A 55206-nucleotide genomic window follows, 5' to 3' on the forward strand; every position below is an offset into this window, starting at 1 on the left:
CCGAAGTAAGCGTGAGTAGGCCTGAATGAACCGAGTCTGGGGCACCCCCTCCCAACCCTCCCCCGCAGTCGGGGGAGGGCTTCTTTCTTCTCCCTCCCCCACCTTTGGGGGAGGGCTGGGGTGGGGGTGCCGCAGACCGGCTGCTTCGAACAGAGAATCCAAACCATGACCGCCGAGACGATGACCCCGCCTGGCCGCGCGCCGGACCGGTTCTTCAAATACTGGATCATCGCGCCGGCGATTCTCATCCTGCTGCTGGTCGGGCTGTTCCCGCTCATCTACTCGCTGGTGGTGAGCTTCCAGGGCCTGACCATGACCGACGTGGACTATTCCTTCACCTGGAACAACTACGCCTACCTGTTCAAGGACAAGCGGCTCTGGGAGTCGCTGCTGCACACGGTGATCATCACGGCAATCGCGCTGCCGATAGAGCTCATCCTCGGCCTCGCCATGGCGCAGCTGTTCCTGGAGCGGATGCCGGGCCGGCAGATCTTCGTCTCGCTGCTGATCCTGCCGACGGTGATCTCGCCGATCGTGGCCGGCGCCACCTGGCGGCTGATGTTCGACCACCGCTACGGCCCGATCAACCAGACCATCGCCTGGTTCCTCGGCGAGGAGAAGGTGCTGCTCTGGAACGTCAGCCCGAACCTGGTCTATCCCGCCCTGCTGGTCTGCGAGATCTGGCAGTGGACGCCGTTCATGTTCCTGATCCTGCTGGCCGCGCTCTCCAACGTCGACAAGTCGCTGACCGAGGCAGCCGAGATCGACGGCGCCGGTTTCTGGCGCACCTTTCATAAGATCGTGCTGCCGGCGATCTGGCCGGTCATGGCGATCGCGCTGCTCATTCGCGGCCTGGATCTGGTGCGCATCTTCGACATCATCTGGGCGCTGACCGCGGGTGGGCCCGGCACCATGACCGAGACGATCTCGATCTACACCTATGTCCAGGGCTTCCAGCAGTTCGAGACCAGCTACACCGCGGCGATCGCCTTCCTGGTGATCGTGCTGCTGACGGTGATCGTCACCTGGGCGATCCGGCGCATGGGACTCGCAAAATGAGCGTCACCTCGGTCGATCGCCCGTTCCTGCGCCGGCCCGGCGTAACCCTGGCGCTGCGCTATGCCGCGGCCGCCCTCATCACGCTGGTGTTCCTGTTCCCGGTCTATTGGCTGTTCATCATCAGCTTCAAGACGCCGGAGGAGATCTTCGCCTATCCACCGGTCTGGTATCCCGCAAGCATCCAGTTCGAGAACTACAAGGTGCTGTTCAAGGACGGCGATGCGATTACGGTCTGGAACAGCCTGGTCCTGGCGGGCGTCTCCACGGTCATCGCGATGATCCTTGGCACCATGTGCGCCTACAGCCTGGTGCGGTTCAAGACCGGCGGCGAGAATCTCGCGGTCTGGATCATCTCGCAGCGCATGATGCCGCCGATCGCGATCGTCTTCCCGATATTCCTGGTCTACGTCTTCCTCGGCTGGGTCGACAGCTATATCGGGATGATCATCCTCTACACCGCCTTCAGCATGCCCTATGTGATCTGGATGATGCGCGGCTATATCGAGGATATCCCGATCGAGCTGGAGGAGAGCGCGCTGGTGGACGGCTGGACCCGCTGGCAGGTGCTCTGGCGCGTGGTCTTCCCGATGGCGCGGACCGGGTTGTTCGCGACCTCGGTCTTCACCTTCGTTTTCGCCTGGAACGACTTCCTGTTCTCGCTGGTGCTGACCCGCACCGAGGTCATCACGTACACGGTCCAGGTCACGCATTACTTCGGCGGCCAGTCCAACTTCTGGGCCAAGATCGCCGCCATGTCGGTGCTCGGCACCATTCCGGTCTTCTTTGCCGTGGCGACGCTGCAGCGCTACCTGGTGCGCGGCATCTCCATGGGTGCGGTCAAGGGGTAAGCCATGTCTGACCTGAAAATCACCAAGCTCCACAAGCGCTACGGCCTGGTCCCCGCGGTCCGCGGCATCGATCTCGAAGTGCCTTCGGGCGAGTTCACCGTGCTGGTCGGGCCGTCGGGCTGCGGCAAGTCCACCTTGCTCCGCATGATCGCCGGGCTGGAGGACATCACCGAAGGCATGATCGAGATCGGCGGGCGCGTGGTCAATTACGTGCGGCCGCGCGACCGCGACATCGCCATGGTGTTCCAGAACTACGCGCTCTATCCCTATATGAACGTGTTCGAGAACATCGCCTTCGGCCTGCGCGCGCGCAAGACCCCGAATGACGAGATCGAGAAGCGCGTTCGCCGCGCCGCCGAGATGCTGGCCATCACCAACCTGCTGGAGCGGCTGCCGCGGCAGCTTTCCGGCGGCCAGCGCCAGCGCGTGGCGATCGGCCGGGCGATCGTGCGCAACGCCAAGCTGTTCCTGTTCGACGAGCCGCTCTCCAATCTCGACGCCCAGCTGCGCGACGAGATGCGGTCGGAGATCAAGCGACTCCACCAGGAGCTGGGCGTCACCATGATCTACGTGACCCATGACCAGATCGAGGCGATGACCCTGGCCGACCGGATTGTGCTGCTGAAGGACGGCCTGATCGAGCAGGCCGGCACCCCGCTCGATCTCTACGAACGGCCCGCGACGCGTTTCGTGGCGGGATTCCTCGGCTCGCCGAAGATGAACTTCATCCCGGCGGAGTATGTGCGCGACGGCTCAAGCGCCGCCGTGAAATTCGTGGACGGCTCCGCGCTCGCCCTGCGCAGCGGGCCGGATGTCGCCAGCCGCCCGGTTGTCTTCGGAATCCGGCCGCAGCATTTCAGCCGCGATCCCGGCAGTCTCTCCGGCCAGGCGGTCAAGGTGAAGGCGACCGTCGAGCTGTTGCAGCCGACCGGCTCTCGCGCTTTCATCACCTTCCCGCTGGGTGGCCAGGCGATCATGGCGGAGCTTGCCAGCCATGACGTGCAAGGCCCCGGCGAGAGCCTGGACCTCTATGTGGACATCGGCCGGGCGGTGCTGATAGATCCGGAATCGGGCCGGGTGCTCTAGAAGGATTGAGGAGAGAAAGATGGCCGCGAAACTGAGCCGCAACATCAAGCTGACCGGCACGGAATCGGTCGACCCGAAGAGCAAGACCATGCGCGCGGGGGCGCTCAGCGTCGAGTTCGGCAACGGCGCGCTGCGCTACATCCGGGTCGGCGATGTCGAGGTGATCCGCGCCATCGCCTTCCTGGTGCGCGACAAGAACTGGGGCACCTTCGCGCCGGAGATCAGCAACCTCAAGCTCAGCCAGAAGAAGGACGGCTTCGCGATCCGCTACCACGCACGCTGCGGCGATGCGGCCGCAACCATCGCCTATGACGCGACCATCACCTGCAACGCCGCAGGCGATCTCGATTTCGAGGCGACCGCGACGCCGGAGCAGGATTTCACCACCAACCGCACCGGCTTCGTGGTGCTGCACCCTTTGAAGGGCGTCGCCGGCTTTCCGGTCGAGGTGGAATACACGTCGGGCAAGAAGGAGAAGAGCAAGTTCCCCGCTTTGGTGAACCCGGCCTGCCCCTTCACCGACATCCGCGCGCTGAAGCACAAGGTGATGGACGGGCTCTCGGTCACCTGCCGGATGGAAGGCTATGCCTTCGAGATGGAGGATCACCGCAACTGGAGCGACGCCTCGTTCAAGACCTACGTGCGGCCTCTGGGCGAGCCCTGGCCCTACACCATGCCGGCGGGCAAGTCCTTCACCCAGAAAGTCTCGCTGCGCTTCACCGGCAAGATGCCGCGGCCGAAGAAGGCCGGGGCGGCGAAGAAGATCGACGTGACGCTCGGCCGTGCCGGCGGTGTAATGCCGGAATTGGGCGTCGCGGTGCCGATCGAAGAGGCGGCGGCTTCGGTTGCGGCCGCGGCAGCGATCAAGGCGGCGGGCCCGAAGCATCTGGTCTGCCATGTCGACGCCCGCGAGTCGGACATCACGGGGCCGATCCGGAACTTCAAGCGGCTCGCCGATGCGACCGGCGCCGCGGTGATCCTGGAAGTGCTGCTGCCGGGCAAGGCGGCGGCGGAAGCGGAGCTGGCGCGCGTCGCCGAGGCGGTGAAACAGGCGGGGATCAAGCCGGCGGCCGTCTCGACCTCGCCGGCGGTCGATCTCAAAGGCACCTTGCCGGGCAGCAAATTCCCCGATGCGCCGAGCTTCGCCGAGCAGGCCGCGGCGGTGAAGAAACTCTTCCCCGGTTCGCATGCCGGCGGCGGCATGTTCTCCTTCTTCACCGAACTCAACCGCAAGCGGCCGCCGGAAGGCGTGCTGGATTACGTGACCCACACCACCAGCCCGATCGTGCATGCGGCCGACGACGTCTCGGTGATGGAGACCTTGGAGGCGCATCCCTATCAGATCAAGACCACGCGGAGCTTCCTCGGCAAGATTCCCTATCACCTCGGTCCCAGCACCATTCCGGCGCGCAACAACCCTTATGGTGCCGCTTCCGTCGACAACCCGAACAACGAGAAAGTCTGTCTCTCCAAGATCGACCCGCGGCAGCGCGGCATCTTCGGCGCGGCCTGGAGCGTCGGCTATGTGAGCGCCTGGGCCAAGGGCGGCGTGCAGGTGGTGACGCTCGGCGCCACCACCGGTCCGGCCGGCATGGTCTATGCCAAGACCGCGCATGCGCAGCCTTACTTCGACGGCCTGAAGGGCAGCGCCGTCTATCCGGTCTACCACCTGATCAAGGATCTGGCGGCGGCCGATGGATCGAAGCTGATCGCGACCGAGATCGGCGACGAAGGCAAGATCGCGGCGCTGGCCTATAAAGGCAAGGCCGGCCCGGTGCTCTGGCTCGCCAACCTGACGGCACAGCCGCAGACGGTGAAGGTATCCGGCTTCGACGGCGCGGCGGAAGTCGCGGTGCTGGATGAAGGCAGCTTCGCGAAGGCGACGACCGACTTGGCCTTCCTCGCGAAATCGGGCAAGAAGACGAAGAAGGTCGGCACCGTCGCCCTTCGTCCCTATGCCGTGACCCGAATCGCCACAACCAAGTAATGCCACTCATCCTCGGCTGTATCGCCGACGACCTCACCGGCGCGACCGACCTCGCCAACACCCTGGCGCGGCGCGGCATGTCGGTGGTGCAGACAATCGGTGTGCCCACGCCGGGCACTGCTTTGCCCGATGCCGAAGCGATTGTGGTCGCCCTGAAGTCGCGCACCATCCTGGCCAAGGAAGCGGTTGCCTTGTCGCTGCAAGCCTGCCGCTGGCTGAAGACCGCCGGCGCGCGGCAGTTCTATTTCAAATACTGCTCGACCTTCGATTCCACCGACCAGGGCAATATCGGCCCGGTCGCCGATGCCCTGGTCGAGGAGCTGGATGCCGGATTGACCACGGTCTGCCCGGCCTTCCCGGAGACCGGCCGCACCATCTATCTAGGCCATCTCTTCGTCGGAAACCTGCTGCTCTCGGATTCGCCGATGCAGCATCATCCGCTGACGCCGATGAAGGACGCCAATCTCGTGCGCGTGCTGTCTCGCCAGACCCGGGCGCGCGTCGATCTGGTGCCGATCACCACGGTCAAGCAGGGCGCCTCGTCGATCAGCGCCAGCTTCGGCTATCTGACGCGCAAGCTGGTGCGCTATGCGGTGGTGGATGCGATCGAGGACGAGGACCTGATGACCCTCGGCGCCGCCTGCGCCGAGATGAAGCTGGTGACCGGCGGCTCCGGCGCCGCGATCGGCCTGCCGGAGAATTTCCGCCAGGCGGGACTGATCCCGAAACGCGATGCCGTGGCGCCGCTGGAAGCCGTCGGTGGCTTGGGCGCAGTGGTTGCGGGCAGCAGCTCGCAGGCAACCATGGGACAGGTCGCGGCTTTCCGGGCGCAGCATCCGGCCCTGGCGCTCGATCCACTGAAGCTCGCGGGGAATCTCGAGCGCGAGGTCGCTGCCGTGCTGGACTGGGCGAAGCCGAAGCTGGCGGGAGGCCCGGTCCTGATCCATGCCGGCGGCACGCCGCAGGCGGTGAAGGCGGTGCAGGACAAGCTCGGCCGCGAACGGGCCGGCGAACTGGTCGAGCAGGCGCTGGCCGCGATCGCCCAGGGCCTGGTCGCCGCGGGTGTGCGCCGGCTGGTGGTCGCCGGTGGCGAGACCTCCGGCGCCGTGGTGCAGGGACTCGGCTTGAAGGCGCTGCAGATCGGGCCGCAGATCGATCCCGGCGTGCCGGCTTGCCTCGCGATCGGAACGCCGCGCATGGCGCTGGCGTTGAAGTCCGGCAACTTCGGCCAGGAGGACTTCTTCATGAAGGCCCTGGACATGCTGAGATGACGGAAGAGACCAAGGCACGCGATTCCCTGGCGGCTTTCGGCCGCTCCATGTTCGAGCGCGGCCTCTCCTTCGGCAGTGCGGGCAATCTCTCGATGCGGGTCGAAGGCGGCTGGCTGATGACGCCGACCAATGTCTCGCTGGGGCGCCTCGATCCGGCGCGGCTCTCCAAGCTCGACGACAGCGGGAAGCATGTCGCCGGCGATGCGCCGACCAAGGAGAGCCTGCTCCACATCGCGATGTACGGCGCGCGGAAATCGGCCGGTGCCGTGGTGCATCTCCATTCGACGCATTCGGTCGCGGTCTCGGTCCTGGACGGCCTCGATCCCGACGACGCGCTGCCGCCGATCACGGCTTACTATGTGATGCGGGTGGGCAAGTTGAAGCTGCTGCCTTATTTCCCGCCCGGCGATCCGACCCTGGCCGATGCGGTCGGGGCGGTTGCCGCCAAGCACAGTTCCGTGCTGCTCGCCAACCACGGTCCGATCGTCGCCGGCACCTCGCTCGAGGCCGCGGTCAACGCGATCGAGGAGCTCGAGGAAACCGCCAAGCTCTATCTGCTGCTGCAAGGCCATGCGACCCGATTGCTCAGCAAGGATCAGGTCGCGGCCCTGGTGGCGAAGTATCCGATCCCTTGAAATGTCCGGTGAAACACCGTACATTGACGGAGGAAGGAAGATCATTCAATGGCCCAGAAAGCCCTCCGTTCTACGCGCGTGGAGGCGCGAATTTCCCCCGACGCCCTCGCGGTCGTTAAACGTGCCGCCGAGATCCAAGGGCGTAGCGTCAGCGACTTTGTCGTTGCCGCAGCCCAGGATGCCGCGCGCCGGACGATCGAGGAAGCTCAGGTGATCCGCCTCTCGGTGAAGGATCAGCGGGCGCTTGCCGAGGCGCTGCTCAATCCACCCAACCCGGCTCGCGCACTTCGCCGCGCAAAGTCGGCGCATGAACGCCTGATCATCAAGTCTCGGTGAGCGGCTCATTCACGATTGAGCTGCTTTCGGCGAAGCACGATCGCGGTTCCTTTTCATGCGGAGTCGAACCGCTCGATCGATATCTGCGGACTCAGGCTAGCCAGGACGCTCGACGACGCGTCTCCAACTGTTTCGTCGCGGTTCAGGAAGATGACGTCAGCGTTGCAGGCTACTACACTTTGGCCGCGTCGAGCATTCCGTTGACCGAGTTGCCGGCGGATCTCGTCAGCCGACTGCCGAATTACGCCGTCATACCCGCAGCCCTGGTCGGAAGGCTTGCCGTGGATTCGCACCATGCCGGCAAGGCGCTCGGTTCGGCGCTGCTTTATGACGCTTTGGCACGCGCAATGAACGCGGAACCCGCGATATTCGCGCTTGTCGTCGATGCAAAGGATGAGCGCGCGGCCGGCTTCTATCGACGATTTGGCTTCCTGCCATTCACGAGCCGCCCGCTGAGCTTCTTCCTTCCGATCGCAACCGCCGTGAAAATGACCCGTTAGACCGGAGCACAGCATGCCGCGCCTTGCCGCCAATCTTTCGATGATGTTTCCCGAGCACGATTTCCTCGACCGATTCGCGGCGGCGCGGAAATGCGGCTTCGAGGCGGTGGAGTTCCTGTTCCCCTACGAATTTCCGAAGAAGGAGATCGCGGCGCGCCTGGCCGGGGCGGGCTTGCAGCAGGTGTTGTTCAATACCGCGCAAGGAAACTGGGAACAGGGCGACCGCGGCATCGGCGCTTTGCCCGGACGCGAGGCCGAGTTCCGCGAGGCGATCGAGGTGGCACTCGACTATGCCGATACCCTCGATTGCCCGCGGCTGCATGTGATGGCCGGGCTGACCTCGGCCGGCGCGACCCTCGAAGCTTTCGCCGCCAATCTGGCCTGGGCCGCACCGCTGGCGAAACAGGCCGGCGTGCAGTTGATGCTCGAGCCGCTGAACCCGATCGATTTTCCCGGCTATCTGAATTGCGGTGTCGAGATCGCGCTGCAGCTGATTGCGAAGTCGGGCGCGGACAACGTGTTCCTGCAATACGACGCCTATCACCTGCAGATGACACAGGGCCGGCTGCTGAAGACGTTCCGCGACCATCAGCCGATCATCCGGCATGTGCAGATCGCCGGCGTGCCCGGGCGTAACGAGCCGGATTCGACGCAGGAGATCAACTTCCCGGCGCTCTTCAACCTGCTCGACGAGCTCGGCTATTCCGGCTGGGTCAGCGGCGAATACCGGCCGCGCGGCAAGACCGCCGACGGACTCGGCTGGGCCAAGCCCTGGCTCAAAGCCTGATCGGATTGAGAGGGCGCAAGATCCGGAGTGCGGCGCGGTATCGTCGCGCCTAGGTGTTTCGTGAAGGAGACACCATGCCGAAATCGATCGCCGAGCGTATTGCCGGACTGGATTGGGATCGCCTCGGCGCCGATCTGGATGCGCGCGGCAATGCCGTAACCGGGCCGATCCTCACGCCCGAGGAATGCGCGGATCTCGCGGCGCTCTACAACGAGGAGGCGCCGTTCCGGAGCCGCGTGGTAATGGCGCGGCATGGCTTCGGCAGCGGCGAGTACAAATACTTCTCCGCACCCCTGCCCGCGACGATCGCCACCTTGCGCACCTCTCTCTATCCGCATCTCGCGGAGACCGCCAACCGCTGGCAGGCGCAGACCGGCGGCAAGGCCTATCCGGCGCGGCACGCGGATTACCTGAAGCTCTGCCACGGTGCGGGCCAGACCCGGCCGACGCCGCTGCTGCTGAAATACCAGACCGGGGACTACAACTGCCTGCACCAGGATCTCTACGGCGACCTCGCCTTTCCGCTGCAGGCGACCATCCTGCTGAGCGACCCGGAGCAAGACTTCAGCGGCGGCGAGTTCCTGCTGACCGAGCAGCGGCCGCGCATGCAGTCGCGCGGCGAAGTGGTGACCTTGCGCCAGGGCGAGGTGGTGCTCTTCGCCGTCAACCAGCGTCCCGTTCAAGGTAGGCGCGGAGTCTACCGGGTGACGATGCGCCATGGCGTCAGCCGGGTGAAAAGCGGCCAACGCTTCACCCTCGGCATCATCTTCCACGACGCCCGATAACCCGCGACCCTTTGGCCCAGGTGCATCGCTTCGCGACATAGAGTAGAGTCGGTTCATGTCCGAAATCCAGATCGGCGGCCGGCGTTACAGCGGCCCGGCCTTTTTCAGCTTCGCCTTCCGTCCGCTCTTCTTCAGCGGCGCCTTGTTCGCGGGCATCGCGATCCCGGCTTGGGCATGCCTCTTCACTGGCCAGCTGGTCGTCGCGGGCGATCCGATGCGCTGGCATGCACATGAGATGCTGTTCGGTTTCCTCGGCGCCATCATCGGCGGCTTCCTGCTGACCGCGATTCCGAACTGGACCGGGCGGCTGCCGGTCGCCGGCGCACCCTTGGCCGGGTTGCTCGGGCTCTGGCTGCTGGGGCGGATCGGTGCGGTGCTGCAGGCGACCGGCGTGATCGGGCCGGAAGTCGGCATCGTCCTCGAGCTGCTCTACTGGCTGGCGCTGTCCGGCGCTGCGTTCCGTGAGATCATCGCCGGCAACAACAAGCGCAACCTGCCGGTGGTGGCGATGATCGCCGCCTTCGCGCTCGCCGATATCGTGACCTTCCTGCCCGATTGGACCTCGGTTGACCCGATGCTGGGCGCGCACCTCGCGATCGCGCTGGCCGCCACCCTGATCTCGCTGATCGGCGGGCGGATCACGCCGAGCTTCACCCGCAACTGGCTGGCCAAGGAAAAGGGCGAGCCTTTCCCCGCGCCCTTCGGCTTGATCGACAAGGCCGCGGTCGCGGCGACATTGATCGCCATGCTGGCCTGGGCCGTCTTCCCGGATGCGGCCTGGGCCGGCGGCCTGTTGCTGGTCGCGGCCGTGGTGCAGGCGATCCGGCTGGCGCGCTGGCAGGGCCAACGCACCTTCCAGGAGCCACTCGTCGTCATCCTGCATCTCGGCTATCTCTGGCTGGTGGTCGGGCTGCTGGCCTTGGGCGCTTCGGCGATCGCGCCGGAGCGGATCATGGCGACGGCGGCGCTGCATGCGCTGACTGCGGGCGCCGTCGGCACGATGACCCTGGCGGTGATGACGCGGGCCAGTCTCGGCCATACCGGCCGGCCGCTGGTCGCCGATCGCGGCACCCAGGCGATCTATACCCTGGTCATTCTCGGCGCCGTCACCCGCGTCCTCGCCCCCTGGCTGCCGACCGATTACCCGGAGACCGTTGCCGCAGCGGGCCTGCTCTGGGCCGCCGGCTTCCTGCTCTTCGCGGTGAAGTACGGGCGGTATCTGTTCTCGGCGCGCGCCTAGACTAGGGTTGCCTGACCCCGCCGGTTGGGTTAGTTCCTGCGCCGAGCAACGCCAGGAACGGACCCCACCATGACAAGCCAATGCCGCCGGCTGGACGGCCGCTTCGCCCTGATCACCGGTGCCTCGCGCGGGATCGGCCGCGCCATCGCCGAGCGCTTCGCCGCGGAAGGCGCCACCGTCGCCATCAACTATGCGGGATCCAAGGCTGCGGCCGAGGATGTGCTGAAAGCGGTTCAGGCGATCTCCGCCGAGAACGGCTTCGAAGGCCGCCGGCACCGCGTCGTCCAGGCCGATGTCGGCAAGGCCGAGGCGATCGAGGCGATGTTCAAGGACGTGGTCGGCGCCTGGGGCAAGCTCGACGTCCTGGTCAACAATGCCGGGATCCAGACCGAGGCACCGAGCGAGTCCTATCCGCTCAGCGACTACGAGCGGATCATCGCCGTGAACCTCACCGGCGCACTGCTCTGCTCCCAGGCGGCGCTGCGGCACTTCCTGAACCGGCCGACCGGGAGCTTGGGATACGGCGCCGAGGCCAGGCATTCGGGCGGCGTGATCCTCAACTGCTCCAGCGTGCATGAGATCATCCCGAAGCCGGGCTATATCGCGTATTCGATCAGCAAGGGCGGGATGGAGAACATGACCCGGACGCTGGCGCTGGAATATGCCGACAAGGGCATCCGGGTGAACGCAGTCGGGCCGGGTGCGGTCGACACCGACATGAATGCGCGCTGGATCAACGACCCGAAGATGCGCCAGGACGTCGAATCGCATATCCCGATGGGACGGTCCGCCTCGGCCGAGGAGATGGCCTCGGTGTTCGCCTTCCTGGCTTCGGATGATGCCAGCTACATCACCGGTCAGACCATCTTCGCCTGTGGCGGATTGACCTTGTTCGGCGACTTCAAGAAGAACTGGTCGTCCTAGGGCTGGCCGAGCAGCCGCTTCACCGCGGTCGCCACGCCACGGAGCTCCGCCAGGCCGCGCAACCGCCCGATGGCGGAGTAGCCGGGGTTCACCGATTTATCGATGTCGTCCAGCATCTGGTGGCCATGATCCGGGCGCATCGGGATCTCTTTGTCGCGCCGACCGGCACTCTCGCGCTTCCGCTCTTCTTTCAGCACCTCGGTGATGACGCCGACCATGTCGACGTCGCCGGCCAGGTGGTCGGCCTCGAAGAAGCTCTCGGGATCGTCCTCGCGCTTGGTCGAGCGCAGGTGGAGGAAATGGATGCGCGACGCGAATTCCTGCGCCATGGCGACGAGGTCGTTGTCGGGCCGCACACCATAGCAGCCGGTGCAGAAGGTGAGGCCGTTGTTCGGGCTCTCGACCCGGTTCAGGATCCAGCGCGCGTCCTCCTGGGTGCTGACGATGCGCGGCAATCCTAAGAGTGAGCGCGGCGGATCGTCGGGATGGATCGCCAGGCGCACGCCGGCTTCCTCGGCGATCGGCGTCATCGCGTCCAGGAACTCACCCAGCCGGTCGCGGAACTCGTCCTTGGTGACGCCGCGATACTTGTCGAGGGCGGCACGCAGCATCTCGATGGTGTAGCTCTCTTCAGCACCCGGCAGGCCGGCGATGATGGTGCGGGTCAGCTTCTCGCGCTGGTCCGGGGTCATCGCCTCATGGCAGAGCCGCGCGGCTTCGATCCGTTCCGGCGTGTATTCCGCGGCGGCATGCTGGCGGCGCAGGATGAAGAGGTCAAAGGCCGCGAACTCGTTGGCGTCGAAGCGCAGCGAGAGCGAGCCGTCCGGCATCTTGTAGAAGAGGTCGGTACGGGTCCAGTCGATCACCGGCATGAAGTTGTAGCAGACGGTGTCGATGCCATTCGCAGCCAGCGCCCGGATCGACTGGCCATAGGCCTCGAGATGCTTCTTCCAGTCGCCGGTGCGGGTCTTGATCTCTTCCGAGATCGGGATGCTTTCCACCACCGACCAGCGCATGCCGCCGGCCTTCACTTCCGCGTTGCGCCGGGCGATGTCGTCGACGTTCCAGGCCGTGCCGTTCGGCACGTGGTGCAGGGCGGTCACGATGCCGGTGGCACCCGCCTGCCGCACATGCTGCAGCGGCACCTTGTCCTTGGGGCCGAACCAGCGCCAGGTCTCTTCCACTGAATCTACTCCGTACTTACCAGGGCTGCAGGCCCATCTGCTTCTTGCCGAGCTCGGTCAGGTCCGCGGCGGTGGCGCGGCCCTCGAAATCGACTTCGTAATCCTCGGCCGAGAAATCGGGGGCGCTTCGGCCGGAAAGGAAGGCCTCCTTCTGCTTGGCAAGATAGGCGGCGTTCTTCGCGCAGTAAGGGGCGGCGGCGATATAGATCACGTTGCTGTAGCCCTGGCCGCGATGCTCGTCCTCGACCGAATGGACGATGTCGGGATGCCAGAACACGGTGTCGCCGGGCTCGACATGCGGGATCGACGACAGCGCCGGGGTGAGCAGCGGGTGCCATTCCGGCTCGATCGAGAAAGCGCGGGCCGGCTCGGCGCCGCAGAGCACGTCTTCCGGCACGTCGTCCAGCAGCGGGCGCAGCAGCAGGTAGACCATCGCCTTGGTGATCGGCATGACCTGGAGCGTGCCGTCGTTGGGGCCTTGCGGGGTCAGCGCGGTCCAGCCCTGGAAGCTCCGGAACATGCTGCAGACCGCCGGCGACGGAATTTCGTCGGTCTCGGCCCGGCCGGCGCCGTCGAAGGGCTCGTAGGCGCGCCAGTTGCCGGAGAAGACATGGCGGAAGACATGCTGGTACTCGTCGTCCAGCCAGCGCTCGACCGAGCCCGCATCCATATGCGGCGAGAGGCCGAGGGTCTTGTCGCCGGGCTCGCGGCGGCGGATGCGGTCGGCATAGAGCGTTTCGCGGTCGGGATCGAAGTATTTCTTGCCCTCGCCTTCGAACTTCCACAGCCGGTTCATGAAGGCGCGGGTGCGCGCCGAGTGCGGATGGGTGCGGGCCTGCATCTGCGGCTTCGACCAGTAGATGCCGAAGATCTGCGGCTTGTCGGATTTGAGCTTGCTGAAATACTCGTCCTTGACCTTGGGCGCCGGCTTGCGCTCGGTGTAGCGGTTCTTCGCGAGATACTCGCCGAGCTCGTCGTTCCAGGCCTGGGCCTCGGCCTTGGGATAGACGCCGCGCACCACGGCGACGCCGCGGCGGCGCAGCTCCGCCTTGGTCGCCTCGGTTACCTTCTCATCGACGATGTCCTGGTATTCGATGATGGGCACCGTGTTGCCGCCCTTGGCGCGGGCGTTGGCGACCACCTCGACCTCGCGTTTGAGATCGTCCTCGACCTCGGCCATGATCTTCTTCAGGTCCTGAAGCTTGGCGCGCATCGCCCGCTTCGTGGTCTTGATGCTCTCGCCGATATTGTCGATGCGAATGTTCAGCATGTCTCACCTCACCTGAGGAATGCGCGTCAACCGATCCGGTTGCCGCTGGCGGGATCGAACAGAACCGCCTTGTCCATATTGAAGGCAAAATGCGCGACCTGGCCGGGCTTCAAATCCGTGTCGGCGCGCATCCGGGCCGTGATCTCCTGCCCGGCAATCCGGGTCACCACGAAGGTGTCGGAGCCGGCCGGCTCGACGATCTCGACCGGCGCATCGACGCTGGCCACGGTCTTGGCATTGCGATCGATGCTCTGCAGATCGCCGACCGCCTCCGGCCTGACCCCGAGGATGATCGCATCGCCGTCCTTGAGAAGGCCGATATCGGCGCCGGTCGGCGCCGCCAGGGTGACCGGCGGCGCGCCATCGGCGGCGAAGCTGATCGCGGCGCCGCTGCCGTTCTTCGCCACGCGGCCTTTCAGCAGGTTCATCGACGGCGAGCCCATGAAATCCGCGACGAACAGGTTGGCCGGCGTGTTGTAGATTTCGCCCGGGCTGCCCACCTGCTGCACTTCGCCGTCCTTCAACACGGCGATGCGGGTCGCAAGCGTCATGGCCTCGATCTGGTCATGGGTGACGTAGACGGTGGTGGTGCCGGTCTGCTGGTGCAGGCGCTTGATCTCGACCCGCATGTCGATCCGGAGCTTGGCGTCGAGATTCGAAAGCGGCTCGTCGAACAGAAAGACCCGCGGCTGGCGCACCAAGGCCCGGCCCATGGCGACGCGCTGGCGCTGGCCGCCGGAGAGCTGGCTCGGGCGCCGGTCGAGCAGGTGCTCGATCTGCAAGGTCCTGGCGACGCTGGCGACCGCATTGTCGCGCTCCTCCTTCGGCACTTTGCGCATCTCCATGCCGAAGGCGATGTTCTCCGCGACCGACATGTTGGGATAGAGCGCGTAGGACTGGAACACCATGGCGATGTCGCGCTTCGACGGGTGCAGGCCGTTGACCGGCTGTCCGTCGATCAGGATCTCGCCGGCGCTGACCGATTCCAGGCCGGCGATGGTGTTGAGCAAGGTGGACTTGCCGCAACCGGAAGGGCCGACCAGCACCAGGAAGCCGCCCTTGTCGAGCGTCAGGTTGATGTTCTTCAAGACATCGACCGCGCCGAAGCGCTTGCTGAGGCCCTTGATCTCGATAGCAGTCGTCATGGTTGGTCCATGGGCCTTATCCCTTCACCGCGCCCGCCATCAGGCCGCGCACGAAGTAGCGGCCGGCGAGGATATAGACGATCAACGTCGGCGCCGCGGCGATGATCGCGGCCGCCATGTTGACATTGTATTCGACGACACCCGTCGAAGTGTTCACCAGATTGTTGAGCGCCACTGTCATCGGCGCGTGATCTCCTGCGGCAAAGGTCGAACCGAACAGGAAGTCGTTCCAGATGTTGGTGAACTGGTAGATCACCGTCACGATCACGATCGGCATCGAGTTCGGCAGCATGATGCGTCGGAAGATCTGGAAGAAGCTGGCGCCGTCCACCATGGCGGCCTTCACCAGCTCGGTCGGGAAGGCTTCGTAGTAGTTGCGGAAGAAGAGCGTGGTGAAGCCGAGCCCGTAGACCACATGGACCAGGACCAGGTTGACGATCGGGTTGCCGAAACCGAAGGAATAGCCGGTGAGATCGCGCAGCGTGTTGCCGAAGCTGCCGAGATGGCCGAGGATCACCGCCATCGGGATGATGATCGACTGGAACGGGATGAAGCAGGCGAACAGCATCATGCCGAACACCAGGTTGTGGCCGGGGAAGCGCCACTTGGTCAGCACGAAGCCGTTCAGCGCGCCGAGCAGGGTCGAGATCGCGACCGCCGGGATCACCATCTTGATCGAGTTCAGGAAGTAGCCGCTGATGCCGGTCGTCTCCGAGACGCCGATCCGCGCCTCGCTCCAGGCCTGGATCCAGGGATAGAAGGTCAATTCCTGCGGGAGCGCGAACATATTGCCGCCGGTGACCTCGTGCAGCGGTTTCAGCGAGGTCATCACCATGACGCCCAGCGGCAGGATGTAGACCACGGCGAAAAGCAACAGCAGCCCGTAGATGACCACGCGGGTCATCATGGAGTGACGGGTCGGCTCGGCCACGGGCGCGGCGGTGGGGTCGAGTGCGGTCATGAGCGCTTCTGCCGCAGTTCGGAATAGAGATAGGGCACCATGATCGCCGCGATCGTCATCAGCATGATGACCGCGCTGGTCGAGCCCACCGCCATCTGGTTGCGGGTGAAGGTGAAGGAATACATGAAGGTCGAGGGCAGTTCGGCGGCGCCGCCCGGGTTCTTGCCGGTGACCGACAGCACCAGGTCGTAGGACTTGATGGCGAGATGGGTGAGGATGATGATCGCCGAGAGGAAGACCGGGCGCATCATCGGGATGATGATCCGGCGGTAGGTGGCGAAGGTCGAGGCGCCGTCGATCTGCGCCGCCTTGATGATCTCGCCGTCGACGCCGCGCAGGCCCGCCAGGAACATCGCCATGACGAAGCCGGACGACTGCCAGATGCCGGCGATCGCCACGCAATAGATCATCTTCGACGGTGTGACCACCCAGTCGAAGCTGAAGCCGAGCCAGCCCCAGTCATGCACCGCCTTCTCGAGGCCGATGCGCGGGTCGAGGAACAGCTTCCAGGCGGTGCCGGTGACGATGAAGGAGAGCGCCAGCGGATAGAGATAGATCGGCCGCAGGATGCCTTCGCCGCGGATCTTCTGGTCGAGCAGGATCGCCAGCAGCAGGCCCAGCACCAGGCAGAAGGCCACATAGAGCAGGCCGAAGATCGCCATGTTGACGATGGCGGTGTGCCAGTTCGATGGCGGGTCGCTGGCGAAGGTCCAGTTCCAGAGCCGCTCGTAGTTGGTCCAGCCCACCAGTTTCGTCGAGGCGAAGGCCTTCGAGTTGGTGAAGCTCAGGAAAACCGTCCACAGGTTGAAGCCGTAGACGAAGATCAGCACCAGCACGAAGGACGGCGCCAGCACGATACGCGGCAGCCAGGCCTGGGCCTTCGCCCGCAGCGAGCCGGGCTGCGCGTTGTCGGTGAGTGCGGAATTGGCCAGAGCAGTTTTCATCAGCGCCTGTCGCGGCAACATCGAAGAGAGAGCGCCCCCTCCCCCACGCGCGCGGGGAGGCACCCACGCATGAGGGAGGGGTTGCCGGTTCTACTTCGCGGCGTCGATGGCCGCGAGCAGTTCCTTCACCGCGTCATCGGAAGACTTGATCTCGCCGTGGAAAAACTTGGTCACCACGTCGTGATAAGCCCCGGCGATGGCCGGCGGCTGGGCATAGTTCTGCGCCATCGAGCCGACGAAGTTGCCGGCGGCGTTGGCGGCCTTCACGTCGGCGATGCCCTTCTTGCCGCAGATGTCGAAGTCGGTGTCGGGCACGTCCATGCGCGCCGGCACTGAACCCTTGACCACGTTGAACGCCGATTGGAAGCTCGGGCTCATGGTGGCGTCGGCCAGCGCCAGCTGCGCCGCCTTGCGGTCCGCCGAGACGTCGAACATGGCGAACATGTCGGTGTTGTAGATCACCGCGCCGTCGGTGCCCGGGAAGCGGTAGCAGAGGAAGTCGGTACCCGCGACCTTCTTGGCGGCGTTGAACTCGCCCTTGGCCCAGTCGCCCATCACCTGCACCAAGGCTTCGCCGTTGATGACCATGGCGGTCGCGAGGTTCCAGTCGCGGCCGGCATAGTTGGGATCGGTGTAGTCGCGCAGCTTGGCGAGGTTGTCGAAGGCCTTCTTCATGGTGTCCGAGGTCAGGGCGGATTCATCGAGGTCGATGAAGGCCTTCTTGTAGAAGTCGATGCCGCCGGTCGAGGCCACCACCGAATCGAACATGGTGGCTTCCTGCCAGGGCTGGCCGCCCAGAGCCAGCGGAACGACACCCGCCGCCTTGGCCTTGTCGAGCAGGGCGACGAAGTCGTCGAAGGTCTTCGGCTCGGTGCCGCCGATCTTCTCCATCACCGCCTTGTTGATCCAGACCCAGTTGACCGAGTGGATGTTGACCGGAACCGCGCCCCACTTGCCGTCGGTGGTGGTGAACTTCTGCAGCGCCGCCGGGATCGACTTGTCCCAGCCTTGCTTGGTCGCGAGCTCGGTGATGTCGCCGAGCTTGCCGGCCTCGGCATAGTCGAGGGCGAAATAGCCCAGGATCTGCGATGCGGTCGGTGGGTTGCCGGCCGCCACCATCGCCTTCAAGGTGGTCATCGCGGCCTCGCCGCCGCCGCCCGCGACCGGCACGTCCTTCCAGGCATAGCCTTCCTTGGCGAGATCTTGCTTCAGCACGTTCAGCGCCGCGGCCTCGCCGCCCGAAGTCCACCAGTGCAGCATCTGCACTTCCTTGATGTCCTCGGCCCAGGCCGATCCCGAGGTGGCCGCGCCCGCGAGCGACATGGCCGCAACGCCGGCCAGCAACATCGTCCGAAACTGGATCATAGTTCCTCCCTTAGAGACTCTTATGATTTGCCGGAAGCGGTCCGGCGCCGTTCTCAAGATCATTCACGTCAGATCCCCTTGCAGCAGGATCCGCTCCACATGTTCCAGATGCTCGCGCATGGCGCGGCGGGCTGCTTCGCCGTCGTGGCGCACCAGCGCCCCGACGATCTCGGCATGGTCGTCGACCGTCATGCGGTCGTTGCCGGACAGATTGGCGTGCCGGCCGAGCGTGTCGAAAATGGGGGTGAGCATATGCGTCCACATGCCGTCCACCAGATGCGCCAGCACTGCGTTGCGCGTCGCCTCGGCGAGGCGCACATGAAAGACACGGTCGGACGGACGGCTGTCTCGCCCGGCATCGATGTCGGCGCGCATGTCCTCGATCGACTGTTCGAGGCGCTTCAAGTCGTCGGCTTGGATAGCGCTCGCCGCCATGAAGGCGATCTCGCCTTCCAGGAGCTTGCGCGCGGCGATGAGATCGAAGGGGCTCGGGCCCTGGTCGGGCAGCGCGGCCAGCGCGCGATCGGCCCCGAGGCGCGTGCTCCTCACGAAGGCGCCGGCACCGCCGCGCACTTCCACCAGGCCGGCGATCTCCAGCGCGATCATCGCCTCGCGCACCACCGGGCGGCTCACCCCGAGCTTCTTGGAGAGCTCGCGTTCCGGCGGCAGGCGGTCGCCCTCGCGGAACTCGCCGCGGTCGATGAGACCGCCGAGCTGCTCGGCCACCTGCTGATAGAGGCGTTGGGACTCAACGACCTGGAACGGCATTCGCCGCCTTTCTTCTCCTCTCCCTGACGGGCCGAACCCTGCGCCTCGGGGTCCAGATTGGTCAACTGGAAAAGTGGCCTTACCAATTAGTTCAGGAAGCGGCGGCTTTTCGCATATGCAGCATGGGCCCGCGGCTTCCTTGACCGCTGTGGATTCCCTCGGGCAGGGTGGAAACACCCTCGGAATCCCGGGGCCGGAGCGTGTCATGACCGAGCAGCGCAGCGGTTTCATCTTCCGGCCCGAGGTCGAGACCCGGGCACCCGCTGAACAAAATGCCCGGGACCGCGCGGCCTATCGGCGGCAGATCGCCTATCTCGTCGAACATTCGCCGTTCCACCGCGCCAAGTTGCGTGCAGCCGGCTTCGCCGGTGCCGATGCCGCCGGCGATCTCGAGCGCATTACCCAACTGCCCTTCACCGAGAAGGACGAGATCCGCGCCAGCCAGGCGGCGTCGCCGCCGTTCGGCGACCACTGCGCCGCCGCGCCGGATCAGATCGTCCGCGTCTATTCGACCAGCGGCACGACCGGCGAGCCCTGCTACATGCCGCTGACGGCCAAGGACCTCGCGATGTGGATCGAGATCTCGTCGCGCTCCTATACCGCCACCGGGTTGCGACGCGGGTTGCGCATGGTATCCACCTACAATGCCGGCCCGTTCGTCGCCGGCGCGGCGATCGATGCCTTCGGCAATATCGGCGCCTGTCATATTCCGGTCGGCACCGGCAACACCGAGCGTCTGGCGAAAGCGCTGCAGCTGATCCGGCCGGAAGCGCTCGTCTGCACCCCCTCCTATGCGCAGTATCTCGGCGAATGGCTGCGGGGGCGCGGGATCGATCCGGCCGGGCTCGGCCTCAAGCGCATCTCGGTCGCGGGCGAGCCCGGCGGCGGCGAGCCCGCCTTCCGCGCCGCGATCGAAGCCACCTTCGGCGCCAAGGTCTGCGAGGCGATGGGCATCGGCGATGTCGCGATCTCGCTCTGGGGCGAATGCGAGCACCAGCAGGGCATGCATTTCTGCGGCGGCGACTTCGTGCATGTCGAGCTGGTCGATCCGGTGAGCGGCGAAGCGCTGGCGCTGGAAGAGGGCGCCGAGGGTGAGCTGGTCTATACCGCGCTCCAGCGAGAGGCCGCGCCGCCGTTGCGGTTCCGCAGCCGCGACCATGTGGTGATCTGGACCGCGCCCTGCGCCTGCGGCCGCCGCACCCTCCGCACCCGCTGCATCGGCCGCACCGACGACATGCTGATCGTGCGCGGCGTCAATCTGTTTCCGACCGCGATCCGCGACGTGGTCGCCGGCTTCCGCCCGGCGGTGAGCGGCGCCCTGCTGATCAAGCCGACCGCAGCCGGCACGCGCCAGGAGCCGCCGGTACCGGTCGATGTCGAGCTGGCGGAAGGTGGCGTGGCGCAAGCCGATCTCGCCGAAAGGATCGAGGCCGCCATCCGCGCGAAGTTGGTCGTGACGACCCGCGTCAACCTGGTGCCCTTCGCCAGCCTGCCGCGCAGCGAATACAAGACCAAACTGGTGAAACCCAACCTGGACAAACATTGATGGCCGAGCTGCCGAAGACCAACATCGCGACATCCGATGCCGAATCGATCACCGTGCGCGGCCGCGATCTCGTCAACGAGCTGATGGGCCGGCACAGCTACACCGAGGTGCTCTATTTCCTGATCGCCGGGCGCATGCCGAACGTGGGCGAGACCCGGGTGCTCGACGCCTGCCTGGTGACCTTGATGGAGCATGGCCTGACGCCGAGCGCCATCGTCACACGGCTGGTCGCCGACAATGTGCCCGACGAACCGCAAGCCGCGTTGGCCGCGGGCCTGCTGACCGTCGGCAACGTCTTCGTCGGCACGATGGAAGGCTGCGCGCGGATCCTGAAGATCGGCGTCGAGACCGATGGCGATGCGGAGGCCTATTGCCGCGACGTGGTCGAGGCGCACCGCCAGGAACGCCGTGCCCTGCCCGGCTTCGGCCATCCGATCCACAAGCCGGACGATCCGCGGCCGCCGCGTCTCTTCGCGATCGCCGCCGAAGCCGGCTGCGAAGGCCGCTACATCGCGCTGCTGAAGATCCTGAGCGCCGAGCTCGACCGCCGCGCCGGGCGACATCTCACCATCAACGCGACCGGCGCCATCGCCGCCTTGCTGCTGGAAATCGGCCTCCCGGCCGAGAGCCTGCGCGGCATTGCCGTGGTTTCCCGCGCCGGCGGGCTGGTCGGTCATCTGCTGGAGGAACGCGCGACCCATTCCGGCCGCGCGATCTGGAAGCTGGTGGACGACTCGATCCCCTACGAGGATCCGGAGGCCTAAGCCGCCGCGGTCTTGCCCTTCTGCCAGCGATCGAGGATGTCGCGCGCCTTGTTGGTCGCGGGGTCCATCGCCTGGTCGTGGCCGGGCTTCTTCGCGGTGAGCTCGATCACGTAGCCGTTGGGATCGCGGAAATAGATCGAGTCGATGAAGCCGTGATCGGAGATGCCGCGCACCTCGCGGCCTTCGGCCTGGCCCTTGGCCATCATCTTCAAGAGCGCGTCATGCTCGACCTCCAGCGCGATGTGGAGGTCGAAGTCGTGCTGCTCCTTGAAGGTGAACGGCCGGTCCGGCGCCTCGAAGAAGGCGAGATAGGAGCCGTCATCCATCTCATAGAAGGTGTGCAGCACGTCGGTGTCGCGGCCGGTCTTGGTCTCCTTGATCCAGAGCGAGCCGGCCAGCGGCAGGCCGAGGAAATCCTCGAAGAAGCGTCGCGTCTCCTCGGAATCCCGGCAGCGATAGGCGTTGTGATGGAGGCCTTTGATCATGCCGATGCTCCTCGATTACACCGCGGCGAACTCTTTGCCCCTGAGGCTGGCGGTCAATTCGTTGAAGGGGCCGAACACCTTGGCATAGCCCGGGCGCTGTTTCATGCCGTCGAGCCAGCGCTTCACATTGGGATAGCTCGCGAAATCGCAGCCGACCAGCTCGCCGCTGGTGAGAATGCCGAGTCCGAAATAGTCGGCAATGGTGATCTTGTCGCCGACCAGATGATTGCGCTTCGGACCGAGGAGCTTCTGGTCGAGGATACCGAGCCAGCCTTGGCAGCGCTCCTTGGCCCAGTCGAGCGTGCCCTTTTGCAACTCGTCGCTGGGGCGCTTGTGGCCGGGGAAGACCTGCGGATAAACCAGGCCATAGCCGAAGTCGCGGTAGAAGTTGACGTTGATCCAATCCATCAGCTCGTTGATCTTGGCGCGGGTCTTGATGTCGCCGGCAGGATAGGCCGGCGATCCCGCCTTCTCCGCCAGATATTTCAGGATCGCCGAGCTCTCGGTCAGGATGAAGCCGTCGTCGTCGAGCACCGGCACCATCTTGCTCGGATTGAGGCTGGTGAACGGTTCCTTGACATGCTCGCCGCTGAACAGATCGACGGTGACCTCATCGACCTTGATCCCGGCGTCATGCACGAAGAACAACACGCAGCGGCTGGTGGTCGAAAGCGGGTGGCAATGGAGCTTCATCGTCTCCTCCGGAGATTATTGTTTGTTATTGCCACCAAGGATAGAAGCCGGAACCGGCGGAGTCCACCCGGCTGGGCCGGTCCCAATCGGGCTATTTCGGCAGCGTGACCGTGGCCTGAAGCCCGCCTTCCGGACCGTTCTTCAGGACGATATCCCCGCCATGGGCACGAACCACGCTGCGCGCGATCGCAAGCCCCAGCCCTGCCCCGCCCGATTCCCGGTTGCGCGAGGCCTCCAGCCGGTAGAACGGGCGGAACACCCGATCGAGCTCGGCCTCGGGGATGCCCGGGCCCTGATCCATGATGCCGATCTCGAAATCTTCCGCTGCGGTCAGCCGGATCCTGGCGGACTTGCCGTAGACGACGGCGTTCTCGACCAGGTTGACGATCGCGCGCTTTAGCGCAATCGGCTGGGCTTCGATGCTGGCGCCTTGCAATGCCGGGTCGATCTCCAGCGTGACATGCTCCATGCCTTCGACGCTGTCGATGAGGAGCTGTCCGAGGTCGAGCTTGGCGCGCCGCTCGGGATTGGCATCCTCGCGTGCCAGCGCCAGGGTCTCCTTGATCATGGTCTCCATCTCGTCGAGGTCGCGCAGCATCTTCTCGCGCTGCTCGGGGTCTTCGACAAACTCGGCGCGCAACTTGAGCCGCGTGATCGGCGTCCTGAGATCATGCGAGATCGCCGCCACCATCTGCATCCGGTCCTCGAGCAGCCGGCGGATGCGGCCCTGCATCTCGTTGAAGGCGCGGGCCGCGCGTCGCACCTCGCTGGCGCCGGTCTCCTGCAAAGCCTCGGTCCGCCCGGAGCGGCCGAGCGATTCCGCGGCGCGGGTGAGCTGCTCCAAGGGATGCGTCACGCGGCGGAAGGCGTAGTAGCTCAAGCCCAGCACCAGCAGCACGCTGAAGGCGGTCCAGGCAATGACCCGGATGGTGGCGAGCGGCAGCGATTCGATCGCGGCGAACTCGAAGTTGATCCAGGCGCCGTCCCGGAGCGCGATCGAGGTGCGGATCGGCATCAGGCCCTTGGCCTTCTGCTCGTCGGTCGGCGCCGCCTCGGCGACGCGGATCTCCTGCCAGCCGGTGCCGCGCAGCCGCTCGGAGACCGCCTTGGCCAGATGGCCGAGGCGGCGGTTGGACTCCTCATCCTCCGGCACGTTGGCGCGGTTGGTGACCTCAACCGTCATCGAAGGCCCGCTGAAGGATTGCGCGACGCTAGCGCGCAACACCGGCGCGGTATGCTGCAGAAAGGTGGCGAAGGTCGCGACCCGTTCGGCGGCGCGGAGATCCTCGATCTCCACGATCGCCTCGTTGCGATCCATGTTGTGGGCGAGCGCGGTCAGGGCCTGGCTCGCCGCGAGCCCCGCTATCAGAATCAAAGCCAGCCATCCGAGGATGCTGTCGGGCGCGAACCGCCGAAATTTCATGCCGAAAGCATCATGCGTTCGCGGAACCGACTCCCGCCGCGGGATTGGCGGTGCTCGACGCGCGCTTGCCGCCGCGGGTCACTTCCGGTGCAAACATGTAGCCGCCGCCGCGCACCGTGGTGATGATCTTGGGCTCCGCCGGATCGCGTTCGACCTTGCGCCGCAGGCGCCCGACCTGGACGTCGATGCTGCGGTCGAAGGGCTGCGCCGCGCGGCCCTTGCACAAATCGAGCAGCTGGTCGCGGGAGAGCACGCGGCGTGGGCGTTGCGCCAGCGCCGATAAGAGGTCGAACTCGCCGGCGGAGAGGTCGATGTCGTTGCCTTCCGGCCCGGTCAGGCGTCGCGCGCCGAGATCGAGCTGCCAGCCGTCGAAATGCAGGATCATCGGGGCGTCGGCCTCGCCGATCGGTCGGCCGCCGTCCTCACTGCGGCGGAGCACGGCACGGATCCGCGCCAGCAGCTCCCGCGGGTTGAATGGCTTCGGCAGGTAGTCGTCGGCACCCATCTCCAGGCCGACGATCCGGTCGGTATCCTCGCCGGCAGCGGTCAGCATGATGATCGGGGTGCGCGCGGCACCGGCGCCGCTGGGGCCGGGAATGCCCTGGGCGCGGAGCTGTGCGCAAATCTGCAAGCCGGTCTCGCCCGGCATCATCACGTCGAGGACGATGAGGTCGATCTTCGCATCGGCCAGGATCTTGCGCATGTCGCGGCCATCGGCGGCGGTGGTGGCCCGGAACCCGTGTTTCTGCAGGAAGCGCGAGAGCAGGTCGCGGATCTCGCGGTCGTCATCCACGATCAGGATATGCGGGGTCTTTTCCATGAGCCTCTTTACGTCTCGAAATGTCCGGATTCGGAGCTGCCGAAAGCTTGCAACGGTCATTTTGGAAGCGCGGCGAACCGGCGCGACCGGAAAAGAGTAACCGATTGTAACAGGCTCTCCGGGCGTCGCAATTCGTTACCAATCGGGGCTTTGGTCGACATCGCCTTGCGGCGATAACACCCCAATATCCTTCGCAACAGAGCGGGGGCACATCCCCAGCCTCTACACCCTTCCCGGAGGATCCAGTCTGATGTTCAACTTCTTCAAACAGAACCGCATGGCGCGCAAGCTGGCTTTGGCCGCGACCGCGGCCAGCTTCGTGGCGGTGCCCGCCCTGGTCGGCGGCCTCGTCCTCAAGGACGTGCCGGTGATCCAGCCGGCCCAGGCGGATACCAACCTCACCGACCAGGCCGGCGGCACCGTGCAGATGGTGCCGGCGAGCTTCGCCGATCTTGCCGCGAAAGTGACGCCGGCGGTGGTCAACATCTCCTCGACCCATGTCGAGACCGGCGACGCGCAGCAACCCAACATGCCCGACCTGCGCGGCACCCCGTTCGAGCAGTTCTTCAAGCAGTTCATGGAGCAGCAGGGTCAGGGCCAGAAGCCGGCCAAGCGCAAGGCCACGGCCTTGGGCTCCGGCTTCGTCATCGACCCCAGCGGCTATGTGGTCACCAACAACCACGTGATCGAGTCCGCGACCGACATCCAGGTCACCACCACCGATGGCGTCGATCATCCGGCCAAGCTGATCGGCGCCGACCCGAAGACCGATCTGGCGCTGCTGAAGATCGAGACCGACAAGCCGATGGCTTTCGTCGAGTTCGGCGACAGCGACAAGACGCGGGTCGGCGACTGGGTGCTGGCGATCGGCAATCCGTTCGGCCTGGGCGGCACGGTCACGACCGGCATCGTCTCGGCCCGGAGCCGCGACATCCATGAAGGTCCGTTCGACGACTTCCTGCAGATCGACGCCTCGATCAACCAGGGCAATTCCGGCGGCCCGACCTTCGACATGAAGGGCAACGTGGTCGGCATCAACACCGCGATCTTCTCGCCCTCCGGCGGTTCGGTCGGCATCGGCTTCGCCATCCCGTCCAATCTCGCCAAGCCGATCCTGGCGGAGCTCAAGGACAAGGGCTCGATCCAGCGCGGCTATCTCGGCGTCGAGATCCAGCAGGTGACGCCGGAGATCGCCAAGGCGATCGGCCTCGACGAGCCGAAGGGCGCGCTGGTCGCCGGCATCCAGCCGGACAGCCCGGCGGCGAAGGCGAAGCTCGAGCCCGGCGATGTCATCGTCTCCTTCAACAACCAGCCGGTCCACGAGATGCGTGACCTGCCGCGCCTGGTGGCGGAGACCGATCCCAACGCCAAGGTCGAGCTCGGCATCTTGCGCAACAAGCACGAGATGACGGTCGCGACCACGGTCGGCAAGATGAAGGACGACGAGAAGGTCGCGAGCAACGACACGCAGAACCAGGACGACGGCAGCGCCGAGGACGGCAAGGCCGGCGTCCAGGTTTCGGCGCTCGGCGCCACCCTGGCGCCGGTCACGGCGCAGACCCGGCAGATGTTCAATCTCGAGGACGGCGAGAAGGGCGTCGTGGTCGCCGACCTCGACTCCGAAGGACCGCTGGCCGACCAGGGCATCCGCCCGGGCGACGTGATCAAGCGGGTCTCGGACTCCGCGGTGGCGTCGCCGGCCGATGTGAAGCGCCTCGCCGAGAAGGCCAAGGAGAACAAGGAGAACGTGCTGCTGATGCTGGTCGATCGCGGCGGCCGCAGCCTGTTCATCGCGGTGAAGCTCGACAACGCATAACCGCGGCCAAGAGATAGGACCCCACGGGCTGCGGCCAGCCCCTGCCTCCACGCCCCGCGAGGCCGTAACCGGAAGGTCCTTTCGTCGGCGCGGGTTCCACCCCATCCCCCGGAACCCGCGCCGACAACCCTAAGCCCCCACGACTGATAAGCCCGCCTCGCAAGAGGCGGGCTTCTTTCTGCGCGGCGCTTTCAGCGGGTGTTTTCTTCGGTGAGCAGCTTGGTCAGGATCGCGCGCCACTGGGCGGTGGGCGGGCGGTACTTGATGTCGAGGCCGCGGGAATCGTTGGTGAGCACGACGCCGTAGGTCGGCAGCCGGCGCTCCTTGCCCTGGAGGTCCATGACGAAGGAGAAATCGAGGCGCTGCTTCGGCGCGATCCAGTCCGGCGCGCCGCCGATCATCACTTCCTGGATGTTCATGCCGACGACCGGGTAGAGCTTGAGGTCGATCGACACTTGCATGCACTTCAAGGTGAAGCGCGGCAGGGCTGAGGCAACGGGATGCGACATGATACGGGCGCCGGGTCCAACAATCGTTCGATCCTAGAGAAACCCAATATGGTTACGAAACCGTTAGCCTGCGACGACCCCCACTCTCAACGGTTCTTGAAGGCGGGCTTCCGCTTCTCGACGAAGGCGGCCATGCCCTCCTTCTGGTCCTCGGTGGCGAAGGCAGCGTGGAACATCCGGCGCTCGAACTGGATGCCCTCGGCGAGCGTGGTCTCGAAGGCCCGGTTGACCGATTCCTTGGCCATCATCGCGACCGGCAGGGACATGGCAGCGATCTTCGCGGCCGCCGCCATGGCCTCTTCCAGCAGCTTCTCCGCCGGAACCACGCGGGCCACCAGGCCGGCCCGCTCGGCCTCCGCCGCGTCCATCATCCGGCCGGTCAGCACCAGGTCCATGGCCTTGGCCTTGCCGAGGGCGCGGGTCAGGCGCTGGGTCCCGCCGGCGCCGGGGATGATGCCGAGCGTGATCTCCGGCTGGCCGAACTTGGCGGTCTCGGCGGCGATGATGAAGTCGCACATCATCGCCATCTCGCAGCCGCCGCCGAGCGCGAAGCCCGCGACCGCGGCGATCACCGGCTTGCGGCAGGCGGCGACCCGCTCCCAGCCGATGGTGATGAAGTCCTTCGTGTAGACCTCGATGAAGCTCCGGTCCTTCATCTCCTTGATGTCGGCGCCGGCGGCGAAGGCCTTGTCCGAGCCGGTGATGACGACGGCGCCGATCCCGGGATCCGCCTCGAAGGCGTCCAGGGCCTCCCCCAGCTCCGCCACCAGCGCGTCGCAGAGCGCATTCAGCGCCTTCGGGCGGTTGAGCGTGATAAGGCCGACCCGGCCCTGGGTGGAGACGAGGATGTTCTCGAAATTGCTCACTTGCGGACTCACTGGTTCTGGGAAGAAAGGGTGTAGCTGACGTTGACCGGGCCGGCATCGGGACCCCAGACGTCGATCTTCAGGATCTCGTTCTTGCGGTGATAGGTGCCGGTCTTCTGCCGGTCCCAGCCGAGTGCCGGCAGGGTGTCGTCGTAGAAGTCGAGCACGGCCGAGGGCTTCACATTGCCGGTCGCATAGGCGTTGACGATCCGCCCCAGCGGCGTGTCGAAGACGGTCGCCTTCTCGGCCTGCTCCTTCAAGCCGTCGGCCAGGGGCAAGTCACTGACCGCCTTCAGATATTCGGCGGCCGAGGCGGGCATGACAGAGGCGAGGAGCAGGATCAGGACAGCAATCCAGCGGCGCATTTGACCTCTCCGGAACGGGGGTGCCCCTTCTAGCCCGGATCGCCGGATCAGGCCAGAGTCGGCGCAAAGGCCACACAGACGTGGTGGGCACTGGTGAGTATTCGTTAATGCATCATCGATAAAGTCCAGGCCGTTAATAATCCTAGGTGAGTGGACTTGCCTCCAGTTTTCGGCCCGGCCCTCGAGGGGGACTATGATCTCCGTCTCGTCGCGCTGGCCTGTGTCATCGCGGTCTTCGCCTCCTTTGCCTCGCTGAACCTCGCGGGCCGGATCCGATCGTCGACCGGCGGCGCGAAGCTCGCCTGGCTCTGCGGCGCGGCGGTGTCGCTGGGCGGCGGCATCTGGTCGATGCATTTCGTCGCGATGCTCGCCTTCTCGATGCCGGTCTTGATCCAATACGACTTCGCCTGGACCGTGGCCTCGATGGCGATGGCGATCCTGGCGGTGGGCGCCGGCTATGCCCTGATCGCCTTCGGCTCCTTGAAGCCGGTGCGCCTGATCCTGGCCGGCCTGGTCACCGGCATCGGCGTGGTCATCATGCATTACGCCGGGATGGAGGCCATGCTGATGCAGGCCACCATCGCCTACGACCGGACCCTGTTCGTCGCCTCGGTGCTGATCGCGGTCACTGCCGCGGCCGTCGCACTCTGGCTGAGCTTCCGCCTCGATGGCTTGATCACCAAGCTCGGCGCCTCCTTCGTGATGGGCGCCGCCATCGCCGGCATGCATTTCACCGGCATGTTCGCCGCCACCTTCTCGCTCTGCCTCACCGGCAATGCGGGCGTGTACGAAGGCCTCGACCAGCGGCTGCTGGCCGTCATCATCGCCGGCGCCGCCTTCGTCATTCTTTCGCTCGGCCTCGCCTCGGCGCTGTTCGACCAGCGCCTCTCGCGCCAGGCCACCGCGAGCGCCGCCGAACTCACCCGCAGCGAGAAGCGCTTCCGCGCCCTGGTCGGCGCCAGCTTCGACATCATCGCCGTGCTCGATGCCGAGGGCCGCATCCTCTACGGCAGCCCGTCCGCCAAGCGGGTGCTCGGCTATGGCCGCGATGCGCTGATCGGCCGGCTGCTGACCGAGATCGCGGTCGGCGAGGACGAGGCCGCGACCCGCAGCCTGATCGAGCGCCTGCGTGGCAACGCCGAGGGCGCGGTCAGCGGCGAGATCCGCTGCCGGACGGAATCCGGCGCGGTGGTCGATCTCGAGTTCCACGGCAGCAACCATCTCGACGATCCGGATGTCGGCGGCCTGGTCATCAACCTGCGCGACATCACCGAGCGGAACCGGGTCGGCGCCGAGCTGCGCGCCGCCAAGGCCCGCGCCGAATCCGCCAACGAATCGAAATCGAAGTTCCTCGCCAATGTCAGCCATGAGCTCCGCACGCCGCTGAACTCGATCATCGGCTTCTCGGATCTCCTGAAGACCGCGCCGCACGGGCCGCTCGGCGACCCGCGCTATGGCGGCTTCGTCGAGGACATCAACAAGAGCGGCAAGTATCTGTTGACGGTCATCAACAGCCTGCTCGACTACACCAAGGCGGATTCCGGTCATCTCAGGCTCGAGAACATCCTGGTCGATCCGATGGCCGAGGCGAAGATCTGCTTGCGCCTGTTCGAGGAGCAGGTCGCGGCCAAGATGCTCGACTTCAAGATCGAGCCGGTCAGCGACGACTTCATGCTGATGCTCGACCGCAGCAAGCTTCGGCAGATCCTGATCAACCTCATCTCCAACGCGGTGAAGTTCACGCCGGACCACGGCAAGATCGCGCTCCGCGCCTATCTCGAGACCGACCGTTCCTGCGTCATCAACGTGCAGGACAACGGCATCGGCATGTCCGATGCCGACGTCGCGATGGCGCTGCAGCCCTTCGGCAAGGCCGGCTCCAATCTCCTGCGCGGCGACGACGGCGCGGGCCTCGGTCTGCCGCTGGCAAAAGCCCTGGTCGAGCTGCATGGCGGCAAGCTGGAGATCGCCAGCGCCCGCGACCTCGGCACCCTGGTCCGCATCATCCTGCCGCCGGACCGGGTGAAATACGTCGCCGCCGCCGACCGCCCCGGCGCCGGCAGCGCAACCGTTCGGCTGATCGCCAGCTAGAGCCCGGGCGCCGAACCTTTACGGCCTGGCCCCGTAAAGTCACTCTAATCCTTTGATGGCATTTGACTAATCACCCTTCTGCGCCGAGCGGCCATCCCGCTGTCGTAAAGGCCCTGTAAAGGTTCCGCCTTCGAATGGTCTCGCCATCAGCGCTCGATATTCCGAAGCCATTGTAATTCTCTTTTTGTTCCCTGCCAAATCACGAAAGTGCAGCTTGCACGCGGCGCTACACTTCTGTATTTCTCGAAATATGAAAAAGATACTCGCCCTCGAAGCCTTCGGCGCGCTCGCCCAGGAGACGCGGCTGGATATCTTTCGCCGCCTGATCCGCGAATTCCCGGCGCCGATGGCCGCGGGGAACCTGGCGAAGGATCTCGACGTGCCGCCAAGCACGCTGTCGACCCATCTCGCGATCCTCAGCCGCGCCGGCTTGGTGAAGGCCGAACGGCAGGGGCGCACCATCCTCTATGCCGCCGACACCGAGGGCGCCCGCGCACTCCTCTCTTACCTGATCAAGGATTGCTGCAACGGCCAGCCGGAGATCTGCCAGCCGCTGCTGGAAGCGGCGACGCCCGCCTGCTGCTGAATTGGGAGCAACCGAAATGGGTCTCATCTTCAACGTGCTCTTCCTCTGCACCGGCAATTCGGCGCGGAGCATCCTGGCCGAAGCGATCCTCAACCGCGAAGGCAAGGGCAAGTTCGTCGGCTACAGCGCCGGCAGCCAGCCCAAGGGCCAAGTGCATCCTTTCGCGATCGACCTCTTGAAGAAACTGAACCACCCCACCGATGGACTGCGCTCGAAAAGCTGGGACGAGTTCGCCGGGGCGGGCGCGCCGGAGATGGATTTCGTCTTCACCGTCTGCGACAACGCGGCCAGCGAAGTCTGCCCGGTCTGGCCAGGCCAGCCGATGACGGCGCATTGGGGCCTGCCCGATCCGGCCGCGGCTGAAGGATCGGAGGCGGAGCGCCGCCTCGCCTTCGCCGACGCCTATCGCCAGCTCAGCAACCGGATCTCGATCTTCACCAGCCTGCCGATCGCATCGCTCGATCGCCTGAGCCTGCAGCGGCGGCTCGAGGATATCGGCCGCAAGTTCCCGGAAACGGCCTGACCATGTCCGCCTTCGAGCGTTACCTGACCTTGTGGGTCGGCCTGTGCATCCTGCTCGGGATTGCGCTCGGGCATTTCATGCCGGGCGTGTTCACCGCGATCGGCGGTGCTGAGGTCGCGCAGGTCAACCTGCCGGTCGCGCTGCTGATCTGGCTGATGATCGTGCCGATGCTGATGAAGATCGACTTCGCGGCACTCGGCCAGGTCAAGGAACATTGGCGCGGGATCGGCGTCACCCTGTTCATCAACTGGGCGGTGAAGCCCTTCTCGATGGCGGCGCTCGGCTGGCTGTTCATCGGCACGCTGTTCCGCGAATATCTGCCGGCGGAGCAGATCGACTCCTACATCGCCGGTCTCATTCTGCTGGCGGCGGCGCCCTGCACCGCCATGGTCTTCGTCTGGAGCAATCTCTCCGACGGCGAGCCGCATTTCACCCTGAGCCAGGTGGCGCTCAACGACGTGATCATGGTCTTCGCCTTCGCCCCGATCGTCGGCCTGCTGCTCGGCTTGTCCGCGATCACCGTGCCCTGGCAGACTTTGCTGCTCTCGGTCGTTCTCTACATCGTCGTCCCGGTGATCATCGCCCAGATCGCGCGCCGCAGTCTCCTCGCCGGCGGGCCGGAGCGGTTCCGCGCGGCGCTGGCGAAGATCCAGCCGGTCTCGCTGCTCGCCTTGCTGACCACGCTGGTCCTGCTGTTCGGCTTCCAGGGCGAGCAGATCATCGCCCAGCCGCTGGTGATCGGCCTGCTGGCGATCCCGATCCTGATCCAGGTCTATTTCAACGCCGGCCTCGCCTATCTGCTGAACCGGGTGACCGGCGAGACGCATTGCGTCGCCGCACCCTCCGCGCTGATCGGCGCCAGCAACTTCTTCGAGCTGGCGGTGGCGGCGGCGATCAGCCTGTTCGGCTTCCATTCCGGCGCAGCCCTCGCAACCGTGGTCGGCGTGCTGATCGAGGTGCCGGTGATGCTGTCGGTGGTGAAGATCGTGAATGCCAGCAAGGGCTGGTATGAGCGTGGCCAAGGCCCGGAGGCCCGCCGCAAGGCCGCGCTGGGCAGCGCGGGCGACGGCGACTAGGAAGACCTCCGGCCGACGCCAGGTCCTCCAGGATCACGCAGGGCACTGGCCGGCCCGCATGCGCAGGCCGCGTTGCAGCTTGCGCCAAGACGCGAGAGGTTGATCTCGGGCGGTGCGTTACGGCAGGCCACCCTGCCAATTCCAAGTCCAGCCAACACCCTTTCCCTGTAACCATTCCGATCCCTCCAACGCACTGTTCTTGGCCAGGATAGGACCTCAAGCCGCGCGAGGTTCAAGAGAGGTTTGAACCATGGGCGGCGCGACGGCCGCTGACATTCGCCCGACTTCCGGCACCCATACCCATAGCAAATGCAAGAACAAGGAGATCGTGACATGAGACTGCTGCGCCGAACCTTCCTGCTTTCGACCTTGCTCCTTCCCTTTGCAACAGCGCAGGCCGCGACGCGACAGACTTTCGATCCCGCCGCCTTCCAGCAGGCGCAGGCCGCGGGAAAGTCCATTTTCGTTCACGTGACGGCGCCCTGGTGTCCCACCTGCAAGCGGCAGAAGCCCATCGTGGCGCAGTTCGAGCAGGACGCCAAGTTCGGCGAACTTATGATCTTCGAGGTCGACTTCGACAGCCAGAAGGATGCCCTGCAGTTGCTTCAGGTGCAGGCGCAGAGCACGATGATCGCGTTCAAGGGCAAGACCGAGACCGGCCGCGCGGTCGGCATCACGGATCCGGAGCAGATCGAGGCGCTCATGGACAAAGCGCTCTGATGGCGCTCGCATTCCTGGCGGGCCTGCTCTCGACGCTCTCGCCTTGCGTCCTGCCGCTGTTGCCGGTCGTCTTCGGTGCTGCGGTCTCCGAGCACAAGCTGGCGCCGCTGCTGCTGGCGGCAGGCATCGCGCTTTCCTTCACCGGCATCGGCCTGTTCGTCGCGCTCGCCGGCTTCGCGCTGGGGCTGGATGCCGGTTTGATCCGCATCGGCGCCGCGCTCCTGATGATGGCTGTGGGTGTCGTGCTCGCGGTGCCGCCGATCCACGGCCGGTTGGTCGCCGCAGCGGGCCCGGTGAGCAACTTGGCGTCCGACCGGTTCGGCGGCTTCTCGGTCGCGGGCCCGCAGGGCCAGCTCGGTCTCGGCCTGCTGCTCGGCGCGGTCTGGTCGCCCTGCGTCGGGCCGACGCTCGGCGCGGCTTCCTTGATGGCGGCACAGGGCCGCGACATCGCCCAGGTGACCGGCACCATGCTGCTGTTCGGCATCGGCGCCGCGGTTCCGCTGCTGCTCGTCGGCTTGGCGTCGCGCAGGCTGCTCAACCGGTGGCGCGACCGCATCATGCTGGCACAGTCATCGCTGCGCACGCTGCTCGGCGTCGCGCTGGTGCTGTTCGGCCTGCTGGTGCTGACCGGCGCCGACCGCGGGATTGCAACCGCGATCGAGAATGTGGCGCCCGATTGGTTGACCGACCTGACGACCCGCTTCTAGCCGGTCGCCGCCGTCATCTGCCGGGTCGCCGCATCCGTCGTCCTGGTCGGCCCACGCTCAGTCTCGAGCGGGCAAGCGCCGCAGCGGCGCGGTCATCGCCAGCAGGACCATCCCTAGCGCGAAATTGCCGAGAGCGACGATCCCGACGGTGCCGAGCGTCGCTTCGGCGCCGAGGCCGGCGATCAGCATTGCGCCGAGCGAGGGTGCCGCGGCCTGGGCGATCAGGCTCGGCATCGCCAGCTTGCCCATGATCGGCGCGTAGTTGGCCGCGCCGAACAAGGCCAGGGGCAACGTCGCCCGGGCGATCGATTCCAGCCCGATCCCGGCGCCGTAAAGGATGAGCGCGAACGCGACCAGCGGGATGCCGGCCCAGAACAGGCCGAGGCCCAGCGCCATGAAGGTGACCGAGGCGATCTTGGTCCAGATCGGATGATGGTAACGGCTGATCAGCATCTCGGTGAAACGCGCGCCGACCTGCGCCGGACCGATCATCGCGCCGAGCGCGACCGCGGCGGCGAGCGAGATGCCGCGGGACTGGAGCAGGGTCATCAGATGCACGGAGATGAGGGTCGTCAAGGTCGAGCTGACCATGATCGCAACCGCGAGCAGGATGAAGATCGCGCGCAGGCGTTGCGGCTGCTGCGCGGCGGCCGGGCCGACCAGGGCCTTGTCGGCTTCCGCCCAGGATGGCGCATGACGATCGCCGATCGCGATCAGATAGACCGGCAGCGAGAACAGGAGATGGATCGCGGCATAAGTGCCGCAGGCGCCGCGCCAGCCGAGCTCCGTCACCAGGAAAGCCGAGAGCGGCCAGCAGGCGGTGCTGGCCAACCCGCCGAACAGCGTCAGCGTGGTGATGTGGTGGCGCGCCGCGTGGCCATAGAGCCGACCCAGGGTCGAGAAGGCCGCGTCATAAAGACCGGCGCCCATGCCGAGGCCGATCAGAATCCAGGCTGCGATGTAGGTCGGGAGATTCGGCGCCAGCGCGAGGCCGAGCTGACCGGTGCCGATCAGGATCGCGCTCGCCGCCAGGACCGGCCGTCCGCCGCGGCGGTGGATCTGCCGGCCGACCAGCGGCGAGACCAGGCCGGCGATCAGCAGCCCCAGCGACAGCCCGGCCACGACCCAGGTCAGCGGCCAGCCGGTATCGGCAGAGATCGGCTGCGCCAGCACCGCGAGCAGATAGTAGGAGGAGCCCCAGGCCAGGATCTGGGTGAGCCCGAGCGCCGGGACGATCAGCTTCGGTGACGGGACCGCGACGGCAGCGCCTTCGGCGGTCGAAGCGGTCAAGCGGCGACGCCGCAGCCGCAGCCCTTCCGGCCTTCGTCCTTGGCAACCTCGTCGGCGACGCAGCAGGCATCTTCCCGCACGATCGCCGGACCGCCGCAGCAGCCCGCGGTCTTGGCGGCGACGCTCTTGGCGGCGAGCGGCGCGCAGCAGCCGGCACCTTCTTCGTCGAAGTCAGTCTGGCAGATGCCGGTATCGGGCAGGACCAGGTGCACGTTGTCGGCAGCCACCCTGTCGCCGGCGATTGCCGCGGCCACCGAGCGCGCCTGCTCGTAGCCGGTCAGCAGCAGGAAGGTGGGCGCGCGGCCGTAGCTCTTGACGCCGATCGTGTAGAAGCCGGGCTCGGGATGCGAGAGTTCGCGGTGTCCGTGCGGCTCGACCGAGCCGCAGGAATGCAGGTTGGGGTCGATCATCGGCCCCAGCACCTTGACGCTTTCCAGCCAGGGATCGAGCTCCAGCCGGAGCTCGCGGGTCATCTCGAGATCGGGGCGCTGGCCGGTCGCGACGATGATCTCATCGACCTCCGGCAGGGTGACGGCATCGCCATCGACTTGGCCCGAGAGCGTGACACCCGCGCGGGAGCGCGCGACCGACTCCGTCGCGAAACCGGTGACCAGGGTGACCCGGCCGGAATCGACCAGGCTCTTCAGGTGCTGGCCGAGCTTGCCACGCGCCGCCAGCTCGTCGGCATCGCCGCCGCCGTAGATCTTCGCCATGTTCTTGCCGCGGACCACCCAGAGCAACGTCCCGGCCGATTCGAGCTTGGTGAGGTCGAGCAGCACGTTGATCGCGGAATAGCCGGCGCCGACTACGGCGACACGCTTGCCGGCATAGCATTCGCGCTGGCGCCCGAGGATGTCGGGCATGCCGTAGGCGAGGTGATCGCGCGATTCCGCCTCGCCCATCGCCGGCAGGCCGGTCGCGCCGAGCGGGTTGGGATTCTGCCAGGTCCCGGAGGCATCGATGACCACGCGGGCGAGATCGACACGCTCAGAGCCATCGAGCTTGCGGATGCGGAGCGCGAAGGGCTTGGTCTCGCGGCCCCGGCTCGCCACCTTGTCGATGCCCTGGCGCGAGATTGCGGTGACCTTGGCGCCGGTCTCGATCGCAGCGGCGAGGCCGGGCACGCGGCTCAATGGCAGCAGGTAGCGATCCACCAGATCGCCGCCGGTCGGCAGGGCATTGCTCCGCGGCAGCGACCAGCCCTCGGCTTCGAGCAGCCGGCGCGAGACCGGATCGACGCTCTGCTCCCAGGGGGTGAAGATGCGCACATGCGCCCAATCCTGGAGATTGGCGCCGACCGTGTTCCCGGCTTCATAGACGCGAACTGGGATGTTCCGTTCGACCAGGTTCGCGGCGGCGGCGAGGCCGACCGGTCCGGCGCCGATCACGGCAATGGGGAGATCGTTCATCGTCATCAAGCCACCTTCTTTCCACCGGCGCAGGCCGCGTCCATGCAGCATTCGTCGACCAGATAGGCGACCAGGCCGTTCATCGCGTCGTAATTGGCGCGGCAGATCAGGGTGGTCGCCTGCCGCTCCTGGGTGATCAGCCCGGCTTCCTTCAGATGCCGGATGTGATGCGACAGGGTCGAAGCCGCGATATCGAGCTTCGCCTGCAGCGTGCCGACGGGCAGCCCGTCATGCCCGGCCCGCACCAGCGTGCGGTAGAGCTTCAGCCGAAGCGGATTGCCGAGGGATTCGAGCTGGTGGGCGGCTATTTCGAGTTTCATGGAAATAAGATGGCGGCGATCACCGGCGCCGTCAAGGGGCTATTTCGATAGTAATGGAAATAAGAAATCCACTCGGCACGAGATTGCCGGGTCAAGCCCGGCAATGACGGTCGGTGGGAGGGGCCGCGCTACGAGGCGCGGCTTGCGCTGCGGTCGATGGTGAAGAGTTCTTGCGGCTGGCCGACGCCGCGCAAAGCGTAGCGGCCGAGCGAGACCAGGTCGCGGCGGCGCGGCCCCGCCCCTTCCGCGAAGGCCGAGGAGACGATCACCCGCTGGTCCAGCGAGCGGCACATGCCACCGATGCGGCTGGCCTCGTTGACCGCCGGGCCGAGCACGGTGAAGTCGAGACGGTTGGCGCTGCCGAAATTGCCGAACAGCAGGTCGCCGCAATGGAGCGCCAGGTAGAAGTCGGTGGTGCGCTGGCCCTGGGCGAGACGCGTCTCGCTGAGCGCCGCGATTTTCGCCTCGGCGCGGAAGGCGGCATCGAGTGCGTTCGACCGCGCAATGCCCATGTCGTCATCGGCGAAGATCGCGAGGATGCCGTCGCCGATGAATTTCAACACCTCGCCGCCATGCGCCTCGATCGATTCGACCAGGCAGGCCGCATACTCGTTGAGGAAGCTCAGCAGGTGCTCGCGCTCGACCTCGTCGGCGATGCGGGTGAAATGCTGCAGGTCGCTGTACCAGATGATGGTCTGGATCGCGTCGGCCTGGCCGCGGTTGATGTTGCCGCCGAGCACGCGTTGCGCGGCGCCGGCGCCGAGATAGGTTTCCAGCAGGGTGCGGATCGTGCTGTGCAGCGATCGGCTTTGATAGCCGAGCGCGAAGGCCCAGCCGACCCGCTCGAGCTGCGCGATCTCGAGATCGCTGTAGCCGCCGGGGCGGTCGATGGTCCAGGAGGAGACCATGCTGCCGACCTTGCCGCTGACTTCCGGATCGCCGTTACGGTGGATCAGCGCATAATAGTCGGTGCAACCCTCGGCTTTCAGCGTGTCCAGCAACTCGTATTCGCCGCTGCGATAATCGCCGTCGAGACGGCGGCGCATCGAGCTCTCGTTGCCCTCGACCAGAGTGCGGAAGGGGCTCTTCTCCCAATCGTCCAGCGAGACGCGGTCGTGGAAATATTCCTCGCGCTGCACCGGCTCGCCGCGCACCCAGCGGAAGCCGCGGGAATCGATGGTGGGATGCAATAGGCCGGAGCCGGCCGCGACCCGCTTCAAGGGCAAGCCGCCCGCGACGAAGCGGTCGCAGACACCCTGCAGCAATTCGCTCTCGCTGCGGCCGGCGAAAGCCGCCTGGATCAGCCAGTCGACGGTCGCGGTGACGGCTTCTTCCTGCATGAAATCGATAGCCTCTTGCGGTCTCGCTGCCGTTCAGATGGTTATCGCTGGCACTTCGGACAATAGAAAGTGCTGCGGCCGCCCTGGGTGATGCGGCGGACCGTGCCCGGACCGTTCGGGCAGGGCTTGCCCTCTTTCTCATAGACCCGCCAGCGGTGCTGGAAATAGCCGAGCTCGCCGTCGGCCTGGACATAATCCCGGAGCGACGAGCCGCCGGCCGCGACCGCCTCGTTCAGCACGGTCTTGATCGCCTGGGCGAGCTTCTCGGCGCGGTCGCCCTGCACCGTGTAGGCGAGGCGCTTCGGGCTGATGCCGGCACGGAACAAAGCTTCCGAGGCGTAGATGTTGCCGACGCCCGCGACCACCTTCTGGTCGAGGATCGCGACCTTGATCGAGGTCTTCTTGCCCTTCAAGGCCGCGGCCAGGATCGGGCCGCTGAACGCATTGCCGAGCGGCTCCGGGCCGATGCCCTTGATCAGCTTGTGCTGCTCGAGCTGGTCGGTGCGCACCAGGTCCATCATGCCGAAGCGGCGGGCGTCGTTGAACCTGAGGCACCAGCCGTCATCGGTTTCCATGATGACATGGTCATGGGTCTCGAGCGTCTCCGGCCGGCCCTTGGAGAGCAGCATGCGGCCCGACATGCCGAGATGCGCCAGCAAGGCATTGCCGTCATCGAGCTCAGCGACGATGTATTTGGCGCGCCGGCGCACCTTGATCACCTTCCGCCCGGTCAGCTTGTCGGCGAAGCCCTTCGGAAAGGGCCAGCGCAGGTCGCCGCGCCGGGTCTCCACCCTGACCAGCTTATGGCGCTCCAGGCGCTTGGCGAGGCCGCGGGCGACGGTTTCGACTTCGGGCAGCTCGGGCATGGGACCCTTGGAAAGCGCTGGGGGATGCGTTCGACGGAAGTTCCAAACTTAGCCCTTCGCCGGACCGCTTTAAAGGCCGGCTTCCCCAGACAACTGCCAGGCGCTGTCAGCAGCTTGCGACGCCCCGGCACAGGTCAGTCCTCTGGCCTATTCCAACCTTGGCCGCTATTGTCCGGCGCATGAACGAACAGAACGAAACCTGGTTCGGATTCCGCCGCGTCGATGCCGCGGAGAAGACCGAATTGGTGCGCGGGGTCTTCTCCTCGGTCGCCGGCCGCTATGACCTGATGAACGACCTGATGTCGGGCGGCATCCATCGGCTCTGGAAAGGGGCGATGATCGACTGGCTGAACCCCCGGAACGGCCAGCGCTTCCTCGATGTCGGCGGCGGCACCGGCGACATCGCCTTCAGGATCCATGAGCGCGCGCCGGAGACCGAGATCACGGTCTGCGACCTGACCCCGGAAATGCTCAGCGTCGGCCGCGACCGGGCCATCGACCGCGGCGTGCTTTCCGGGATCGACTGGGTCTCCGGCAATGCCGAGGCGCTGCCCGTCTCCGAGATGCAGTTCGACGCCTATACGATCGCCTTCTGCCTGCGCAACGTCGGCGACCAGGCCAAGGCCTTGCGCGAGGCCTATCGGAGCTTGCGGCCGGGCGGGCGATTCCTCTGCCTGGAATTCTCGCATGTCGCGGTGCCGGCGATCGCCAAGCTCTACGACGTCTATTCCTTCAAGGTGCTGCCCTGGCTCGGGCAGCATGTGGCCCAGGACCGCGACTCCTATCAGTATCTGGTGGAATCGATAAGGCGCTTTCCGACCCAGGACAACCTCGCGGGCATGATCACCGAAGCCGGGTTCCGACACGTCTCCTATCGCAATCTCTCCGCGGGCATCGCCGCGCTCCATTCCGGATGGCGTATCTGAATGCTGCGGGCGCTCCGTTCACTCTATCGCCTGTTCCAGATGGCGCGCAGCGCGGCGCGGCACGGCGCACTCTCGCCGTTCGAGGAAGCGCTGGCCGGCGCGGGCCTGACGCCGGTGGTGCTGTTCTTCATCCGCGTGATCTTCGGCCGGCCGGTCGGCGATCTCCGGCCCGGCGAACGCCTGGCCAATGCGTTGAGCGAGCTCGGGCCCGCCTTCATCAAGTTCGGCCAGGTGCTGTCGACCCGCTCCGATCTCTTGGGCGAGGAGGTCGCGGCGGATCTCGCCAAGCTGCAGGACCAGCTGCCGCATTTCAGTTCCTTCGAAGCGCGCAGCACGATCGAGGCCGAGCTCGGCGCGCCGATCGATCTCCTCTACCTGCAATTCGACGACGTGCCGGTCTCCGCCGCCTCGATCAGCCAGGTGCATTTCGCGCTCACCACGCCGGATGCGGCGCATCCCGAGGGCCGCGCCGTCGCGGTCAAGGTGCTGCGCCCGGATATCGAGCTCGCCTTCGCCCGCGACATCGACCTGCTGCTCTGGATCGCCGAGGTCATCGAGCGCACCCAGCCGAAGCTCCGCCGCCTGAAACCGGTCGAGGTGGTGAAGACCTTCGCGGCGACGGTGCGGGTCGAGATGGATCTCCGGCTCGAAGCCGCCTCGGCCTCGGAGCTCCGGGGCAATTTCGAGGGCGATCCCACCTATCGGGTGCCGGAGATCGACTGGCACCGTACCGCGCGCCGGGTGATGACCCAGCAGCGGCTCTCCGGCATTCCCTTCGACGACGGCCCGGCGATGCGGGCGGCGGGCCTGGATGTCGACGAGATCCTGACCAAGGCGGCCGGCGTGTTCTTCCACCAGGCCTTCCGCGACGGCTATTTCCACGGCGACCAGCATCCGGGCAACATGAGCGTCGGCCTGGACGGCGCGATCCAGGTGGTCGATTTCGGCATCATGGGCCGGATCGACAAGAAGACCCGCTATTTCCTGGCCGACATGCTGATGGGCTTCGTCGAGCATGACTATGCGCGGATCGCCAAGGTCTATGTCGATGCCGGCTACCTGCCGGCCTCGCAATCGGTCGAGGATTTCACCCTGGCCCTGCGCTCGATCGGCGAGCCGATCCACGGCAAGCCGCTGGCGGAAATCTCCTTCGCGCGGATTCTCGGCCAGATCTTCGCGGCCGCGGAGACCTTCGAGATGGAGGTGCAGCCGCAGCTGCTCCTCTTGCAGAAGAACATGCTGATCGCCGAGGGCGTGTCGCGGCAGTTGAACTCGCACTTGAACATCTGGGGCCTGGCCCAGCCGCTGATCGAGCAGTGGATGATCGAGAATCGCGGGCCCCAGGCGCGGATGGAACAGGCCGGCCTGGAATTCATCCATGCGGTCGAGCGGCTGCCGGCGGTGATGCGCAACATCGACCGCCTGGTCGGTCACCTGGCCGAAGGCGGCTTGAAGCTCGACCCCGAAGCCTTGAAGGTGATCAACCGCACGGGATCCAGCTGGTGGCTCTGGATCATCATCGCGGTGCTGGCCGCGGGCCTGCTGTTCACGCGCTGATCAGGCTTCCGGCGAGAGCGGCGGCGCGAAGCTGAACGCCGCAGGCAGGGCCGCTTCAATCGCCGCGACGGCATCCGGGAGATTCCGTGCCGACAGAGTGAGACCACGGCGGGCACCGGCGAAGGAACCGCAGATCAGCAGCGGCCCGCCAGCCGCGGCTGCCGCATCTTCTTCAGCCGCGGTCAAGGCCAGCCGCGTCAGCGCATGCGCACCGCCACGCGCCCGCCAATGCGCGACCAGATCGGCGGCGAGCGTTTCCGCCACCGCAATCCGCAAAGCGAGACCCGCGCGGGTCGGCGGCGCGAGAAACTCCCAGCCGGCCACGAGATCGCGGCGGATCACGCGGGCGGAGATGGGCACGCGGCGCCGCTCCGGATCGACTGCGACATGCGTTGCCGCGAAGCGGCGCGCCAGCTCGGGCCCGTAGGCCTCGGACGTGAACACGGCGGTCACCGGTGGCGCTGCCAGTTGCGCGAGACCGTCACGCATCAAGGCGACATGCGCCGCCCAGGCGTCTTCGCTCACATAGTCCACGCGATGCTCGTCCATGACACCGGTGACCCGCACAGCCGCGTCGTCGCGATGCGTGGCGGCCAGCCAAGCGACCCGGTCCGAGAGCGGGATCGATTCCACGCGCGAGGCCATGACCACGACGCTGACCCGGTGGCAAGCAGCGGCGGCGGTGCGGATCAACAGATGATGGCCCTGGTGCGGCGGATAGAATTTACCGATCACCAGGCCGTGCGACGTGGACGGCGTGTCGCTCAAATCCCGCCGATCAGCTCGATCTTCGAGCCGTCGAAGAAGCGGCCGAGGCGGAAGTCCTTCGGGTCCACGACCGGGCGCGCATTGGTGACGAGGTCGGCGGCGAGCTTGCCGGCGGCGGGGCCGATGCCGAAGCCATGGCCCGAGAAGCCGGTGGCGATCACCAAGCCCGGCAGCGTATCCACCGGCGAGATCACCGGCACCGCATCCGGCGTCACGTCGATCATGCCGGCCCAGTGCTGCGCGACCTTGGCGCCGGCGAAGCCCGGGTGCGCGGCGATCAGGGCCTGCAACGCACCTTCGGTCGCCTTCTGGTTCGGCACCGGGTCGAGGATGCGCAGCTTCTCGAACGGCGTCACTGCGTCGGGCTTCCAGCTGCGGGGCGTGTTCCATTCGTTCAGGAAGGCGCCGCTCAGGTGAATGCGAAAGGCTTGCCACTGGCTGCGCACCGCCGGCATGAATTTGGTGAGATAGCGGAAGGTGTTCGGCACGATCTCGACATCGTTGGCATCGCCGTCGGCGACCGTGTAACCGCCGTCGAGCCTTTTTCGGAAGGCGTATTTCGACGACCAGGTGTTGGTCTCGGGCAGGCCGCTCAAGGGCTCGGTGCGCAGCACCGAGTTCATCACCTTCAACTGCGGCAGGTCGATGCCGAGATTGCCGCAGAAGAGATTGGACCAGGCGCCGCCCGCCAGCACCACGCCCGAGCAGGCGATCGGCCCTTGCTCGGTGATGACGCCGGAGATGCGCCCGCCGGAGCGTTCGACGCTCCTGACGGCGCAGTTCTCGATGACGAGGGCGCCCTTCGCCTGCGCGGCGCGGGCGATCGCGGGCGCCGCCTTCTGCGGCTCCGCCCGGCCGTCGGACGCGGTGTAGAGCGCGCCCGCGAAACGCTTCTTCATCCCGGGCAGAAGCGCGGCGGTTTCATCGGCGGAAAGCATGCGGGTGTCGAGCTGATAGGGCCGCGCGTGTTCGAGCCAGCCGGCGTTGCGCGCCACATCGGCCTCGTTGTCGCAGGTATAAAGGATGCCGGACTTGCGGAAGCCGGTGTCGGCGCCGAGCCGCGTGTTGAGCCCGTCCCAGATGCGGAGCGATTCGATGATCAGCGGCAGCTCGCGCGGGTCGCGGCCCATCTTGCGGACCCAGCCCCAATTGCGGCTCGACTGTTCCGCGGCGATCTTGCCCTTCTCGCAGAGCACGACCGAGATGCCGCGCTCCGCCAGCTCGAGCGCCGCCGCGGTGCCGATGATGCCGCCGCCGATGACGACGATGTCCGCCTTGGCGGGAAGCGAGGTGTCGCTGGTGATGCTGTCGGGTGTCGGACCCATGAAGTGATGATTCCCCGGAAATCGACGTGAATGCCGCGGATACTAGAGGGCTTGCGGCAGCCCGGAAACCCGCCGGGCGGCGCTGATTTAACCACGCTTTGGCCATTTTCCCGGTTGAAGCTGGGGAACGAGGCGTTCCGCGCGGGGTTATGCCTGTTGGGACGCGCCTCATATTGAATCTACGCAGCCTTGACGGTTAATTCCGCCAAACTTGAAAATAGTGCTTCTGCGGAATAAATACTGGCGGGAACTGTGGAATTTGGAGGTCCGATGCTGGCGGGGAAGCGGATCCTGCTGATCGTCGCCGGCGGCATTGCCGCCTATAAGACGCTGGAGCTGATCCGGCGCGGGCGGGAGCGCGGGCTCTCCTTCCGGGTCATCCTGACCCGCGGCGGGTCCGAGTTCGTGACGCCCTTGAGCCTCTCTGCCATCTCGGAGCACAAGGTCTATCAGGAGCTGTTCTCGCTGACCGATGAAAGCGAGATGGGCCATATCCGCCTCTCGCGCGAGGCCGATCTGGTGGTGGTCGCCCCGGCCACCGCCGACATCATGGCCAAGCTCGCCCATGGGATCGCCGACGATCTCGCCACCACCACCCTGCTTGCGACCTCGGCGCCGGTGCTGCTGGCGCCGTCGATGAACGTGCTGATGTGGCAGAACGCGGCGACCCAGGCCAATGTCGCGACCTTGAAGGCCCGGCATATCCGGATGGTCGGACCCGATGCGGGCGACCTTGCTTGCGGCGAAGTCGGGTCGGGCCGCATGGCCGAACCTGTCGACATCCTGAACGCGATCGAGACCCTGCTCGCGGATGCGACGCTGAAGGGCTTGAAAGCGCTGGTGACCTCCGGGCCGACTTTCGAAGCCATCGACCCGGTGCGCTATATCGCCAACCGCTCCTCGGGCAAGCAGGGGCATGCGATCGCGGCCGCGCTCGCACGCATGGGTGCGGAGACCACGCTCGTTTCCGGTCCGACTCGCTTGCCCGATCCGCCCGGCGTCACCATGCGGCATATCGAGACCGCGGCGGAGATGCTGGCGGCCTGCGAGGCCTCCCTGCCCGTGGATGTGGGCGTGTTCGCCGCCGCGGTGGCCGACTGGAAAGTGGCGCGCCCCGCCAACCAGAAGATCAAAAAGGACGATTCCGGCAGGACTCCGAACCTGGAACTTGCCGCCAATCCCGACATTTTACAGAGCATGTCGCAGGCCGGTTCCAAGCGCCCGAAACTGGTGATCGGCTTTGCCGCCGAGACCGAGAATCTGGTCGCCAACGCCCAGGCGAAGCTCGCGAAGAAGGGCTGCGACTGGATCCTGGCCAACGACGTCTCGCCCGACCGCGGCACTTTCGGCGGCGAGCGCAACACGATCCATCTCGTCACCCATGAACGCAGCGAAGATTGGCCGGATCTCTCAAAGCTGGAAGTCGCCGACCGGCTCGGCCAGCGCATCGCCGCGCATTTTGGAAGAGTGAATGCCTGAGCCCATCATCACCGTCAAAGTGACGCGCCTTGCGCATGGCGCCGATCTGCCGCTGCCCCATTACGCGACGACGGAGAGCGCGGGGCTCGATCTGGTCGCCGCGGTCGCCGATGAATTCCGCTTAGGCCCGGGCGAGCGCGCGCTCATTCCGACCGGCTTCGCGATGGCCCTGCCGCCCGGCTACGAGGCGCAGGTGCGGCCGCGTTCCGGCCTCGCGCTGAAGCACGGCGTCACCACCTTGAACACCCCGGGCACGATCGACGCCGATTATCGCGGCGAGGTCGGCGTCATCCTGATCAACCACGGCCAGGAGATCTTCACCATCAAGCGCGGCGACCGGATCGCGCAGATGGTGGTGGCGCCGGTCACCCGCCTGCAATGGTCCGAGCAGGCGACACTGGACACCACGGCGCGCGGCGCCGGCGGCTTCGGCTCGACGGGTGTCGGAGGCGTGGGCGGAGTCAAAATCGCAGCAACGGAGGGTCTCCATGGATAGGGCGGTTGCCATGCTGCACCCTTCCAAACGCCTTCTCTTCGCGATCGAGGCGGTGCTGGACATTGCCTATTACGGCGGCTCCCAGCCGGTGCAATCCGGCGAGATTTCCGGCCGCCAGGGCATCCCGCGGCGCTACCTGGAACAGGTCTTGCAGCATCTGGTGCGGGCGGGCATCCTGGCGGGGCATCGTGGCCCGAAAGGCGGCTACATGCTGGCCAAGGAGCGGCGCCGCATTTCCATGGGCGAGATCGTTCGCGCGGTCCGCCAGTTCGAAGGCGGAAGCGACCCGGTCGAGACCGCCGCCGGATCCCGGGTCGGGCTCGAAGTGGTCCGTCCGCTCTGGCGCCAGCTGCAGCTCGAAATGCTGGCCAAGCTCGATGCCGTAACGCTGGAGGATCTGTGCACCAAGGCGCAGAACGCCGGCATACGTTCGGACGCGCATCAACGCTTGGATTTCAGCATCTAGGCCCCTCGGTCTATATCTGGGCGGCCTGGTCACTCGAGCATCTTCTCATCTTACGGGGCGGTCATGACCGAAGCAGCGGCCCAGTTTCGCGGGCGGATTTACGACACCTTCCTGGATACCATCGGCGCGACGCCGATCGTGCGGCTGGCCAAGCTCGCCAAGTCCGAGAACGTGAAGGCCGATCTCATGGCCAAATGCGAGTTCTTCAATCCCCTGTCCTCGGTGAAGGATCGGATCGGCCTCGCCATGATCGATGCGCTCGAAGCCGAGGGCAAGCTGAAGCCCGGCGCGACGCTGATCGAGCCGACCTCCGGCAACACCGGCATCGCGCTCGCCTTCGTCGCGGCGGCCAAGGGCTACCGGCTGATCCTCACCATGCCGGAGAGCATGTCGATCGAACGGCGCAAGATGCTGCGCCTGCTCGGCGCCGAGCTGGAATTGACCCCGGCGCCGCGCGGCATGTCGGGGGCCATTCAGCGCGCGGAGCAACTGCTGAAGGAAATCCCCAACTCGATCATGCCGCAGCAGTTCAGCAACCCGGCCAATCCCGACATCCACCGCAAGACCACCGCGGAGGAAATCATCGCCGATACCGGCGGCAAGCTCGACTACTTCCTGTCCGGCGTCGGGACCGCCGGCACCATCACCGGCGTCGGCGAGGTGATCAAGGCGAAGATCCCCGGCGTCAAAGTGGTCGCGATCGAACCCGAGGATTCGCCGGTGATTTCGGGCGGCCAGCCCGGCCCGCACAAGATCCAGGGCATCGGCGCCGGCTTCATTCCCGACAACCTCAACCGCGCCATCATCGACGAAGTCCTCACCGTTTCCAATGCCAATGCCTTCGCGATGGCGCGCAAGGCCGCCCGAGTCGAAGGCATGCCGGTCGGCATTTCCTCCGGGGGTGCGCTCGCCGCCGCGTGTGAGCTTGGCCGCCGCCCCGGCATGGAGGGAAAACGCATACTTGTGATCTTGCCCTCTTTTGCCGAGCGTTACCTCTCGACGGCTCTATTTGAGGGCTTAGAATAGCGCCTGTACACGGGCTGGCTGCGCCGTTCCCACTCGGTCGTCATCCTCCGCGAAGGCGGAGGATCCACGAGTTTCTAGGCTGGCAAACTCGTGGATCGTCCGCCTTCGCGGACCATGACGAGAAGAAAACAGGCCTGACCCAACGATGCTCGAACTCAGCGACCGCCAGCTCGAACGCTATGCCCGCCATGTCATCCTCGACGAGGTGGGCGAGGCAGGCCAGGCCAAGCTGATCGCCGCGCGCGTGCTGGTAGTCGGCGCGGGCGGACTGGGCGCGCCGCTGCTGCTCTATCTCGGCGCGGCCGGGGTCGGCACGCTGGGTGTCGTCGATGACGACACGGTAGATCTTTCCAATCTGCAGCGCCAGGTGATCCATGACGAGACCACGCTCGGCATGCCCAAGGTTGCGAGCGCGCAAGCGCGGCTGGAGAAGCTCAACCCCGACGTCACGGTGGTCACGCACCAGGAACGCCTGAACGCCGAGAATGTCGAGCGGCTGATCGGCGGTTACGACATCATCGCCGACGGCAGCGACAATTTCCGCACCCGCTATCTGCTGAACGACGTCTGCTTCAAGCTGAAGAAGACGCTGGTCAGCGCCGCCCTGCTCCGCTTCGACGGCCAGCTTTCGACCTACAAGGCGCATCTTGGGCAGGGGCATCCCTGCTATCGCTGCATCTTCCCGGAGCAGCCGCCTTCCGATCTCATTCCGCGCTGCGAGGAGGCCGGCATTTTCGGCGCCGTCGCCGGCGTCATGGGCTGCCTGCAGGCGACCGAGGTCTTGAAGGAGATCCTGGGCTTGGGCGATTCGCTCTCCGGCAAACTGATGATCTACGACGCGCTGGCGCCCGCCTTCCGCACCGTGCGCATCGCCAAGGACCCCGGCTGTCCCTGCTGCTCTGAAGCTTGAGCCCGGGCGATGCGAGCCCGGTGATGCAAGACCCGCTGATGTCCCAGGGCTATGACATCTGGACGCCGACGCTCCGGATCGCGAGGCCGACGGACAGCATCGAGGCGCTGCTGCCTTTCTATGTCGACGGCCTCGGCTTCCAGGTCCTGACGCGGTTCAACGACCATGAAGGCTTCTCCGGCGTGATCCTCGGCCATCCCGGGCAGGCTTATCATCTGGCCTTCACCCATCACAGAGGCCACAAGGCCGGGCGCGCACCGAGTGCGGACAACCTGCTGGTGCTCTACCTGCCGCAGCGCCTCGCCTATCAGGCGGCAATCGGGGCGATGGTCGAGATCGGCTTCAAGCCGGTGCCGTCGAACAACCCCTATTGGGACCAGTACGGCAAGACCTTCGAGGATCCCGACGGCTATCGCGTCGTTCTCACCAACCAGAGCTGGGACCGTTAGAGCTTCGCGCCGTCGAACTGCTGCACGGTGAGCGCGTCGAGATCGACCTCGGGCACGCAGCGCAGGTTGATGGCGCGGGTATTGGTGCCGTCCGGGCTGATGGCGGCGCCGAAGACATGGATGCCGCAGGTCTTGCAGAACTGGTGCGCGATGCGATGCTTGTTGAACTTGTAGGCCGCGAGCGCGCCTTCACCCTGGTCGAGCTTGAACTTCGCGACCGGGAAGAAGGCCATCAGCACGCCCTTGCGGCGGCAGATCGAGCAGTTGCAGCTCATCGCCTGTTTCGGCAGATCGGCGTCGACCGTGAACTTGACCGCGCCGCAGTGGCAGCTGCCCTGGAACGCCATGATGCTTTCTCCCACGCTTGTTTGAGCGCGGGAGCCTAGCACATCAGGCGAGCTTGAGCTCCATGTAGACCGAGGATTCGTTGTCCGGGTAGTCGCCGAACGGGCCACGGTTGGCGAAGCCGACCGAGCGGTAGAGGCTCAGCGCCTCGAGCTGCTTGTTGCCGGTCTCCAGCCGCAGCAGGTCAATGCCGCGGTCCTTCGCATGGCCAAGCAGCCGGTCGAGGATCAGGCGGCCGACGCGCCGGCCGCGCGCGGCGGGCGCCACATACATGCGCTTCACCTCGGCCCAGGCGATGCCGGCCTCGTCGGCCGGACGCGCGGCCACGGCGCCGAAGCCGAGCAGATCACCGCCATCGCGCGCCACGTAGAAGGCGATGCCCGGCTGCTGCAGCGCGGAGATGTCGAGCAGGAAGTTCTCGTTGGCGGAATAGAGCGTCGCGTAATAGCGATCCGCTTCTTCCAGGAGGGCGCGGATTTCCGGCTGGTCGGGATCCTCGATCCCGATCTTCGCCGGCGACAATTCCTGGCTCAGAGCATCGCCTCCAGCACCCGGTCGGGCGGCTTGTGGCCGTCGGCGAAGGTCTTGATGTTGATGATGACCTTCTCGCCCATGTCGACGCGGCCCTCGATCGTGGCCGAGCCCATATGCGGGAGGAGCACGACGTTGTCGAGCCGGAGCAGCTTCGGGTTGACCGCGGGCTCATGCTCGAAGACGTCGAGCCCGGCGCCGGCGATCTCCTTCTTCTCCAGCATGCGGGTCAGCGCATTCTCGTCCACCACCTCGCCGCGGGCGGTGTTGACCAGATAGGCATGCTTCTGCATCAGCTTCAGCCGCCGCGCCGACAGCAGGTGATAGGTCGCCGGCGTGTGCGGGCAGTTGATGGAGATGATGTCCATCCGCGCCAGCATCTGGTCGAGGCTCTCCCAATAGGTGGCCTCGAGCTGCTGCTCGAGCGAAGGATGGACGCGGCGGCGGTTGTGGTAATGCACCGAGAGGCCGAAGCCGCGTGCGCGGCGGGCGACGGCGGTGCCGATCCGCCCCATGCCGACGATGCCGAGGCGCTTGCCGGAGATCCGGTGGCCGAGCATGAACATCGGCCCCCAGCCCTTCCACTCGCCGGAGCGGATCAGGCGCTCGCCTTCGGAGACCCGGCGCGCCACGGCCAGGACCAGCGCCATGGTCATGTCGGCGGTGTCCTCGGTGAGGACGCCGGGCGTGTTGGTGACGGTGATGCCGCGCTGCCGTGCGCTGGCGAGATCGATGTGATCGACACCGGTGCCGAACGAGGCGATGAGGCGGAGATTGGGGCCGGCCTGGGAGAGGACGGCGTTGTCGATCCGGTCGGTGACGGTCGGAACCAGGACGTCGGCGGTCTTCACCGCCTCTATGAGCTCGGCCTGCTCCAGCGGCCGGTCCTCGAGATTGAGCTTCACCCGGAACAGCTCCATCATCCGGGTCTCGACGCTGTCCGGAAGCTTCCGCGTGACGACGACATAGGGCTTGCCGGGCATAGAGAGACCTTTCGGATGCGCCTCCCCCGGCGCTGGAGCTCATGCAATAGCAAGCCGGGCGCCGCATTGTCCAGCGCCGGTCCGGGGTCCAGCCAAAGGGTGGAAAACCCAATCCAAGTCGCGGCTTGACGCGAGTCCGATCCCAATTAGATTGGTCGGGAAATGCCCGATTCGCTCGCCGCGCGCGTCCTCTTCGGCCTCATGATGCTCGCCTGCGTCATTCCGGCGCAGCCGAGCCATGCGCAAGACAACCTGCCCTTGCCGCGCTTTGCCTCGTTCAAGTCCGCCGAGGTCAATCTGCGCACCGGGCCGGGCGAGAATTATCCCAAGCAATGGGTCTACCAGCGCGCCGGCATGCCGGTGGAGATCTTCGATGAATGGGACACCTGGCGGCGGATCCGCGACTACCAGGGCGTCACCGGCTGGGTCAGCGTCAATCTGCTGACCGGCAAGCGCACGGCGATCGTGCTGGAGACCCGCCGGACCCTGCATGATTCGCCCAGCGAGACCGCCCGGGTGGTGGCAGAAGTGGAGCCGGGCGTGATCGGCCAGATCGACGAATGCAACGGCGATTGGTGCCGGCTCGAGGTCCGCGATCAAGCGAACCGCGCCGAAGGCTGGCTGAAGCGGACCGAGATCTGGGGCGTCACCCCGACCGAGAACTTCAAGGACTGACGCCGCCGCCCTATTTCCAGGGCCAGCGGATCACCGAGAGGATATCGACGTAGTCGTCGGTCCAGACCCGCCCTTTCATGAGCAGCGGGAGAGGCTGCCAGCGCGCATCGGTCGCCAGGGAGCCGAGATCCGCTTCATCCCGCGCCAGCACCGCCCATTCCGAGGGCGAGATCAAGCTGTCCGCCGGCGGTTCCCCGGGGAAGAACTGAAAGCGGCCGACCAAGCCCCGGTCCGCCGCCAGCCGCGCGACCGCGGGCAGAAGCTCTATGTTCCGGTTGGAGAGATGCATCAGGAGCAATCCCCGCGGCTGCAGCTTCCGGAGATAGAGATCGAGCGCTTCCCGGGTCAAGAGATGCACCGGGATCGAATCCGAGCCGAAGGCGTCGAGCACCAGCAGGCGATAGGAAGCATCGGGTTCGAGCGCCAGCTTCAAGCGGCCGTCGCCGAGCACGACCCTTGCGTCCGGCGTGCAGTCCGCGAGATAGGAGAAGTATTCGGGGTTGTGCGCGGTGGCGAGGATCGCGGGATCGATCTCGAAATAGGTCCAGGCCTCGCCGGGTTGGCTCAAGCAGGCCATGGCGCCGGCGCCGAGGCCGATCACGCCGACCGGCGAAACCGGGCTTGCTTCGCGCATCGCCGCGATCACCTGACCGGCCGGCCCCGCCTTGGCGTAGTAGAGCAGCGGCTCGCGTTGCCGCGCCGGATCGGTGAACTGCGCGCCATGGGTGGTGTTGCCATGCATCAGGAAATGCACCGGCACGGAATCCGACCAGCCGATCTCGATCCGGTGCACGCCGAAGAAACTGCGATAGCGCGCCAGCTCCGGCCTGAGCGAGATGTCCGAGCCGGCGGCGAGGACGGCGGCTGCGAGCAAGGTCATGGCGACGGGTTTCCGGCGCGCGGCGAAGCAGAGCACCGCCGCGACCGCTTTCGCCTCCACCAGCCCTTGCAGCGCGCCATGCCCCGAGGCGAAAGTCAGTGCGCCGCGCAGCGCGAGAAAGAGCACGACCGCCGCGGCCAGCCATCTCCAATTCAGCCAGGCCTTCGGCGCGGCGCCGCGCCCGATCGCCCAGAGCGCGATCGCGGCGAAGACAGCAATCGGATATTCATAGACGCCTGAGAAGAGGAGCGGTGCCAGCACGGCATTGAACAGCCCGCCGAGCGCGCCGCCGAGCGACATCAGCAGGAAGAACTCGGTGAGATGCCGGGGTGCCGGCCGCAGCGCCACCAGCTCCGAATGGCAGCTCAGCGCCAGGAAGAACAACAGCGCGATGCCGATTGCGATCTGCGGCGGGCCGATGCTGGTCTCGAAGCCCGACACCAGGACCGCGATGGTCGCGACATAGGGAATGCTGCGCGCCACGCCTTCGCGTGTCAGCAGCGGCCGCCGCGCGAAGGCAATGACGAAGGTCAGCAGATAGACCATCAATGGCAGGATCCAGAGCAGCGGCACCGAGGCGATGTCGGTGGAGATCTGCAAGGTCACGCCGAGAAACAGGCTGGAGGGTGCGGCCGCGAGGGCCAGCCAATGCAGGCGGCGCTTCCACGTCAGGTCGCGCCCGGCATCGGGTGCCGGCATGCAGAGCACGACTGGCGGAACATAGTGGCGCAAGGTGGCCCAGCCGCAGGCGATCAAGCCCGCCAGCAGGACCAGGTAGGTCGCCGCCCAGAATCCGCTCTGGCCCTTGAGGCCGAGCTCGGGCTCGACCAGCAGCGGATAGAGAATCAGCGCGGCGAGGCTGCCGAGATTGCTGGCGGCGTAGAGGAAATAAGGATCGCCGGCATCCTTGGCGCCGGTCAGCGAATACCAGCGCTGCAGCAAGGGTGCCGTCGCCGAGACCACCACGAAAGGCAGGCCGACCGTCATCGCCATCATCCCGATGAGATCGCCTTGCGGCGGCCGATCGGCGGGCGGGACCCAGGATTCCGGCACGACGATGGGCATGAGGAAGATCGCGGCCAGGGCGAGCAGCGCGTGCACCGCCATCTGCAGGCGCGGCTGCAACCGCGCGGAGATGACATGGGCGTAGAAATAGCCGGCGAGCAGCGCGATCTGGAAGAACAGCGAGACCGTGATCCAGACCGACGCGGCGCCGCCGAGCTTGGGCAGGATCATCCGCCCCAGCATCGGCTGGATCAGGAACACCAGCCAGGCGCTGAGCAGCATGGTTCCGGCGAACAGCCAGGTGCTGCGCGAGGTCTGTGCCCGATGCTCCACCCGTTCCCCCGATTCGGCGCTGGGGGTCAGGTTAGTTTGGAGAGATTCCGGCGGATAGAGTCATTGTGTGGCACGCCCACCTCACCTCCCCCGAAGACGGGGGAGGAAGAAGGCGACTCATTGCGCCCCTCCCCCGACTTCGGGGGAAGCTTGGGGGGGTGCCGCAGACTCGGTTTTGCCTTACGCGAAATCCCCGGCGAGCTCGGCGCGGATCTCTTCCGGGAGCACGGCCATGTGGCTGTATTCGGGATGGCTGAAGCCGAGGATCACCTGGCGGTCCTGCTCGCGGAACAGGGCGACCTGCTGGGGCGTGAAGGGGAAGTGGATGAACTGCACCGAGGAGGCCTTGCCCTCGGCGTTGGTGCGGTCCTGGTCGGCTTCGGGGAGGCCCTTCACCACTTCGCCGTCGAGCTTGATGAAGGCGGTGTTCTCGACCCCGCCCAATCGCGCCAGGAATCGCGCGCGGCGCACCGGGTCGTCGATCTCGAACATGACCGTCGCGGTCAATTCGCTGCCCTGGGGGATGAGCGGGTTGTAGGCGCGGAGCTCGTCCTCGATCTGCGCCTCGCCGCCCTTCTCGATATGCAGCATCTCCTGGACCTGCTGCAGCATGGTCTCGAAGCATTCGAAATAGAAGGTCGCGACCGGGCCGACTTCCATGCGCCGCTTGCGCTTGCGCGCGACCACCGCCTTGCGCAGCTCCGCGCGCTTCGCCGCATATTCGGTGGGCGGCAGGATGTCGGCACGGCTGATCGCCGTCTTCTTGGCAGCAGTCATCGAAGAACTCCGTGAGACTCTAGTTCAGCCCGTAGGCGCGGGCGAAGAGCTGGATCGGATGCCAGGCGTGTTCCGGCGCCTTGTCGGCATCGAGCCGCTCCATGCCCTGGACGATATGCTCGCCGGCCAGCGGGCATTCCGAGGCGACAAAGGCCTTGCCCGCCGTAATCGCCTGGCGCGCCACCGGGCGGCCCACCTTCAGCGCGGTCTGGAAGTTGCCCTTGAAGATGCCCCAGGAGCCGCCATGGCCCGAGCAGCGCTCGATCACCGCGAGGTCGGCCTCGGGAATGAGCTTCAGCATCTCCGCCGCCTTCTGGCCCATGTTCTGGGCGCGGGAATGGCAGGCGATATGCACCGCCATGCCACCCGGCAGGGCGCCCAGGCCCGGCGCCAGGCCTTCGCGGCGGGCGATGTCGACCACGTATTCGCTGACGTCGTAGGTCGCGTCGGAGAGGGTCTTGATCCGCGCGTCGTTGGGCAGGATCAACGGCCATTCGAATTTCAGCATCAGCGCGCAGGACGGAACCAGCGCGATCACGTCATAGCCGTCGGCGACATAGGGGAGCAGCGCATCGGCGACGGTCGAAGCATGCTCGGCTACGCGGGCGACGTCGCCGCGCTCCAGATGCGGCATGCCGCAGCAGCGCGGGTAGACCACCTCGGTGGCGACGCCGTTCCGCGCCAGCACCGCGCGCGCCGCGGTGCCGATCTCGGGATTATTGTAGTTGGCGAAGCAGGTCGCATAGAGCACCGCCTTGCGGCCGAAGGCGGGTGCGCCGGTGTTGACCTCGGGCTTCTCCTCCGCCGCGCGCAGCACCAGGGTGCGGCCATGGAATTTCGGCAGATAGGCCTCGCGGTCGACGTTGGCCACCTTCTCCAGCACGGCGCGGGCGAGGCCGTTCTGCGCGGCGGCATTGGCGATCGGTGCTGCCAGCGACGCGGCCTTGCCGTTGCGGTCGGTCTCG

57 protein-coding genes (1 of these 57 only partly in view) are annotated in these 55206 nt (G+C 66.2%); 30 read left to right on the forward strand and 27 right to left on the reverse strand.

What is annotated here, in order from left to right; genetic code table 11:
- The first annotated feature begins 165 nt into the window (after positions 1–165).
- The 12 genes from ACH2CY_RS18775 (at position 166) to ACH2CY_RS18830 (ending at position 11458) form a co-directional block, all read left to right on the forward strand.
- The gene (locus tag ACH2CY_RS18775; RefSeq protein ID WP_395020851.1) at positions 166–1059 is read left to right on the forward strand and encodes a carbohydrate ABC transporter permease; all 894 of its coding nucleotides are present in this window, start codon (positions 166–168) and stop codon (positions 1057–1059) included.
- A complete protein-coding gene (locus ACH2CY_RS18780) occupies positions 1056–1907 on the forward strand; it encodes a carbohydrate ABC transporter permease (RefSeq protein ID WP_395020853.1) in 852 nt (283 codons plus the stop codon). Before ACH2CY_RS18775 ends, ACH2CY_RS18780 begins: the two co-directional genes overlap by 4 nt.
- 3 nt (positions 1908–1910) lie before the next feature.
- Positions 1911–2993 carry an ABC transporter ATP-binding protein gene (locus ACH2CY_RS18785; RefSeq protein ID WP_395020854.1) on the forward strand — a complete coding sequence of 361 codons (1083 nt, stop codon included), beginning with the start codon at positions 1911–1913 and terminating at the stop codon, positions 2991–2993.
- 19 nt (positions 2994–3012) lie between these two features.
- A complete protein-coding gene (locus tag ACH2CY_RS18790) occupies positions 3013–4980 on the forward strand; it encodes a hypothetical protein (RefSeq protein WP_395020856.1) in 1968 nt (655 codons plus the stop codon).
- A complete protein-coding gene (otnK, locus tag ACH2CY_RS18795) occupies positions 4980–6251 on the forward strand; it encodes a 3-oxo-tetronate kinase (RefSeq protein WP_395020857.1) in 1272 nt (423 codons plus the stop codon). Before ACH2CY_RS18790 ends, otnK begins: the two co-directional genes overlap by 1 nt.
- A complete protein-coding gene (otnC, locus tag ACH2CY_RS18800; RefSeq protein WP_395020858.1) occupies positions 6248–6886 on the forward strand; it encodes a 3-oxo-tetronate 4-phosphate decarboxylase in 639 nt (212 codons plus the stop codon). The genes otnK and otnC overlap by 4 nt, the downstream gene beginning before the upstream one ends.
- 48 nt (positions 6887–6934) lie before the next feature.
- Positions 6935–7222 carry a DUF1778 domain-containing protein gene (locus ACH2CY_RS18805; protein WP_395020859.1) on the forward strand — a complete coding sequence of 96 codons (288 nt, stop codon included), beginning with the start codon at positions 6935–6937 and terminating at the stop codon, positions 7220–7222.
- Positions 7219–7722 (forward strand): GNAT family N-acetyltransferase, encoded by a 504-nt coding sequence (locus ACH2CY_RS18810; RefSeq protein WP_395020860.1) that lies wholly within the window; start codon positions 7219–7221, stop codon positions 7720–7722. Before ACH2CY_RS18805 ends, ACH2CY_RS18810 begins: the two co-directional genes overlap by 4 nt.
- A gap of 13 nt (positions 7723–7735) precedes the next feature.
- Entirely contained in the window at positions 7736–8509 is a 774-nt protein-coding gene (otnI, locus tag ACH2CY_RS18815) for a 2-oxo-tetronate isomerase (RefSeq protein ID WP_395020861.1), read from the forward strand.
- Positions 8510–8583: 74 nt separating this feature from the next.
- Positions 8584–9294 carry a 2OG-Fe(II) oxygenase gene (locus ACH2CY_RS18820; RefSeq protein WP_395020862.1) on the forward strand — a complete coding sequence of 237 codons (711 nt, stop codon included), beginning with the start codon at positions 8584–8586 and terminating at the stop codon, positions 9292–9294.
- A gap of 55 nt (positions 9295–9349) precedes the next feature.
- On the forward strand, positions 9350–10534 hold the full coding sequence (locus ACH2CY_RS18825) for an NnrS family protein (protein ID WP_395020863.1): 1185 nt from the start codon (positions 9350–9352) through the stop codon (positions 10532–10534).
- A 69-nt stretch (positions 10535–10603) separates the two neighbouring features.
- Positions 10604–11458: an SDR family oxidoreductase gene (locus tag ACH2CY_RS18830; RefSeq protein WP_395020864.1), complete on the forward strand. Its 855-nt coding sequence runs from the start codon at positions 10604–10606 to the stop codon at positions 11456–11458.
- On the opposite strand, the gene uxuA is transcribed toward ACH2CY_RS18830, so the two are convergent.
- The 7 genes from uxuA to ACH2CY_RS18865 form a co-directional block, all read right to left on the reverse strand.
- A complete protein-coding gene (gene uxuA / locus ACH2CY_RS18835) occupies positions 11455–12642 on the reverse strand; it encodes a mannonate dehydratase (RefSeq protein WP_395020865.1) in 1188 nt (395 codons plus the stop codon). The genes ACH2CY_RS18830 and uxuA overlap by 4 nt on opposite strands.
- Positions 12643–12658: 16 nt before the next feature.
- On the reverse strand, positions 12659–13912 hold the full coding sequence (locus tag ACH2CY_RS18840; RefSeq protein ID WP_395020866.1) for a DUF1479 domain-containing protein: 1254 nt from the start codon (positions 13910–13912) through the stop codon (positions 12659–12661).
- 26 nt (positions 13913–13938) lie between these two features.
- Complete coding sequence (locus tag ACH2CY_RS18845) at positions 13939–15057, reverse strand: ABC transporter ATP-binding protein (protein ID WP_395020867.1); 1119 nt, start codon at positions 15055–15057, stop codon at positions 13939–13941.
- A 16-nt stretch (positions 15058–15073) separates the two neighbouring features.
- Positions 15074–15964, reverse strand: a complete 891-nt coding sequence (locus ACH2CY_RS18850; protein ID WP_395020988.1) for a carbohydrate ABC transporter permease — start codon at positions 15962–15964, stop codon at positions 15074–15076.
- A 50-nt stretch (positions 15965–16014) separates the two neighbouring features.
- Complete coding sequence (locus ACH2CY_RS18855) at positions 16015–16962, reverse strand: carbohydrate ABC transporter permease (protein ID WP_395020868.1); 948 nt, start codon at positions 16960–16962, stop codon at positions 16015–16017.
- 90 nt (positions 16963–17052) lie between these two features.
- The gene (locus tag ACH2CY_RS18860) at positions 17053–18327 is read right to left on the reverse strand and encodes an ABC transporter substrate-binding protein (RefSeq protein ID WP_395020869.1); all 1275 of its coding nucleotides are present in this window, start codon (positions 18325–18327) and stop codon (positions 17053–17055) included.
- Between the two features lie 63 nt (positions 18328–18390).
- Positions 18391–19095, reverse strand: coding sequence for a FadR/GntR family transcriptional regulator (locus ACH2CY_RS18865; protein WP_395020870.1), 705 nt, complete (start codon positions 19093–19095; stop codon positions 18391–18393).
- Positions 19096–19300: 205 nt separating this feature from the next.
- Here ACH2CY_RS18865 and ACH2CY_RS18870 point away from each other — a divergent pair, with 205 nt between their 5' ends.
- Positions 19301–20641, forward strand: a complete 1341-nt coding sequence (locus tag ACH2CY_RS18870) for a phenylacetate--CoA ligase family protein (RefSeq protein WP_395020871.1) — start codon at positions 19301–19303, stop codon at positions 20639–20641.
- Positions 20641–21405 (forward strand): citryl-CoA lyase, encoded by a 765-nt coding sequence (locus ACH2CY_RS18875; RefSeq protein WP_395020872.1) that lies wholly within the window; start codon positions 20641–20643, stop codon positions 21403–21405. Before ACH2CY_RS18870 ends, ACH2CY_RS18875 begins: the two co-directional genes overlap by 1 nt.
- Here ACH2CY_RS18875 and ACH2CY_RS18880 read toward each other — a convergent pair.
- The 4 genes from ACH2CY_RS18880 to ACH2CY_RS18895 form a co-directional block, all read right to left on the reverse strand.
- Positions 21402–21890 (reverse strand): VOC family protein, encoded by a 489-nt coding sequence (locus tag ACH2CY_RS18880; protein WP_395020873.1) that lies wholly within the window; start codon positions 21888–21890, stop codon positions 21402–21404. The genes ACH2CY_RS18875 and ACH2CY_RS18880 overlap by 4 nt on opposite strands.
- Positions 21891–21905: 15 nt before the next feature.
- The gene (locus ACH2CY_RS18885) at positions 21906–22583 is read right to left on the reverse strand and encodes a glutathione S-transferase family protein (protein ID WP_395020875.1); all 678 of its coding nucleotides are present in this window, start codon (positions 22581–22583) and stop codon (positions 21906–21908) included.
- Between the two features lie 91 nt (positions 22584–22674).
- Entirely contained in the window at positions 22675–24006 is a 1332-nt protein-coding gene (locus ACH2CY_RS18890) for an ATP-binding protein (protein ID WP_395020876.1), read from the reverse strand.
- 10 nt (positions 24007–24016) lie between these two features.
- Positions 24017–24826 carry a response regulator gene (locus tag ACH2CY_RS18895; RefSeq protein ID WP_395020877.1) on the reverse strand — a complete coding sequence of 270 codons (810 nt, stop codon included), beginning with the start codon at positions 24824–24826 and terminating at the stop codon, positions 24017–24019.
- Between the two features lie 250 nt (positions 24827–25076).
- Between ACH2CY_RS18895 and ACH2CY_RS18900 the strand changes: the two genes are divergently transcribed.
- The gene (locus ACH2CY_RS18900) at positions 25077–26642 is read left to right on the forward strand and encodes a DegQ family serine endoprotease (RefSeq protein ID WP_395020879.1); all 1566 of its coding nucleotides are present in this window, start codon (positions 25077–25079) and stop codon (positions 26640–26642) included.
- Between the two features lie 191 nt (positions 26643–26833).
- Here ACH2CY_RS18900 and ACH2CY_RS18905 read toward each other — a convergent pair whose 3' ends face one another.
- The 3 genes from ACH2CY_RS18905 to ACH2CY_RS18915 all read right to left on the reverse strand — a co-directional run bounded on the left by ACH2CY_RS18905 (position 26834) and on the right by ACH2CY_RS18915 (position 28382).
- Entirely contained in the window at positions 26834–27151 is a 318-nt protein-coding gene (locus ACH2CY_RS18905; protein ID WP_395020880.1) for a hypothetical protein, read from the reverse strand.
- A gap of 86 nt (positions 27152–27237) precedes the next feature.
- Complete coding sequence (locus tag ACH2CY_RS18910) at positions 27238–28017, reverse strand: enoyl-CoA hydratase (protein ID WP_395020881.1); 780 nt, start codon at positions 28015–28017, stop codon at positions 27238–27240.
- Between the two features lie 8 nt (positions 28018–28025).
- Positions 28026–28382, reverse strand: a complete 357-nt coding sequence (locus ACH2CY_RS18915; protein ID WP_395020882.1) for a hypothetical protein — start codon at positions 28380–28382, stop codon at positions 28026–28028.
- A gap of 156 nt (positions 28383–28538) precedes the next feature.
- On the opposite strand from ACH2CY_RS18915, the gene ACH2CY_RS18920 reads away from it, so the two are divergent.
- From ACH2CY_RS18920 to ACH2CY_RS18945, 6 genes are all read left to right on the forward strand, one after another.
- Positions 28539–30473 carry an MHYT domain-containing protein gene (locus ACH2CY_RS18920; protein WP_395020883.1) on the forward strand — a complete coding sequence of 645 codons (1935 nt, stop codon included), beginning with the start codon at positions 28539–28541 and terminating at the stop codon, positions 30471–30473.
- Positions 30474–30723: 250 nt separating this feature from the next.
- Positions 30724–31059, forward strand: coding sequence for an ArsR/SmtB family transcription factor (locus tag ACH2CY_RS18925; RefSeq protein ID WP_395020885.1), 336 nt, complete (start codon positions 30724–30726; stop codon positions 31057–31059).
- 16 nt (positions 31060–31075) lie between these two features.
- Positions 31076–31582: an arsenate reductase ArsC gene (locus ACH2CY_RS18930; protein ID WP_395020886.1), complete on the forward strand. Its 507-nt coding sequence runs from the start codon at positions 31076–31078 to the stop codon at positions 31580–31582.
- A gap of 2 nt (positions 31583–31584) precedes the next feature.
- Positions 31585–32658, forward strand: a complete 1074-nt coding sequence (gene arsB, locus ACH2CY_RS18935) for an ACR3 family arsenite efflux transporter (RefSeq protein ID WP_395020887.1) — start codon at positions 31585–31587, stop codon at positions 32656–32658.
- Between the two features lie 333 nt (positions 32659–32991).
- On the forward strand, positions 32992–33378 hold the full coding sequence (locus ACH2CY_RS18940) for a thioredoxin family protein (protein WP_395020889.1): 387 nt from the start codon (positions 32992–32994) through the stop codon (positions 33376–33378).
- Positions 33378–34085: a cytochrome c biogenesis CcdA family protein gene (locus ACH2CY_RS18945; RefSeq protein WP_395020891.1), complete on the forward strand. Its 708-nt coding sequence runs from the start codon at positions 33378–33380 to the stop codon at positions 34083–34085. Before ACH2CY_RS18940 ends, ACH2CY_RS18945 begins: the two co-directional genes overlap by 1 nt.
- Positions 34086–34142: 57 nt before the next feature.
- On the opposite strand, the gene ACH2CY_RS18950 is transcribed toward ACH2CY_RS18945, so the two are convergent.
- From ACH2CY_RS18950 to mutM, 5 genes are all read right to left on the reverse strand, one after another.
- Entirely contained in the window at positions 34143–35375 is a 1233-nt protein-coding gene (locus ACH2CY_RS18950; protein ID WP_395020892.1) for an MFS transporter, read from the reverse strand.
- The gene (locus tag ACH2CY_RS18955) at positions 35372–36790 is read right to left on the reverse strand and encodes an FAD-dependent oxidoreductase (protein WP_395020894.1); all 1419 of its coding nucleotides are present in this window, start codon (positions 36788–36790) and stop codon (positions 35372–35374) included. Before ACH2CY_RS18955 ends, ACH2CY_RS18950 begins: the two co-directional genes overlap by 4 nt.
- On the reverse strand, positions 36790–37104 hold the full coding sequence (locus ACH2CY_RS18960; protein ID WP_395020895.1) for an ArsR/SmtB family transcription factor: 315 nt from the start codon (positions 37102–37104) through the stop codon (positions 36790–36792). Before ACH2CY_RS18960 ends, ACH2CY_RS18955 begins: the two co-directional genes overlap by 1 nt.
- Before the next feature lie 128 nt (positions 37105–37232).
- Positions 37233–38444: an adenylate/guanylate cyclase domain-containing protein gene (locus tag ACH2CY_RS18965; protein ID WP_395020896.1), complete on the reverse strand. Its 1212-nt coding sequence runs from the start codon at positions 38442–38444 to the stop codon at positions 37233–37235.
- A gap of 41 nt (positions 38445–38485) precedes the next feature.
- Entirely contained in the window at positions 38486–39310 is an 825-nt protein-coding gene (gene mutM, locus ACH2CY_RS18970; RefSeq protein ID WP_395020897.1) for a bifunctional DNA-formamidopyrimidine glycosylase/DNA-(apurinic or apyrimidinic site) lyase, read from the reverse strand.
- Between the two features lie 179 nt (positions 39311–39489).
- Between mutM and ubiE the strand changes: the two genes are divergently transcribed.
- Together ubiE and ubiB are read left to right on the forward strand one after the other, a co-directional pair.
- Positions 39490–40236 carry a bifunctional demethylmenaquinone methyltransferase/2-methoxy-6-polyprenyl-1,4-benzoquinol methylase UbiE gene (ubiE, locus tag ACH2CY_RS18975; RefSeq protein ID WP_395020898.1) on the forward strand — a complete coding sequence of 249 codons (747 nt, stop codon included), beginning with the start codon at positions 39490–39492 and terminating at the stop codon, positions 40234–40236.
- Positions 40237–41793 (forward strand): 2-polyprenylphenol 6-hydroxylase, encoded by a 1557-nt coding sequence (gene ubiB, locus ACH2CY_RS18980; protein ID WP_395020900.1) that lies wholly within the window; start codon positions 40237–40239, stop codon positions 41791–41793.
- Here ubiB and ACH2CY_RS18985 read toward each other — a convergent pair whose 3' ends face one another.
- Together ACH2CY_RS18985 and ACH2CY_RS18990 are read right to left on the reverse strand one after the other, a co-directional pair.
- Entirely contained in the window at positions 41794–42561 is a 768-nt protein-coding gene (locus ACH2CY_RS18985; protein ID WP_395020901.1) for a hypothetical protein, read from the reverse strand.
- Positions 42558–43886, reverse strand: coding sequence for an NAD(P)/FAD-dependent oxidoreductase (locus ACH2CY_RS18990; RefSeq protein ID WP_395020902.1), 1329 nt, complete (start codon positions 43884–43886; stop codon positions 42558–42560). Before ACH2CY_RS18990 ends, ACH2CY_RS18985 begins: the two co-directional genes overlap by 4 nt.
- Positions 43887–44156: 270 nt before the next feature.
- Here ACH2CY_RS18990 and coaBC point away from each other — a divergent pair, with 270 nt between their 5' ends.
- The 6 genes from coaBC (at position 44157) to ACH2CY_RS19020 (ending at position 48712) form a co-directional block, all read left to right on the forward strand.
- On the forward strand, positions 44157–45365 hold the full coding sequence (gene coaBC / locus ACH2CY_RS18995) for a bifunctional phosphopantothenoylcysteine decarboxylase/phosphopantothenate--cysteine ligase CoaBC (RefSeq protein ID WP_395020903.1): 1209 nt from the start codon (positions 44157–44159) through the stop codon (positions 45363–45365).
- Positions 45358–45861, forward strand: coding sequence for a dUTP diphosphatase (gene dut, locus ACH2CY_RS19000; RefSeq protein ID WP_395020904.1), 504 nt, complete (start codon positions 45358–45360; stop codon positions 45859–45861). Before coaBC ends, dut begins: the two co-directional genes overlap by 8 nt.
- Before the next feature lie 10 nt (positions 45862–45871).
- Positions 45872–46327, forward strand: a complete 456-nt coding sequence (locus ACH2CY_RS19005; RefSeq protein WP_395020989.1) for an RrF2 family transcriptional regulator — start codon at positions 45872–45874, stop codon at positions 46325–46327.
- Positions 46328–46390: 63 nt separating this feature from the next.
- Positions 46391–47353 (forward strand): cysteine synthase A, encoded by a 963-nt coding sequence (gene cysK, locus ACH2CY_RS19010; RefSeq protein ID WP_395020905.1) that lies wholly within the window; start codon positions 46391–46393, stop codon positions 47351–47353.
- Positions 47354–47498: 145 nt separating this feature from the next.
- Complete coding sequence (moeB, locus tag ACH2CY_RS19015) at positions 47499–48263, forward strand: molybdopterin-synthase adenylyltransferase MoeB (protein WP_395020907.1); 765 nt, start codon at positions 47499–47501, stop codon at positions 48261–48263.
- 23 nt (positions 48264–48286) lie between these two features.
- The gene (locus ACH2CY_RS19020; RefSeq protein ID WP_395020909.1) at positions 48287–48712 is read left to right on the forward strand and encodes a VOC family protein; all 426 of its coding nucleotides are present in this window, start codon (positions 48287–48289) and stop codon (positions 48710–48712) included.
- Here ACH2CY_RS19020 and ACH2CY_RS19025 read toward each other — a convergent pair.
- Genes ACH2CY_RS19025 through ACH2CY_RS19035 form a run of 3 tightly spaced genes read right to left on the reverse strand, consistent with a single transcriptional unit; the run spans position 48709 to position 50571 of the window.
- Positions 48709–49059, reverse strand: a complete 351-nt coding sequence (locus tag ACH2CY_RS19025; RefSeq protein WP_395020910.1) for a GFA family protein — start codon at positions 49057–49059, stop codon at positions 48709–48711. The two genes, ACH2CY_RS19020 and ACH2CY_RS19025, sit on opposite strands and share 4 nt — an antisense overlap.
- A 43-nt stretch (positions 49060–49102) precedes the next feature.
- A complete protein-coding gene (locus ACH2CY_RS19030; protein ID WP_395020911.1) occupies positions 49103–49579 on the reverse strand; it encodes a GNAT family N-acetyltransferase in 477 nt (158 codons plus the stop codon).
- Between the two features lie 8 nt (positions 49580–49587).
- Complete coding sequence (locus ACH2CY_RS19035) at positions 49588–50571, reverse strand: 2-hydroxyacid dehydrogenase (protein ID WP_395020912.1); 984 nt, start codon at positions 50569–50571, stop codon at positions 49588–49590.
- Positions 50572–50733: 162 nt separating this feature from the next.
- Here ACH2CY_RS19035 and ACH2CY_RS19040 point away from each other — a divergent pair, with 162 nt between their 5' ends.
- The gene (locus ACH2CY_RS19040) at positions 50734–51246 is read left to right on the forward strand and encodes an SH3 domain-containing protein (RefSeq protein ID WP_395020913.1); all 513 of its coding nucleotides are present in this window, start codon (positions 50734–50736) and stop codon (positions 51244–51246) included.
- Between the two features lie 10 nt (positions 51247–51256).
- Here the strand turns inward: ACH2CY_RS19040 and ACH2CY_RS19045 are convergent, their stop codons facing one another.
- From ACH2CY_RS19045 to ACH2CY_RS19055, 3 genes are all read right to left on the reverse strand, one after another.
- Positions 51257–53464 (reverse strand): spermidine synthase, encoded by a 2208-nt coding sequence (locus ACH2CY_RS19045; protein WP_395020915.1) that lies wholly within the window; start codon positions 53462–53464, stop codon positions 51257–51259.
- 180 nt (positions 53465–53644) lie between these two features.
- The gene (locus ACH2CY_RS19050) at positions 53645–54241 is read right to left on the reverse strand and encodes a DUF3501 family protein (RefSeq protein ID WP_395020916.1); all 597 of its coding nucleotides are present in this window, start codon (positions 54239–54241) and stop codon (positions 53645–53647) included.
- 19 nt (positions 54242–54260) lie between these two features.
- Positions 54261–55206, reverse strand: partial view of a (Fe-S)-binding protein gene (locus ACH2CY_RS19055; RefSeq protein ID WP_395020917.1) — the 3' portion only. It continues 383 nt past the right edge of the window; only the last 946 of its 1329 coding nucleotides appear in the window; its start codon lies off the right edge, out of view; it ends in the stop codon at positions 54261–54263.

The organism is Dongia sp. (assembly GCF_041905885.1).
Classification (GTDB): Bacteria; Pseudomonadota; Alphaproteobacteria; order Dongiales; family Dongiaceae; genus Dongia.

Bases quoted from the DNA above. Each gene is read 5' to 3' on its own strand.
- ACH2CY_RS18775 (WP_395020851.1), top strand. From the start codon at position 166: ATGACCGCCGAGACGATGACCCCGCCTGGCCGCGCGCCGGACCGGTTC.
- ACH2CY_RS18780 (WP_395020853.1), top strand. From the start codon at position 1,056: ATGAGCGTCACCTCGGTCGATCGCCCGTTCCTGCGCCGGCCCGGCGTA.
- ACH2CY_RS18785 (WP_395020854.1), top strand. From the start codon at position 1,911: ATGTCTGACCTGAAAATCACCAAGCTCCACAAGCGCTACGGCCTGGTC.
- ACH2CY_RS18790 (WP_395020856.1), top strand. From the start codon at position 3,013: ATGGCCGCGAAACTGAGCCGCAACATCAAGCTGACCGGCACGGAATCG.
- otnK (WP_395020857.1), top strand. From the start codon at position 4,980: ATGCCACTCATCCTCGGCTGTATCGCCGACGACCTCACCGGCGCGACC.
- otnC (WP_395020858.1), top strand. From the start codon at position 6,248: ATGACGGAAGAGACCAAGGCACGCGATTCCCTGGCGGCTTTCGGCCGC.
- ACH2CY_RS18805 (WP_395020859.1), top strand. From the start codon at position 6,935: ATGGCCCAGAAAGCCCTCCGTTCTACGCGCGTGGAGGCGCGAATTTCC.
- otnI (WP_395020861.1), top strand. From the start codon at position 7,736: ATGCCGCGCCTTGCCGCCAATCTTTCGATGATGTTTCCCGAGCACGAT.
- ACH2CY_RS18820 (WP_395020862.1), top strand. From the start codon at position 8,584: ATGCCGAAATCGATCGCCGAGCGTATTGCCGGACTGGATTGGGATCGC.
- ACH2CY_RS18825 (WP_395020863.1), top strand. From the start codon at position 9,350: ATGTCCGAAATCCAGATCGGCGGCCGGCGTTACAGCGGCCCGGCCTTT.
- ACH2CY_RS18830 (WP_395020864.1), top strand. From the start codon at position 10,604: ATGACAAGCCAATGCCGCCGGCTGGACGGCCGCTTCGCCCTGATCACC.
- ACH2CY_RS18840 (WP_395020866.1), bottom strand. From the start codon at position 13,912: ATGCTGAACATTCGCATCGACAATATCGGCGAGAGCATCAAGACCACG.
- ACH2CY_RS18845 (WP_395020867.1), bottom strand. From the start codon at position 15,057: ATGACGACTGCTATCGAGATCAAGGGCCTCAGCAAGCGCTTCGGCGCG.
- ACH2CY_RS18850 (WP_395020988.1), bottom strand. From the start codon at position 15,964: ATGATGACCCGCGTGGTCATCTACGGGCTGCTGTTGCTTTTCGCCGTG.
- ACH2CY_RS18855 (WP_395020868.1), bottom strand. From the start codon at position 16,962: ATGAAAACTGCTCTGGCCAATTCCGCACTCACCGACAACGCGCAGCCC.
- ACH2CY_RS18860 (WP_395020869.1), bottom strand. From the start codon at position 18,327: ATGATCCAGTTTCGGACGATGTTGCTGGCCGGCGTTGCGGCCATGTCG.
- ACH2CY_RS18865 (WP_395020870.1), bottom strand. From the start codon at position 19,095: ATGCCGTTCCAGGTCGTTGAGTCCCAACGCCTCTATCAGCAGGTGGCC.
- ACH2CY_RS18870 (WP_395020871.1), top strand. From the start codon at position 19,301: ATGACCGAGCAGCGCAGCGGTTTCATCTTCCGGCCCGAGGTCGAGACC.
- ACH2CY_RS18875 (WP_395020872.1), top strand. From the start codon at position 20,641: ATGGCCGAGCTGCCGAAGACCAACATCGCGACATCCGATGCCGAATCG.
- ACH2CY_RS18880 (WP_395020873.1), bottom strand. From the start codon at position 21,890: ATGATCAAAGGCCTCCATCACAACGCCTATCGCTGCCGGGATTCCGAG.
- ACH2CY_RS18885 (WP_395020875.1), bottom strand. From the start codon at position 22,583: ATGAAGCTCCATTGCCACCCGCTTTCGACCACCAGCCGCTGCGTGTTG.
- ACH2CY_RS18890 (WP_395020876.1), bottom strand. From the start codon at position 24,006: ATGAAATTTCGGCGGTTCGCGCCCGACAGCATCCTCGGATGGCTGGCT.
- ACH2CY_RS18895 (WP_395020877.1), bottom strand. From the start codon at position 24,826: ATGGAAAAGACCCCGCATATCCTGATCGTGGATGACGACCGCGAGATC.
- ACH2CY_RS18900 (WP_395020879.1), top strand. From the start codon at position 25,077: ATGTTCAACTTCTTCAAACAGAACCGCATGGCGCGCAAGCTGGCTTTG.
- ACH2CY_RS18905 (WP_395020880.1), bottom strand. From the start codon at position 27,151: ATGTCGCATCCCGTTGCCTCAGCCCTGCCGCGCTTCACCTTGAAGTGC.
- ACH2CY_RS18915 (WP_395020882.1), bottom strand. From the start codon at position 28,382: ATGCGCCGCTGGATTGCTGTCCTGATCCTGCTCCTCGCCTCTGTCATG.
- ACH2CY_RS18925 (WP_395020885.1), top strand. From the start codon at position 30,724: ATGAAAAAGATACTCGCCCTCGAAGCCTTCGGCGCGCTCGCCCAGGAG.
- ACH2CY_RS18930 (WP_395020886.1), top strand. From the start codon at position 31,076: ATGGGTCTCATCTTCAACGTGCTCTTCCTCTGCACCGGCAATTCGGCG.
- arsB (WP_395020887.1), top strand. From the start codon at position 31,585: ATGTCCGCCTTCGAGCGTTACCTGACCTTGTGGGTCGGCCTGTGCATC.
- ACH2CY_RS18940 (WP_395020889.1), top strand. From the start codon at position 32,992: ATGAGACTGCTGCGCCGAACCTTCCTGCTTTCGACCTTGCTCCTTCCC.
- ACH2CY_RS18945 (WP_395020891.1), top strand. From the start codon at position 33,378: ATGGCGCTCGCATTCCTGGCGGGCCTGCTCTCGACGCTCTCGCCTTGC.
- ACH2CY_RS18955 (WP_395020894.1), bottom strand. From the start codon at position 36,790: ATGACGATGAACGATCTCCCCATTGCCGTGATCGGCGCCGGACCGGTC.
- ACH2CY_RS18960 (WP_395020895.1), bottom strand. From the start codon at position 37,104: ATGAAACTCGAAATAGCCGCCCACCAGCTCGAATCCCTCGGCAATCCG.
- ACH2CY_RS18965 (WP_395020896.1), bottom strand. From the start codon at position 38,444: ATGCAGGAAGAAGCCGTCACCGCGACCGTCGACTGGCTGATCCAGGCG.
- mutM (WP_395020897.1), bottom strand. From the start codon at position 39,310: ATGCCCGAGCTGCCCGAAGTCGAAACCGTCGCCCGCGGCCTCGCCAAG.
- ubiE (WP_395020898.1), top strand. From the start codon at position 39,490: ATGAACGAACAGAACGAAACCTGGTTCGGATTCCGCCGCGTCGATGCC.
- ubiB (WP_395020900.1), top strand. From the start codon at position 40,237: ATGCTGCGGGCGCTCCGTTCACTCTATCGCCTGTTCCAGATGGCGCGC.
- ACH2CY_RS18990 (WP_395020902.1), bottom strand. From the start codon at position 43,886: ATGGGTCCGACACCCGACAGCATCACCAGCGACACCTCGCTTCCCGCC.
- coaBC (WP_395020903.1), top strand. From the start codon at position 44,157: ATGCTGGCGGGGAAGCGGATCCTGCTGATCGTCGCCGGCGGCATTGCC.
- dut (WP_395020904.1), top strand. From the start codon at position 45,358: ATGCCTGAGCCCATCATCACCGTCAAAGTGACGCGCCTTGCGCATGGC.
- ACH2CY_RS19005 (WP_395020989.1), top strand. From the start codon at position 45,872: ATGCTGCACCCTTCCAAACGCCTTCTCTTCGCGATCGAGGCGGTGCTG.
- cysK (WP_395020905.1), top strand. From the start codon at position 46,391: ATGACCGAAGCAGCGGCCCAGTTTCGCGGGCGGATTTACGACACCTTC.
- moeB (WP_395020907.1), top strand. From the start codon at position 47,499: ATGCTCGAACTCAGCGACCGCCAGCTCGAACGCTATGCCCGCCATGTC.
- ACH2CY_RS19020 (WP_395020909.1), top strand. From the start codon at position 48,287: ATGCAAGACCCGCTGATGTCCCAGGGCTATGACATCTGGACGCCGACG.
- ACH2CY_RS19025 (WP_395020910.1), bottom strand. From the start codon at position 49,059: ATGGCGTTCCAGGGCAGCTGCCACTGCGGCGCGGTCAAGTTCACGGTC.
- ACH2CY_RS19035 (WP_395020912.1), bottom strand. From the start codon at position 50,571: ATGCCCGGCAAGCCCTATGTCGTCGTCACGCGGAAGCTTCCGGACAGC.
- ACH2CY_RS19040 (WP_395020913.1), top strand. From the start codon at position 50,734: ATGCCCGATTCGCTCGCCGCGCGCGTCCTCTTCGGCCTCATGATGCTC.
- ACH2CY_RS19050 (WP_395020916.1), bottom strand. From the start codon at position 54,241: ATGACTGCTGCCAAGAAGACGGCGATCAGCCGTGCCGACATCCTGCCG.